Source organism: Paraburkholderia unamae (assembly GCF_003268775.1).
Taxonomy (GTDB): domain Bacteria; phylum Pseudomonadota; class Gammaproteobacteria; order Burkholderiales; family Burkholderiaceae; genus Paraburkholderia; species Paraburkholderia unamae.
Map to the genome: position 1 here is coordinate 114,550 of NZ_QLSU01000006.1, position 56,167 is coordinate 170,716.

At 62.4% G+C, this 56,167-nt stretch carries 59 protein-coding genes and 1 tRNA gene (2 of these 60 running past the window's edge); 39 read left to right on the forward strand and 21 right to left on the reverse strand.

The annotated features are described in order from the left end of the window. The 14 genes from C7401_RS11910 to C7401_RS11975 all read left to right on the forward strand — a co-directional run. On the forward strand, positions 1-397 hold the 3' portion of the coding sequence (locus C7401_RS11910; RefSeq protein ID WP_112171581.1) for a TauD/TfdA dioxygenase family protein. It extends 452 nt beyond the left edge of the window; the window shows 397 of its 849 coding nt (coding positions 453-849); the start codon falls outside the window, past its left edge; it ends in the stop codon at positions 395-397. Positions 398-433: 36 nt separating this feature from the next. Next, positions 434-742 carry a Rieske (2Fe-2S) protein gene (locus C7401_RS11915; protein ID WP_112171582.1) on the forward strand — a complete coding sequence of 103 codons (309 nt, stop codon included), beginning with the start codon at positions 434-436 and terminating at the stop codon, positions 740-742. 149 nt (positions 743-891) lie between these two features. Further along, positions 892-2,544 (forward strand): fatty acid--CoA ligase, encoded by a 1,653-nt coding sequence (locus tag C7401_RS11920; protein ID WP_112171583.1) that lies wholly within the window; start codon positions 892-894, stop codon positions 2,542-2,544. A gap of 69 nt (positions 2,545-2,613) precedes the next feature. After that, positions 2,614-3,813 carry a porin gene (locus tag C7401_RS11925; protein WP_112171584.1) on the forward strand — a complete coding sequence of 400 codons (1,200 nt, stop codon included), beginning with the start codon at positions 2,614-2,616 and terminating at the stop codon, positions 3,811-3,813. A 123-nt stretch (positions 3,814-3,936) separates the two neighbouring features. After that, a complete protein-coding gene (locus C7401_RS11930) occupies positions 3,937-4,305 on the forward strand; it encodes a BON domain-containing protein (protein ID WP_112171585.1) in 369 nt (122 codons plus the stop codon). Positions 4,306-4,342: 37 nt separating this feature from the next. Next, entirely contained in the window at positions 4,343-5,353 is a 1,011-nt protein-coding gene (locus C7401_RS11935; RefSeq protein WP_112171586.1) for an AraC family transcriptional regulator, read from the forward strand. Positions 5,354-5,914: 561 nt separating this feature from the next. Next, positions 5,915-6,217, forward strand: a complete 303-nt coding sequence (locus C7401_RS11940) for a DUF4148 domain-containing protein (RefSeq protein WP_112171833.1) — start codon at positions 5,915-5,917, stop codon at positions 6,215-6,217. 510 nt (positions 6,218-6,727) lie between these two features. Next, positions 6,728-7,603 (forward strand): helix-turn-helix domain-containing protein, encoded by an 876-nt coding sequence (locus C7401_RS11945; protein WP_112171587.1) that lies wholly within the window; start codon positions 6,728-6,730, stop codon positions 7,601-7,603. A gap of 87 nt (positions 7,604-7,690) precedes the next feature. Then, complete coding sequence (locus tag C7401_RS11950; protein WP_112171588.1) at positions 7,691-8,590, forward strand: PhzF family phenazine biosynthesis protein; 900 nt, start codon at positions 7,691-7,693, stop codon at positions 8,588-8,590. Continuing rightward, entirely contained in the window at positions 8,587-9,072 is a 486-nt protein-coding gene (locus C7401_RS11955; protein WP_220092816.1) for a RidA family protein, read from the forward strand. Before C7401_RS11950 ends, C7401_RS11955 begins: the two co-directional genes overlap by 4 nt. Positions 9,073-9,148: 76 nt before the next feature. Beyond that, entirely contained in the window at positions 9,149-9,901 is a 753-nt protein-coding gene (locus tag C7401_RS11960; protein ID WP_224041301.1) for a transporter substrate-binding domain-containing protein, read from the forward strand. Further along, complete coding sequence (glnP, locus tag C7401_RS11965; RefSeq protein WP_112171589.1) at positions 9,898-10,554, forward strand: glutamine ABC transporter permease GlnP; 657 nt, start codon at positions 9,898-9,900, stop codon at positions 10,552-10,554. Before C7401_RS11960 ends, glnP begins: the two co-directional genes overlap by 4 nt. Beyond that, positions 10,551-11,279, forward strand: a complete 729-nt coding sequence (glnQ, locus tag C7401_RS11970) for a glutamine ABC transporter ATP-binding protein GlnQ (RefSeq protein WP_112171590.1) — start codon at positions 10,551-10,553, stop codon at positions 11,277-11,279. Before glnP ends, glnQ begins: the two co-directional genes overlap by 4 nt. Positions 11,280-11,324: 45 nt before the next feature. Next, positions 11,325-12,509, forward strand: a complete 1,185-nt coding sequence (locus C7401_RS11975) for a serine hydrolase domain-containing protein (protein WP_112171836.1) — start codon at positions 11,325-11,327, stop codon at positions 12,507-12,509. A 34-nt stretch (positions 12,510-12,543) separates the two neighbouring features. On the opposite strand, the gene C7401_RS11980 is transcribed toward C7401_RS11975, so the two are convergent. Further along, entirely contained in the window at positions 12,544-13,023 is a 480-nt protein-coding gene (locus C7401_RS11980; RefSeq protein ID WP_112171591.1) for an Lrp/AsnC family transcriptional regulator, read from the reverse strand. Positions 13,024-13,182: 159 nt separating this feature from the next. On the opposite strand from C7401_RS11980, the gene C7401_RS11985 reads away from it, so the two are divergent. The 7 genes from C7401_RS11985 (at position 13,183) to C7401_RS12015 (ending at position 20,395) form a co-directional block, all read left to right on the forward strand. Further along, positions 13,183-14,331, forward strand: a complete 1,149-nt coding sequence (locus tag C7401_RS11985) for a branched-chain amino acid ABC transporter substrate-binding protein (protein ID WP_112171592.1) — start codon at positions 13,183-13,185, stop codon at positions 14,329-14,331. Then, a complete protein-coding gene (locus C7401_RS45545) occupies positions 14,328-14,888 on the forward strand; it encodes a peptide deformylase (RefSeq protein WP_112171593.1) in 561 nt (186 codons plus the stop codon). Before C7401_RS11985 ends, C7401_RS45545 begins: the two co-directional genes overlap by 4 nt. After that, a complete protein-coding gene (locus C7401_RS45550) occupies positions 14,885-15,829 on the forward strand; it encodes an aminotransferase class IV (protein WP_112171594.1) in 945 nt (314 codons plus the stop codon). The genes C7401_RS45545 and C7401_RS45550 overlap by 4 nt, the downstream gene beginning before the upstream one ends. Positions 15,830-16,111: 282 nt before the next feature. Continuing rightward, positions 16,112-16,765, forward strand: coding sequence for a gluconate 2-dehydrogenase subunit 3 family protein (locus tag C7401_RS12000; protein WP_258397001.1), 654 nt, complete (start codon positions 16,112-16,114; stop codon positions 16,763-16,765). Between the two features lie 52 nt (positions 16,766-16,817). Then, on the forward strand, positions 16,818-18,587 hold the full coding sequence (locus C7401_RS12005) for a GMC family oxidoreductase (RefSeq protein ID WP_112171596.1): 1,770 nt from the start codon (positions 16,818-16,820) through the stop codon (positions 18,585-18,587). 5 nt (positions 18,588-18,592) lie between these two features. Beyond that, a complete protein-coding gene (locus C7401_RS12010; RefSeq protein ID WP_112171837.1) occupies positions 18,593-19,909 on the forward strand; it encodes a cytochrome c in 1,317 nt (438 codons plus the stop codon). 276 nt (positions 19,910-20,185) lie between these two features. Continuing rightward, positions 20,186-20,395 carry a YlcI/YnfO family protein gene (locus tag C7401_RS12015; RefSeq protein WP_372460408.1) on the forward strand — a complete coding sequence of 70 codons (210 nt, stop codon included), beginning with the start codon at positions 20,186-20,188 and terminating at the stop codon, positions 20,393-20,395. A 136-nt stretch (positions 20,396-20,531) separates the two neighbouring features. Here the strand turns inward: C7401_RS12015 and C7401_RS12020 are convergent, their stop codons facing one another. Next, positions 20,532-21,074 (reverse strand): hypothetical protein, encoded by a 543-nt coding sequence (locus tag C7401_RS12020; protein WP_112171598.1) that lies wholly within the window; start codon positions 21,072-21,074, stop codon positions 20,532-20,534. Between the two features lie 210 nt (positions 21,075-21,284). On the opposite strand from C7401_RS12020, the gene C7401_RS12025 reads away from it, so the two are divergent. The 5 genes from C7401_RS12025 (at position 21,285) to C7401_RS12045 (ending at position 26,552) form a co-directional block, all read left to right on the forward strand. After that, positions 21,285-22,208, forward strand: coding sequence for a MurR/RpiR family transcriptional regulator (locus tag C7401_RS12025; RefSeq protein WP_309251992.1), 924 nt, complete (start codon positions 21,285-21,287; stop codon positions 22,206-22,208). A 319-nt stretch (positions 22,209-22,527) separates the two neighbouring features. After that, positions 22,528-23,961 carry an MFS transporter gene (locus C7401_RS12030; protein ID WP_112171600.1) on the forward strand — a complete coding sequence of 478 codons (1,434 nt, stop codon included), beginning with the start codon at positions 22,528-22,530 and terminating at the stop codon, positions 23,959-23,961. A 21-nt stretch (positions 23,962-23,982) separates the two neighbouring features. Beyond that, positions 23,983-24,639, forward strand: a complete 657-nt coding sequence (locus C7401_RS12035) for an aspartate/glutamate racemase family protein (protein ID WP_112171601.1) — start codon at positions 23,983-23,985, stop codon at positions 24,637-24,639. 146 nt (positions 24,640-24,785) lie between these two features. Next, positions 24,786-25,901, forward strand: coding sequence for a porin (locus tag C7401_RS12040; protein ID WP_112171602.1), 1,116 nt, complete (start codon positions 24,786-24,788; stop codon positions 25,899-25,901). Positions 25,902-26,171: 270 nt separating this feature from the next. Then, the gene (locus C7401_RS12045; RefSeq protein ID WP_112171603.1) at positions 26,172-26,552 is read left to right on the forward strand and encodes a BON domain-containing protein; all 381 of its coding nucleotides are present in this window, start codon (positions 26,172-26,174) and stop codon (positions 26,550-26,552) included. A 51-nt stretch (positions 26,553-26,603) separates the two neighbouring features. On the opposite strand, the gene C7401_RS12050 is transcribed toward C7401_RS12045, so the two are convergent. From C7401_RS12050 to C7401_RS12065, 5 genes are all read right to left on the reverse strand, one after another. After that, positions 26,604-26,978: a VOC family protein gene (locus C7401_RS12050; RefSeq protein ID WP_112171604.1), complete on the reverse strand. Its 375-nt coding sequence runs from the start codon at positions 26,976-26,978 to the stop codon at positions 26,604-26,606. A 32-nt stretch (positions 26,979-27,010) separates the two neighbouring features. Then, positions 27,011-27,733 (reverse strand): helix-turn-helix transcriptional regulator, encoded by a 723-nt coding sequence (locus C7401_RS12055; RefSeq protein ID WP_112171605.1) that lies wholly within the window; start codon positions 27,731-27,733, stop codon positions 27,011-27,013. A 47-nt stretch (positions 27,734-27,780) separates the two neighbouring features. Beyond that, a complete protein-coding gene (locus tag C7401_RS44935; protein WP_181565559.1) occupies positions 27,781-27,978 on the reverse strand; it encodes a hypothetical protein in 198 nt (65 codons plus the stop codon). Next, positions 27,950-28,252 carry a VF_A0006 family four-cysteine protein gene (locus tag C7401_RS45945; protein ID WP_112171606.1) on the reverse strand — a complete coding sequence of 101 codons (303 nt, stop codon included), beginning with the start codon at positions 28,250-28,252 and terminating at the stop codon, positions 27,950-27,952. Before C7401_RS45945 ends, C7401_RS44935 begins: the two co-directional genes overlap by 29 nt. Positions 28,253-28,429: 177 nt before the next feature. Further along, positions 28,430-29,203: an AraC family transcriptional regulator gene (locus C7401_RS12065; RefSeq protein WP_112171607.1), complete on the reverse strand. Its 774-nt coding sequence runs from the start codon at positions 29,201-29,203 to the stop codon at positions 28,430-28,432. Positions 29,204-29,372: 169 nt separating this feature from the next. Here C7401_RS12065 and C7401_RS12070 point away from each other — a divergent pair, with 169 nt between their 5' ends. Genes C7401_RS12070 through C7401_RS12080 form a run of 3 tightly spaced genes read left to right on the forward strand, consistent with a single transcriptional unit; the run spans position 29,373 to position 33,586 of the window. Continuing rightward, on the forward strand, positions 29,373-30,791 hold the full coding sequence (locus C7401_RS12070) for an efflux transporter outer membrane subunit (protein ID WP_258397002.1): 1,419 nt from the start codon (positions 29,373-29,375) through the stop codon (positions 30,789-30,791). Between the two features lie 42 nt (positions 30,792-30,833). Further along, positions 30,834-31,955, forward strand: a complete 1,122-nt coding sequence (locus C7401_RS12075; RefSeq protein WP_112171609.1) for an HlyD family secretion protein — start codon at positions 30,834-30,836, stop codon at positions 31,953-31,955. Then, positions 31,952-33,586 carry an MDR family MFS transporter gene (locus tag C7401_RS12080; RefSeq protein WP_112171610.1) on the forward strand — a complete coding sequence of 545 codons (1,635 nt, stop codon included), beginning with the start codon at positions 31,952-31,954 and terminating at the stop codon, positions 33,584-33,586. Before C7401_RS12075 ends, C7401_RS12080 begins: the two co-directional genes overlap by 4 nt. Before the next feature lie 100 nt (positions 33,587-33,686). Here the strand turns inward: C7401_RS12080 and C7401_RS12085 are convergent, their stop codons facing one another. From C7401_RS12085 to C7401_RS12095, 3 genes are all read right to left on the reverse strand, one after another. Beyond that, positions 33,687-33,905: a hypervirulence associated TUDOR domain-containing protein gene (locus tag C7401_RS12085; protein WP_112171611.1), complete on the reverse strand. Its 219-nt coding sequence runs from the start codon at positions 33,903-33,905 to the stop codon at positions 33,687-33,689. A 108-nt stretch (positions 33,906-34,013) separates the two neighbouring features. Then, entirely contained in the window at positions 34,014-34,880 is an 867-nt protein-coding gene (locus C7401_RS12090; RefSeq protein WP_112171612.1) for an aldo/keto reductase, read from the reverse strand. A gap of 77 nt (positions 34,881-34,957) precedes the next feature. Further along, complete coding sequence (locus C7401_RS12095; RefSeq protein ID WP_112171613.1) at positions 34,958-35,407, reverse strand: DUF3331 domain-containing protein; 450 nt, start codon at positions 35,405-35,407, stop codon at positions 34,958-34,960. Positions 35,408-35,777: 370 nt separating this feature from the next. Here C7401_RS12095 and C7401_RS45555 point away from each other — a divergent pair, with 370 nt between their 5' ends. Then, a complete protein-coding gene (locus tag C7401_RS45555; RefSeq protein WP_258397040.1) occupies positions 35,778-36,161 on the forward strand; it encodes a helix-turn-helix domain-containing protein in 384 nt (127 codons plus the stop codon). Here C7401_RS45555 and C7401_RS46090 read toward each other — a convergent pair. From C7401_RS46090 to C7401_RS12130, 6 genes are all read right to left on the reverse strand, one after another. Beyond that, positions 36,130-36,699 carry a helix-turn-helix domain-containing protein gene (locus tag C7401_RS46090; RefSeq protein ID WP_112171614.1) on the reverse strand — a complete coding sequence of 190 codons (570 nt, stop codon included), beginning with the start codon at positions 36,697-36,699 and terminating at the stop codon, positions 36,130-36,132. The two genes, C7401_RS45555 and C7401_RS46090, sit on opposite strands and share 32 nt — an antisense overlap. Positions 36,700-36,957: 258 nt before the next feature. After that, on the reverse strand, positions 36,958-37,812 hold the full coding sequence (locus C7401_RS12110) for an urea carboxylase-associated family protein (protein WP_112171615.1): 855 nt from the start codon (positions 37,810-37,812) through the stop codon (positions 36,958-36,960). A 134-nt stretch (positions 37,813-37,946) separates the two neighbouring features. Beyond that, positions 37,947-38,621, reverse strand: a complete 675-nt coding sequence (locus C7401_RS12115; RefSeq protein WP_258397003.1) for a GntR family transcriptional regulator — start codon at positions 38,619-38,621, stop codon at positions 37,947-37,949. Positions 38,622-38,629: 8 nt separating this feature from the next. Then, positions 38,630-40,156, reverse strand: coding sequence for an amino acid ABC transporter permease/ATP-binding protein (locus tag C7401_RS12120; protein ID WP_112171617.1), 1,527 nt, complete (start codon positions 40,154-40,156; stop codon positions 38,630-38,632). A 74-nt stretch (positions 40,157-40,230) separates the two neighbouring features. Then, positions 40,231-41,100: a transporter substrate-binding domain-containing protein gene (locus C7401_RS12125; RefSeq protein WP_112171618.1), complete on the reverse strand. Its 870-nt coding sequence runs from the start codon at positions 41,098-41,100 to the stop codon at positions 40,231-40,233. 340 nt (positions 41,101-41,440) lie between these two features. Next, on the reverse strand, positions 41,441-42,676 hold the full coding sequence (locus C7401_RS12130; protein ID WP_112171619.1) for an NADH:flavin oxidoreductase/NADH oxidase family protein: 1,236 nt from the start codon (positions 42,674-42,676) through the stop codon (positions 41,441-41,443). A 314-nt stretch (positions 42,677-42,990) separates the two neighbouring features. Here C7401_RS12130 and C7401_RS12135 point away from each other — a divergent pair, with 314 nt between their 5' ends. Together C7401_RS12135 and C7401_RS12140 are read left to right on the forward strand one after the other, a co-directional pair. Next, the gene (locus C7401_RS12135; RefSeq protein ID WP_112171620.1) at positions 42,991-44,235 is read left to right on the forward strand and encodes a saccharopine dehydrogenase family protein; all 1,245 of its coding nucleotides are present in this window, start codon (positions 42,991-42,993) and stop codon (positions 44,233-44,235) included. Positions 44,236-44,316: 81 nt separating this feature from the next. After that, positions 44,317-44,799: a MerR family transcriptional regulator gene (locus tag C7401_RS12140; RefSeq protein WP_112171621.1), complete on the forward strand. Its 483-nt coding sequence runs from the start codon at positions 44,317-44,319 to the stop codon at positions 44,797-44,799. Positions 44,800-44,887: 88 nt separating this feature from the next. On the opposite strand, the gene C7401_RS12145 is transcribed toward C7401_RS12140, so the two are convergent. Beyond that, on the reverse strand, positions 44,888-47,101 hold the full coding sequence (locus C7401_RS12145) for a penicillin-binding protein 1A (RefSeq protein ID WP_112171838.1): 2,214 nt from the start codon (positions 47,099-47,101) through the stop codon (positions 44,888-44,890). Positions 47,102-47,264: 163 nt separating this feature from the next. Beyond that, positions 47,265-47,543, reverse strand: a complete 279-nt coding sequence (locus tag C7401_RS12150; RefSeq protein WP_112171622.1) for a hypothetical protein — start codon at positions 47,541-47,543, stop codon at positions 47,265-47,267. A 341-nt stretch (positions 47,544-47,884) separates the two neighbouring features. On the opposite strand from C7401_RS12150, the gene C7401_RS12155 reads away from it, so the two are divergent. Then, complete coding sequence (locus C7401_RS12155; RefSeq protein WP_112171623.1) at positions 47,885-48,361, forward strand: Arm DNA-binding domain-containing protein; 477 nt, start codon at positions 47,885-47,887, stop codon at positions 48,359-48,361. Further along, positions 48,279-49,271, forward strand: coding sequence for a DNA-methyltransferase (locus C7401_RS12160; RefSeq protein ID WP_220092817.1), 993 nt, complete (start codon positions 48,279-48,281; stop codon positions 49,269-49,271). The genes C7401_RS12155 and C7401_RS12160 overlap by 83 nt, the downstream gene beginning before the upstream one ends. A 239-nt stretch (positions 49,272-49,510) precedes the next feature. Here the strand turns inward: C7401_RS12160 and C7401_RS44350 are convergent, their stop codons facing one another. Next, a complete protein-coding gene (locus C7401_RS44350; protein WP_146757911.1) occupies positions 49,511-50,374 on the reverse strand; it encodes a hypothetical protein in 864 nt (287 codons plus the stop codon). Between the two features lie 79 nt (positions 50,375-50,453). Further along, positions 50,454-52,511 (reverse strand): S8 family serine peptidase, encoded by a 2,058-nt coding sequence (locus C7401_RS12165; RefSeq protein WP_112171624.1) that lies wholly within the window; start codon positions 52,509-52,511, stop codon positions 50,454-50,456. Between the two features lie 337 nt (positions 52,512-52,848). On the opposite strand from C7401_RS12165, the gene C7401_RS12170 reads away from it, so the two are divergent. From C7401_RS12170 to C7401_RS12175, 3 genes are read left to right on the forward strand one after another with little or no spacing between them, the layout of a single operon-like run. Continuing rightward, positions 52,849-53,130, forward strand: coding sequence for a hypothetical protein (locus C7401_RS12170; RefSeq protein ID WP_112171625.1), 282 nt, complete (start codon positions 52,849-52,851; stop codon positions 53,128-53,130). Between the two features lie 12 nt (positions 53,131-53,142). Beyond that, positions 53,143-53,268, forward strand: a complete 126-nt coding sequence (locus C7401_RS45560) for a hypothetical protein (RefSeq protein ID WP_258397005.1) — start codon at positions 53,143-53,145, stop codon at positions 53,266-53,268. A gap of 55 nt (positions 53,269-53,323) precedes the next feature. Further along, the gene (locus C7401_RS12175; protein WP_181565561.1) at positions 53,324-53,527 is read left to right on the forward strand and encodes a hypothetical protein; all 204 of its coding nucleotides are present in this window, start codon (positions 53,324-53,326) and stop codon (positions 53,525-53,527) included. A 190-nt stretch (positions 53,528-53,717) separates the two neighbouring features. Here C7401_RS12175 and C7401_RS12180 read toward each other — a convergent pair. After that, positions 53,718-53,794: transfer RNA gene (locus C7401_RS12180), tRNA-Met, on the reverse strand. 521 nt (positions 53,795-54,315) lie between these two features. Between C7401_RS12180 and C7401_RS12185 the strand changes: the two genes are divergently transcribed. Continuing rightward, positions 54,316-55,440 (forward strand): hypothetical protein, encoded by a 1,125-nt coding sequence (locus tag C7401_RS12185; protein ID WP_112171627.1) that lies wholly within the window; start codon positions 54,316-54,318, stop codon positions 55,438-55,440. Positions 55,441-55,531: 91 nt separating this feature from the next. Continuing rightward, positions 55,532-56,167 carry the 5' portion of an alpha/beta hydrolase family protein gene (locus C7401_RS12190; protein ID WP_112171628.1) on the forward strand. 375 nt of this gene lie beyond the right edge of the window, so only the first 636 of its 1,011 coding nucleotides appear in the window; it begins with the start codon at positions 55,532-55,534; its stop codon lies off the right edge, out of view.

Consider the following 56,167-nt stretch of genomic DNA (forward strand, 5'->3'; position numbering starts at 1 on the left):
CCACAGCATCGAAGCCACGTTTGGCGCGAACATGCCCATCGAGAAGCGGCTCGCGCTGAAGGCACAGTACCCGGATGCGGAGCACCCGGTGGTGCGCACGCACCCGGAAACCGGCGAAAAGATCCTCTACGTCAACGTCTTCACGACGCACTTCACCAATTTCCATACGCCGGAGCGGGTGCGCTATGGCCAGGACGCCAATCCGGGGGGCGCTGACCTGCTGCGTTATCTGGTTAGCCAGGCCTTTATTCCGGAGTACCAGGTGCGCTGGCGCTGGAAGCCCAGAAGCATCGCGATCTGGGACAACACCCCGACTCAGCACTATGCCGTGATGGACTACCCGCCGAGCCACCGCAAGATGGAGCGCGCCGGGATCATCGGCGGCAAGCCCTACTGATTGCCCCTCTGAATTTTTCGTTAGAACCTGTCAATCATGTCACGTCAGATACCGGTCGCATCAGTCGACGAATTAACCCCCGGGCAACGCAAGCTTGCCTTCGTCGACGGCCGCAGCGTTGTCCTCTTCAACATCGAGGGAAACGTCATTGCCATCGAGAACTCGTGCCCGCATAACGGCGCGTCACTCGCCAATGGCCAGCTCGACGGACATGTTCTGCGTTGTCCGGCGCATGGACTGCGTTTCGATCTGCACGCCTGCTCCGAACCGGATGCCCCAGGCTTATGTCCCGCGCGTCTGGAGGTAAATGAGCGTGATGGAAACTTCGAACTACTAAGCGATTGACAAGCGGACCCGCAATCAGAACAGAACGGTTCGACTCATAGTTTTACCGATAGAAGACGCAGGACGAGCAACGTGGACGGCCTCGACGGCGGCACCCCAACTCATCCCACCTTGAACAGCAATATCCGCCTCCCGCTGAGGAAACACGCATGCACGCAACCGAAACCCTCATCACGCCGACGCCCTCGGCCTATTCATATCCGCTGCTGGTCAAGCAACTGCTGCTCAATTCGCTGAGCCAGTATGGGGAGCAGGAAATCGTCTATCGAGGCGAGCTGCGGTACAGCTTCCGCGAATTCAGCCAACGGCTCGGCCGGCTCGCCAACGCCCTGAGCGCGCTCGGCGTTCGCCACGGCACGACAGTCGCGGTCATGGACTGGGACAGCCATCGCTACCTGGAAAGCTACTTCGGCATTCCGATGATGGGCGCGACGCTGTTCACGGTGAACGTGCGTTTGTCGCAGCAGCAGATTCTTTACACGCTGAACGACTCGCGGGCCGAAGTGGTACTGGTCCACGCTGATTTCGTTCCGATGCTCGAAGAGATCCGGGCCGAACTTCCGTCGGTTCGTCACGTGGTCGTGCTCGCGGACGGCGAGCCCGTGCCACAAACTGGTATGGCGGTAGCGGGGGAATATGAGGCACTGCTGGCCGGCGCGGCGCCCGAGTTTGAGTTTCGGGACTTCGACGAGAACACCCGTGCGGCGATGTTCTATACGACTGGCACGACCGGCGATCCGAAAGGCGTGACGTACAGCCACCGCAACCTGGTCCTGCACGCGATGGCGACAGCCATGAGCCTGTGCGCGCAGCGCGACGGGCAGCGGTTGCACCGGGAAGACGTCTACATGCCGATCACGCCCATGTTCCATGTGATGGCCTGGGGCATGCCCTACATCGCCGTGATGCTCGGTCTCAAGACGGTTCTGCCGGGGCGCTATATCGCGGAGCGGCTGCTGGAACTGGGCGAGAAGGAGCACGTCACGTTCTCCCACTGCGTGCCGACGGTGCTGCAAATGCTGCTACAGGCCTCGCGCAGCGCGGGCAAGAGCTTGTCGGGATGGACGTTCATCATCGGTGGGTCGGCGTTTTCGCCTGCGCTTTGCAACGCGGCCCTGGAACTGGGCGCCGATGTGTTCTCTGGTTACGGCATGTCGGAGACCGGCCCGATCGTGGCGCTGGCGCAGTTGCCTCCGGGGTACAAGCCCGCGAACCATGAGGAAGAGGTGCGCCTGCGGTGCTCCACCGGGCGCCCGGTGGCCATGGTCGATTTTCGTGTGGTTGACGGGAGCATGAAGGACGCGGAGCGCGACGCGAAGTCCCACGGCGAAATCGTGCTGCGCGCGCCGTTTCTGACGATGAGCTACGCCAACAAGCCGGAGGCGTCGGAGCAGCTATGGGAAGGGGGCTACCTCCATACGCAGGATATCGCCGTGATGGGGCCGGACGGTTTCGTGCAGATCGTCGATCGCATGAAGGACGTCATCAAGACCGGTGGCGAATGGGTCTCGTCGATCGAGCTGGAGCGACTGATTGCCGAGGTGGCGGGCGTGCAGGAGTGCGCGGTAGTGGGCGTACCGGATGTGAAATGGGGCGAACGGCCTGTCGCGCTCATCGTGCGCAAACCTGACGCTGGCGTTACCTCCCAGAGTGTTCGCGACCACTTGATGACGCACGCACACGCGAATCGCATCAGCCGCTATGCGGTGCCTGACGTCGGGCGCATTGCCTTCGTCGAGGAAATCCCGAAAACGAGCGTCGGCAAGATCGACAAGAAGCGCATTCGCGCCTGGATTGACTGAGCACTGAATTTCAGATCACACCGCGCGACATCGGATCGCCGCAAACAACCCAAACCAGTTGGAGACAACATGAAAGTCAAACTCGCCGCCGTTGCGGCGCTGGCTGCGTTCGCCGGTACGGCGCAAGCACAATCGTCAGTCACGCTCTATGGCGCGCTCGACTCCGGTCTGCTCTACCAGAGCACGTCGGCGGCGTACTCGGCGGCGCCGTTTTTGCCGAACACCAAACTGAACGGCAACGCGGGCCATGTGGTTCAGCTCAAGGACGGCGGCATCTATTCGAGCATCTTCGGCATGAAGGGCTCTGAAGACCTTGGTGGCGGATACGCCGCCAACTTCAAGCTCCAGGGAGCATTCAACAGCTCCAACGGCCAGCCGGGCAAGTCCGGCACGCCGACTGCAAGCTCGGTTTTCACCCAGGTCACGACCGTTGGTGTGTCAGGCCCGTTCGGCAAGATCGACTTCGGCCGCCAGTTCGCGCCGATGGCCTACGCGATGGCCGAGACGGATGTGCGTAATGCGCAGTATTTCGGCAGCGTGCTCACCGCCTGGCTGACCATGAACACGATGTCGGGCTGGACGGGAAGCAACTCGAATGCCCAGATTGGCGCACTGTATGACGACAATGCAATCGTCTACAGCTCTCCGTCGTTCTACGGTGTGTCCGCTGCACTCGAGTACGCGCCCGGCGGCGTCCCGGGCCAGGCCCAGGGTGGCACGCGCGAATCGGCAGTGCTCAAGTATTCGGGCTTTGGTCTGAACGCGGATGCCGTCTACTACAACGGGCACGACGCCAATCCGTTCTCATACGCGGCTTCAGCTGCGAACCTGCCGAACGGCATTCCTGCAACGGGCCTGAACAACAACCGCTTCGTGTACTTCGGCGCGAAATACACGTGGCACGGCATTTCGGTCTCGGGTTCGTTCAGCAACGGGCGCAATCCGGCCAACACGAACGGGGTGCCGAAGGCCTTTGTTGTCTCGGGTGATTTCGATATGTGGACGGGCGGTCTTGGCTACCGCTTCTCTCCTGCGCTCAACTTCACCTCGGGCGTCTACTACATCAAGGACAACAAGAACAACCAGAACCAGTCGACCGCCTACGCAATCGGCGGCGACTACAGCCTGTCGAAGCGCACGCTGGTTTATGCCCAGGCCGGCTACGTGTCCAACCGCGGCCAGATGAACCAGGAACTCATTTATGGGACGCCTGTTGCTCCAGGTAAAAACACCACGGCTGTCAGCATCGGCATGCGCCATACCTTCTAGGTCGCCTCCACGATTGGCCAGTTCCGCACTGACTACCGTGGCGCAGTCTGCCGACCAGCCCGTAGCTGGTGTTGACATGGCTCTGCTATTTCTGCGTTACCGCAACAACCACAGGAGCATGGAATGAACACGACTACCAGGAACTTCAACCTGGCTCTCTGCGCGCTGCTCGCCGCGGCGTCCCTGAACGCGTCCGCCCAATCCGAAGCCAGCGCACCCGGCGCTACGGCAGTGGCGGCATCCAGCACAACTGCGCCCGCTGTGCCGGGCAACACCAGGCTGCGGCGCGCCGTGTACACCGCGATCGCGAAGCACAAGGAAATCCACGGCGGCAGTATCGGTGTTACTGCGAGGAACGGGGCGGTCACGCTGAATGGCACGGTTACGGATGCCGCGCAGGTCGAGAAGGTCGCGGAAATCGCCAGGGGCGTTCCTGGCGTGAACTCCGTGACAAACAAGCTCACGGTCCAGAAGCCCTTGGGCGGCATGTAAGCGTCAAAGGCCCTGACGCATAGAAGGAAACCAGACAATGGAAACGATGCTGAGCTCGGTCTCAATGAGCGGCTATTTCGACGTAGCGCTGCGCGCTGGTCTGAACGCCGTCGAACTTGCGCGCGAAGCGGGTCTCGACGCCGCGTCACTTGCGAATCCGGGCGACCGCATTCCGGCCGCTGCGGCCTGCCTGCTGCTCGAACGCTCGGCGGAAAAGGCGTCGTGCCCGACTTTCGCGCTGCAAATGGCCGCAACCCGGCGCAGATTCGGCGCTGGGGTGGTCAATGTGCTGCTCGCGCACAAACGCACGCTGCGTGAAGTCTTGCTCGCCGGTGCCGCATACGGCCGTCTGCTCAACGAAGCGCTCGCGGTGCATGTCGAAGACACGGGCGCAACGGTCACCATCCGCGAAGAGCTGGTCGTTGATCAGGGCGTTCCCAGGGACCAGGCAGTCGAACTCGCGGTCGGCGTGCTTGGGCGTCATTCCGGCGAACTGCTCGGTGAACACTGGAAACCTCGCGCTGTGCATTTCGTTCATCAAGCGCCACCCAGCATCACGTTCCACCGCCGCTTCTTTGGCTGTCCGGTGGAGTTCGGTAGCGACTTCAACGGTCTGGTGTGCGCGACAGCGGATCTCGACTGCCCGAATCCTGCTGCTGATCCCGAACTCGCGCGCTATGCGGAAGACCTAGCCGATTCGCTGAATGTGGAGGGTGTCGGCTCGACCGCGCTCGAAGTGCGTAAGGCAATCTACCTGTTGCTGCCGCTAGGGCAAGCTAGCGTCGAGCAGGTTGCCGCACATCTGCACATGAGCGTTCGCACCATGCAGCGACAGCTCGAACTTGCCAATACCAGCTTTTCGCGCGTGACGGAGGCAGTGCGGTACGAACTCGCTGTACGTTTCATGAGCAACTCGCGCTATCCGATCGGGCAAGTTTCGGGGCTGGTTGGATATTCGCACCAGGGGACGTTTACGAACTGGTTTGTCGGACGTTTCGGTATGACGCCGCGCGACTGGCGCAATAGCCGCACGAAGTGGCTGTGTTGATTGCCGGCAGCAATCCCGGTGGATCGGCGAGGGGGGCGCTCGAACCAAAGCTCCGTATGCCATGATCCGTTGAGGGGCCGTTATTTGGGCAGATGCTGCCTCTCGAATGTCCACATTGAGCCATCGGCCAGCGTCCACTTCTGGCCGACCTCGGCCCGGCGCGGCCTCCCGAAACCGACCCTGATCCGTCGCTGGGTCCCTCGTGACCATAGCGTCCGCGCCTGGACCCTTAGGGGCATCCGTTCCCGCCCGTGCGCCCTGGCTGATTTTGTTCGCAGTGCAGTGGATCGAGGGTCAACAGGGCGGAACGACTCATGGAATAAGGTAATCCCCGAGCCTCTTTTAGGACGCTTGCCTTATTCATGTGCATTGGGTCAGCGAATACAGTCATGATTGCCGGCTTGCCGCATTGCAGTTGCGGCCACGCGGGACGTCTGAGTTTTGGCCCTCGCGGTCACTCGACGGGCGGAGCGAGCGTATCTTTACGCACGTGCGCATCGCCAGATATCCCCATTCGATGAATGAACAACCGGAGTGGTTAGCCACAGGAGGTGGACCATCATGAAGACGTTAGTCCACACAGTTTGCGCGGTCGCCGTCATCGCTGTACCCATTGCGTCGTTGGCGCAGTCGGAGGGGGCGCTCACACGCGCGCAAGTGCAGGCAGAGATTGCTCAGCTACAGCAAGCCGGCTTCAATCCTGCCAATGCGAATACCGTCGACTTTCCTTCCAATATGCAGGCCGCCGACCCCAGGGCCGCGGACCAGGGCAGCGGCTACGGGCCTGCGACCAGCGGTTCGTCGCAGATGGGCCGTCCGGCGGGCACGAGCGGGATGAGGCCGGTGTTCTTTGGCGGGTCATAAGCGCTTTCGTCTGACTCGGCCGGGCGATGGAGAACATGCCGTCTCTGCAAGGGACGGCATGGTGGGGCGTGCCTGCCGCCTGACCGCCCCAAACCGGCATGACGACTTCGCCTTGCGGCCGGGCAATCTTTTCGGGCGGGTCATGAGCGTCCGCCGCTAATCGGTGACCGGGCCCCGCCGAGGAAAATCACGCACCTCGTTAAGTTCCGCTACGCGGTAGGCCGCAGCCGCCCCACGGCCCCGCTCAATCCCTGCCGCTCCGAGGTCGAGCCTCCGGGCGAACCTGTCACGACAAAGTCAGGGCAGGGGGCCAGACCACTCACCAAAGCTCACCAGCCCATCGCGGCGCGCAATCCCCGCCTTCCTCCCCATCGCAACACGGAACTGCACGCCGGGCGGTATTTTGTGCTGCTATCCTGTCCGATCCCTCGCGACTCCACGCTGTGCAAGGCGCTTCAATCGCGAGCCGGTCACGCTATGACTTTTTACTGAATCGCATGGAGTATCGCGATGCTGCGAACGTTCACCCAACTCTGTCAGCCTGCCAACAAGGCGCAACTCGTGGCTGCCGACGAAGGCCATGCGACGATCACCGGCAGCGGCACCTACGCCATGCCATGGCATTGGCACGACTGCCTGATGTTCATCCTGCCTGGGCACGGCACCGTCGAACTTTGCCACGAAGACCGGCGCGCGGGCACCTGGCTCTCGCAGGATCGCTTTGCCGTGGTCCCTTCAGACCGGGCTCATCAGACGCGCGCCGGATGCGCGACGCACTCGCACGTAGCGGTTTATGTCACGGCCGAGGCGCTGCACAAGCTCGATACCGGCGTCGGCTCGCTCAGCGAATTCCGCCGCCGCACCCGCACGCCGATCCTCGTGCATAGAACCGCCGCGATTCGCGCGCTACAGGAGCTTTCGCAGCGCAGCGACATGGGTGCCTACGGCAGCGCGGCAACCCGCCAGGCATTGTCGTCGGCACTGTTGATGCAGTGCATCGGCGAGGTCATCGCCGGAAAGACGGAACTCGGGACCTCGCCGCGCGAGCACGGCATGGCGGTGGTGGCCGACATCGAGGCCTTCGTGGCCCACCACGCCGACCAGGAGATTCCCCTGGATCTGCTGGAAGCGCGTTTCGGCGTTTCCCGGCGTCACATCACGCGTCTGTTCCGCGAGCGCACGGGACTCTCGATCGGCGAGTTCCAGCAGCGTGCGCGTTACGACAACGCCTGCCGCCTGCTTGCCGAAACGGATCTGCCGATCGGCGAGGTGGCGTTCCGCGTCGGTTTCGAAAGCGGCGCGGCCCTCGCGCGCGCGATGCGGCGCGTTGGCGGCCAGTCGCCTTCCGGTCTGCGCGCGAAGATGGCCCGTTCGGTCAACACGTAGGGCCCGTTCGGACGCGCGCCGCGGCGCCGTCCCCCGTAATCTGACCGGACAGAAACACATCCCCCGGTCAGCGGGGTTCACGCCGCCATGTCTTTGCGCCATCAAGTCGAACTCGTCAGCGTGTTTGCCGCCGGTCCCGGCGGTGGCAACCCGGCGCCCATCGTAATCGACGCCGCCGGTATGTCTGACGCGGACATGCAGGCCGTCGCGCAGCGCTACGGTCACGAAAGCGGCTTCGTGCTGCCCGCCGCGCCCGGCTCCCACTGCGACTACGAATTCCGCTTCTGGGTGCCGAACCACGAGATGTCGATGTGCGGCCACGCCACCGTCGGCGCGGTCTGGCTACTCCATCAAAACGGACGGCTCCACCGCGATCGGCTGACCATTCAGACGCGCAGCGGCCAGGTCGCGGCCCGCATCACCGGACACACGAATCAGGGCGCGGCCGTCGAGATTTCCCAACCGGTGGGCCGCGTCGAAGCGCTTCCGCAGCCGCAACTGAGCCAGGACGAGATCCTCGACGCGCTCGGCATCGGCCGCGCCCAACTCGCGCCTTTGCCGATCCAGAACGCCTGCACCAGCCGGGTCAAGACGCTGGTGCCGCTCAGCAGTCCCGCCGTTCTCGACGCCCTTGAGCCGCGCTTCGACAAAATCGAAGCCTTGTGCGAGCGAATCGGCTCAACCGGTCTCTATCCCTACGCGACCTTCGATGCCGCCCGGCAGATCTTCGATGCCCGGCAGTTCCCGCGCGCGTCCGGCTATCCGGAAGATGCGGCGACCGGCATCGCGGCCTCCGCGCTGTCCTTCGGCCTGCTCGCCAATGGCATGGTGGAAGCGTCTACGCGAACCATCACGGTCCGGCAGGGACGCGCGATGAAGCGCCCGTCGCAAATCTCGGTGCGATTCAGTGTCGAGTCCGGCCGCGTGGACGGTTGCTGGCTCGGCGGACCGGTTGGCTTTGAAACGCGCATCGGAGCTTCGTCATGACGATTCACATTGCAGACCGGCTCGCGCAACTCGGCATGACGCTTCCGCCCCCGCCGTCGCCGCGCGGCGCCTACGTGAGCGTGGTGATCCATCACGACATCGCTTACGTGAGCGGCCAGGTCAGCCGCGTCGGCGAACAGGTCATCGCCGGGCCTGTCGATCACGCGACGCCCCCTGACGTTATCCGCCATGCGGCGCGCACTTGTGTGCTGCGCGCGTTGAGCGTGCTCGCGGCCGCGCTGCCCGCCACGACGACGGTTGAACGCATCCTCTTCCTGCGAGGTTTCGTCAACGCCGTGCCCGGCTTCGTGAACCACGGCCGGGTGATGGATGAAGCGTCGCTCCTGCTGCACGAAATCTTCGGGGACCACGGCCTGCATGCGCGGTCGGCAGTCGGCGTCGCCGGTCTGCCGGGCGGCGGCCTGCTCGAAATCGAGCTTACCGCCTCACTTACGCGCGGGCCCGATCCGCGCGCCGCGTAGCGCAGTGCCACAACAAGACGCCGGATGGCCCCGCAAGCGGCGTTTCCGGCGCGATTCACTCAACGTGGAGGAAACCATGAATCGACGTCAATTGCTGCAACTGGGCCTCGCCGTCGGGCCCGCTATCGTGTTGTCCCGTTCCGTGCGGGCGGCCGATGCCGAACTGGTGGTCGGGTCCAACGTGGGCGCGCCGCCGTTCGCGTTCAAACAGGGCGACACGTATTCCGGCTTCGACGTCGAGGTCTGGAGCGAAGTCGCGAAGGGATTGAATCGCAAGTGGCGCTTGCAACCGATGGAATTCGGCGCGCTGATTCCGGCGCTTCAGACCCACAATCTCGACGTGATCGTCTCGCAACTGTTCATCAAGCCGGAGCGGCAGCAGGTGATCGATTTTTCCACGCCGTATTACAAAAGCGGTCTGATCGCGGTCACGCGCATCGACAACACCAGCATCCGCACGCCGGCCGATCTTGCCGGCAAGCACATCGGCACCGAGACGGGCACGGTTGCGGTCAACTACATCAAGGAGCACATCAAGGACGCCACGCTGGAGCAGTTGCCCAGCATCAATAACGCACTGCTCGCGCTGGAAGCGGGCCGCACGGACGTCGTCGTCTACGACAAGCCGCAACTGCTCTATTACGCGAACACCGCCGGGAAGAACAAGGTCAGGGTGATCCTGCCCGCGCTGGAAGGTCTCGACGTCGGCATGGGTTTCCAGAAAGGCAGTCCGCTCGTCGCGGCGGCTAACGTGCAACTCGCGGCCATGAGGGCGGACGGCCGGCTCGCGGCACTCAACCGGAAGTGGTTCGGCGAGGCGTCGTCATGAGCTTCGACTGGGCGGCGCTCATTGCTGCATTGCCGGACCTGATGCAAGGGCTTCGGCTGACCCTGCTGATCGCGCTGAGCGGGCTGGCGGGCGGCGTCGCGCTCGGTGTCATCGCGGGCGTGACGCTAACGTACGGCAGCCGGGCCGCGGCGTTTCCGGCCCAGATGTATGTCGCCCTGATTCGCGGCACGCCTATCGTGGTTCAGGTGATGTTCGTCTACTTCGCACTGCCGATCATGATGGACATACGCATCAGCGCGACCAGCGCCGCCATTATCACGTTGGTCGTCAATTCCGGCGCCTATAACGCGGAGATTATCCGCGGTGCGCTCGACGGCGTGCCGGGTGGACTGCGCGAGGCGGGCATGGCGATGGGGCTGCCGTTTCACAGCACGCTGGCGCATGTCATTGCCCCCATCGCGTTCAGACGCGCGCTGCCGGCGATGGGGAACCAGTTCGTCAATCTGGTCAAGGACACCTCGATCTTTCTTGTGATCGGTGTGGGCGAGCTGACTCGCAGAGGTCAGGAAATCATGGCCGAAAATTTCAGGGCGGTGGAAATCTGGACGGCGGTCGCGATCATCTACCTGCTCGTCATCAGTCTGCTCGCGCTGGGCCTGCGCGTGCTCGAACGAAGGGTGCGTCTGCCATGAGCATGATCGAATTTCAGCAAGTCTCGAAGCGTTACGGCGAGCACGTCGTTCTGCATCCGCTCGACCTCACGATCGAACGCGGCGAGGTCGCCGTCATCGTCGGCCCGTCGGGCTCCGGCAAATCGACGCTGCTGCGCTGTATCAACGGGCTCGAAACCATCAGTTCCGGCGATCTGCGCGTCGACGACATCAGCGTACTGGGCTCGGCCCGCGACATCCGGCGAATCCGGCTCGAAGCCGGCATGGTGTTCCAGCAGTTCAATCTGTTTCCGAATTTGACGGCGATACAGAATGTCATGTTCGGACCGATTCGCGCGCGCGGCCAAACGAAAGCCGAAGCCCGCGAGATTGCCGGCGCACTTTTGCAGAAGGTTGGGCTTTCCGAGCGCATGAATCACTATCCGTCGCAACTGTCGGGCGGCCAGCAGCAACGTGTGGCCATTGCGCGTGCGCTCGCCGTGCAGCCCAAGCTCATGCTCTTCGACGAACCGACTTCGGCGCTCGACCCCGAATTGCGCCAGGAGGTTCTCAAGGTCATGCAGACGCTTGCCGGCGAGGGCATGACGATGGTCGTCGTGACGCACGAAATGGGCTTTGCGCAGCGCGTGGGTTCACGCCTGCTTTTTATGGAAGCCGGCCGGGTTGTGCACGACGGCAAGCCCGTCGAGATGCTGTCCGCGCCGCCCGGAGAGCGCTTTTGCGAGTTCCTTCAGCATGTTCATTGATGTCCGCGCAATTCGCGCTGTGTGCCCTTGGAGTCCGCCGTCAAGATGAACCCGTCACGATTTGAAAATGATTACGGCTTTCGCCGCGACAGTGTCCGGCATGAGAACTGGCGCGAAGCGCCGTGGAATGTGTGGGCCTTTCGCCATGTGCACGAAATCATTCCGACCGCGCGGATTGCCGCCACGCAAGGTCTCGCAGAAGAACCGCTGGCCGGTGCCGACGCGCTGACCGAGCACCGGGTCGTGGTCGATGGCGAAGGTCGCACGGTCGGGCAGATCCTGCGGCAGACCTCGACCGATGCCATCGCCGTGATGCGAGCGGGGCGCTTCGTCGCCGACTATCATGCACCGCACTTCACGCTGCAAACCCGCCACATCCTGTTCTCGGCCAGCAAATCAGTCGCCGGTCTTCTCGCGGGCATGCTGGTCGGCGACGGCCTTCTGGACACCGAAGCACCCGTGGCGCAGTACGTGCCCGAGCTCGCTCGTTCGGCCTTCGGCGATGCGCGCGTGAGGCATGTGCTGGATATGCGAACCAGTCTCGCGTTCAACGAGGATTATCTCGATCCGCATGGTCTCTATGCGCGCTATCGGCGAGCCGGCCTGCTGGACCCGCGCCGAGAAGGCGAAGCCCCGGAAACGGTGATCGATCTGCTGGCCGCGCTGCCCAAAGGCGCGGGCGAGCATGGCGGCCCGTTTCATTACTGCTCGCCCAACTCGGACGTGCTCGGCCTCGTGATCGAGCGCGCCTCGGGCCAGCGCTATGCCGACTTCGCGGCCGAGCGCCTGTGGCAACCGTTAGGACTGCGGCACGATGGTTGCATCACGGTGGATATTGCCGGTACGGCGCGCTCAGGCGGCGGCTTGTGCATGACCGTGCGCGATCTGGCCAGGATTGGCGAACTGGTGCGTCTGGGCGGCATCGTCAACGGACGCCGGTTGATCCCGCAGAGCTGGATGACCGATACGCTCACGGGCGGCAGCGCGCAGGCGTGGCGCGAAGGCAACTTCTCTGGCTGGCTGCCGAACGGCAAGTACCGCAACAAGTGGTATCAGGTCGGCAATCAGAGCGGCGCATGCTTTGCGATCGGCATTCATGGCCAGTGGCTCTATGTCGATCCGCTGCGCGAGACCGTCATCGCCAAATTCTCGTCGCAACCTCAACCCACCCATGACGCGGTCAAGCTGCTGAATCTCGCGCTGTTCGAAGCGATTGCGACGATGACTTGAGAGGGCGCGTTGCCCTTCATCCGTGCTTCGGCTTTTACACGTCGAGCGCCAGGCTCATGCCTGTCTTCACGCGCGACATCACCACCATCGTCTCGAAGTGCCGGATGTTCTGGTTCTGCCGGAACACACGCGTGGCGAACTCGTCGTAGTGGTCGATGTCGCGCATGGCCACGAGCAGCACGAAATCGGCGCGGCCCGTCACCACATAGCATTGCATCACCTCGGGCAGGTCCGTCAGGAAGCGCTTGAATTCATCGAGCAGGTCGACGCGTTCGCGCTCGACCTGCACGAGCACCATCATCATCAGCGGCAGCCCCACCTTCGACGGGTTGATCACCGCGATATCGCGCTCGATGATTTTTTCTTCGCGCAGCCGCTTCACGCGGCGCATGCAGGCGGGCGGACTGAGCCCGATCTCCGCGGCGAGCGCCTGGTTGCTGATCTGGTTGTCATGCTGGAGCAGCGACAGGATACGCAGGTCGTAGACATCGAGCTGGGAATCGGGCGGTGTCATCAGATTTCTCCAGAGGCCGCTCTTCCGAAATAATTCGATAAAAACGCGGCCCGTTTGCTTTTTGGATTTCCCGGTAAGTGCCCAGAATTGTAGCGTCGATCGACCATTCATCAACGCTGCACTGCCGCTGGTCAGCGGCGCCACCTTACCGGAACTGACATGCAAAGACCCCCCTTCGCACTGGCCGCACTAGCGATACTGTGCGCCGCCAACTTCGGCCTGATCACCCGCGCCCGCGCCGACACGGTCGTCGTGATCGGCTACGCCGGTGCGCTTACCGGCGCGCAGGCGCACTTTGGCAAAGACAGCGAACGCGGCATCCGGCTTGCGATCGACGAGATCAACGCGACGCATCCCGTCATCGGCGGCCAGCCGGTGAGCTACCGGCTCGACGCGCAAGACGATGCGGCCGATCCGAAGACCGCCACCACCGTCGCGCAACGCTTCGCCGATCAGCATGTGAGCGCCGTGATCGGGCATCAGAATTCCGGCACCTCGATCGCCGTCGCGCAAATCTACGCGAAGGCGGGCATTGCCGAACTGACGCCCTCGGCGACCAGTCCGCAATTCACGCGTCTCGGGCTTCGCACGACCTTCCGCATGCTGGCGAACGACGATTTCCTCGGCGCGGCCGTGGCCCGCTACGCAAGCGAAAAGCTTCACGCCGGCCGGATCGCGGTGATGGACGATCGCACCGCCTATGGGCAGGGCATTGCCGACGTGTTCGCACACGATGTCGGGGCGGACGGTGCGCAGGTCGTCGCGCGCGAGTACACGACGGATCAGGCCTTCGATTTCGCCGCGGCGCTAACGTTGATCAAGGGCCGGAGCCCGGACGCGATCTTCTATGGCGGAATGGACACGCAGGGCGGCCCGATGCTCAAGCAGATGCGCAAGTACGGAATCGCCGTGCCCCTGCTCGGCGGCGACGGGCTGTGCACGCAGGAGATCACACGGCTTGCCGGCGATGCCCTGAACGGCAATCTGTACTGCGCGGACGGCGGCCGCAGTCTCGCGAAGATGCCGGGCGGCCCGGCGTTCCAGAAGAAGTTTCAGGCGCGTTACGGCGAACCGGTCCAGCTCTACGCACCCTACGCGTACGACGCAATGCAGGCGATCTATCATGCGATGCTCGATCAGCAGTCGACGGCGCCGGAGCGCGTGGTCGAGGGCCTGCACAAGGTCGCATTCGACGGCGTGACCGGACGCGTGCAGTTTGACGAGCATGGCGATCTGTTGCATCCCGCCGCCACCATCTCGACGTTCAAGGGCGGCCAGAAACAGGCACTCACCGAGGTATCGCAATGAACTCGATCCTGCCGGTCGGTACCCCGTCGTTGCGCGAGCGCTCCACGCCGCTCGCCGATCAGAGCGTGGTCAGCGTGGTGGCCGACGCACGCGCCCTCACTGACGCACTGGCCGCGTTTCGCGCCGAACACGGCTTCGGCCGCGCCATCGCCGCGCCCCAGATCGGCGTGAACCGCCGTCTGATCGCGCTGGCATTGCCGGGCTGGCCGTCGGTCATCATCAACCCGGAGATCGTCTGGCACAGCGCGCAGACCATGACGGTGTGGGACGACTGCATGTGCTTTCCCGATATGCTGGTGCGTGTGCTGCGTCACGTGTCGGTTTCGGTTGCTTTCACGACGCTCGACGGCGAGCGTCAGGTGCGCGAGACACTCGGGCAGGCGGAAGCCGAACTGATCCAGCACGAGATCGATCATCTCGATGGCGTGTTGTCGTTCGACCGGGCGACGGGTGTCAACGCGATCGTGAGCCGCAAGGCGTTCGACGCCGATCCCGCGGCCTTTATCGCGACCGTCGATTTTCATCCGGGGCAAGCGGTGACGGAGGGGCAGCCATGAGCGCTCAGGACATCGGCCGTCTCGACGGTCTTACGTATCCGCGCGGCGCGGCCTATATGAACGGGCAGTTCATCGCGCTCTCTGAAGCGCGCATCTCCGTGCTCGACTGGGGACTGCTGCATTCGGACGTGACCTATGACACCGTGCACGTGTGGAATGGCCGCTTTTTCCGGCTCGACAGTCATATCGCGCGATTCCGTCGTTCGCTCGATAAACTGCGGCTGCGCGTCGACCTCACCGACGACGCGCTGCGCGACATCCTCGCCGAATGCGTACGACGCTCGGGGCTGCGCAACGCCTACGTCGAAATGCTTTGCACGCGGGGCGTGTCGCCGACCTTCAGTCGCGACCCGCGCGATGCGGTCAACCAGTTCGTCGCGTTCGCCGTGCCGTATGGCTCGGTGGCGAACGAAAGGCAGCTTCGCGAAGGAATGCATCTGCACGTGATCGACGACGTGCGGCGCATCCCGCCCGCCTCGGTCGATCCGCAGATCAAGAACTATCACTGGCTCGATCTGGTCACGGCGCTGCTCAAGGGCTACGACGCCGGGGCCGAGACCGTTGTCATCAAGACGACCGACGACGCCATCGCCGAGGGCCCGGGGTTCAACATCTTCGTGGCCAAAGGCGGCCAGCTTTTTACCCCCGAGGCGGGGGTCCTGCACGGGATCACGCGACAGACCGTATTCGATCTCGCCGCACGGCGTGACATGGTCGTCCGTGCCGGTCGGATGTCCGAGCAGCAACTGCGCGACGCCGACGAAATCTTCATCACGTCCACGGCAGGCGGCGTCATGCCGGTGACCCGGTTGAACGGCGCCCCGGTTGGCGACGGGCAGGCGGGGCCGGTGACGCGGGGGTTATTCGACGCGTACTGGCAAGCGCACGACGACCCGGCATGGTCACTTGCGGTGGATTACGACGATCAAGTTTGCGGTTAATGCCGCGCTGCTTGTGTATTCAAGACCCCGGATGCCTTGACAAGGGCAACCGGGCGAGAATTGCCGACTTGTCATTGATGTACGACAACTTTGTGGTATGGTCGCGATCCAAAACACTGAAACGATGACCGACGCCCCGCTGTGAAGCGGCTCTGGGGTGTCGGCAAACGGTTCAGGCCTATTTCGACCTCTCGCAATCGCTGAACAACCCGTGCCATGTTGTCTGACATTTCGACTTCAAGACGTAGATTCCTCCTTTCGGCTGTGCTGGCGCTCCCGACCATGGGCGTGTTCGTCAACACGCTGAGCGCCGCCGAAGCCGCCGAAATGGCCGCGCCGGACCTGAAGACGTATCGCCCGGCATTTTTCTCCGCCGATGAATGGGCGTTCATGCTCGCGGCCTGCGACCGGCTGATTCCCGGCGACGGGCGCGGTCCCGGCGCGCTCGAAACCAACGTGCCGGTGTTCATCGATCAGCAGATGCATGGCGATTTCGGCCACGAAATTTATCTGCAAGGACCGTTCAATACGCAGGCGCCCAAGGAACTCGGTTATCAATTGCCCTATACGCCGCAGCAGATTTATCGGCGTGGCATCGAGTTGACGAATGGGTATTGCCGCCAGAAGTATCGCAAGGGCTTCGGCGAACTCGACGCCGCCGCGCAGGACGCCGTGCTGAAAGCGCTCCAGGGCGACGACATCCCCTTTGCCGAGGGCGGCGAAAGCGCGCTCAAGGCCAGCCAGTTCTTCGGCGAATTGCTTTCCGATTCGAAGAACGGGTATCTCTCCGATCCCATGTACGGCGGCAATAAAGGCATGAAGGCCTGGATTGCCATTGGATTTCCCGGAGCACGGGCGAGCTTCCTCGAATGGGTCTCGCAGCACAACGTGAAATATCCGCTCGGGCCCGTGAGCCTGAACGGTCTTCGCGCTTGAGCGCCGACCTTTCACGCAGAACAACGCGTAGTCAGAATCATCGAGGATAACCGTGGCAAAAATAACCAATGACGCAGTCGACGTCGTCGTCGTCGGACTGGGCTGGGCCGGCTCGCTCATGAGCATCGAACTGGCGCAGGCGGGCCTGAAGGTGCGCGCGCTGGAACGCGGCGAGGACCGCAGCAATGCCGACTTCGCGTATCCGAAGCCGGCCGACCAGTACGCCTACGGCGTGCGCAACAAGATCATGGTGACGCCGCGCGACGGCGCGCTCACCGTGCGCCATTCGGCGCAGGACACCGCGCTGCCCACGCGCAAGTGGGGTGCTTTCGTGCCGGGCACCGGTGTGGGCGGTTCGGGCCTGCACTGGACCGGCGTGCTGATGCGCCCGACGCCGACCGACATCAAGCTCAAGAGCTACGCCGATCGCGCCTACAAGCCGGGCCAGCTCGAAGCGGGCATGCAGGTGCAGGATTTCCCGTTCACATGGGACGAGATCGAGCCGTACTACGATTTTTTCGACAAGGTTTGCGGCCTCTCGGGCAAGACCGGCAATCTGCGCGGCAAGATCGTCGAGGGCGGAGATCCGTTCGAAGGTCCGCGTTCGAATCCCGTTCCGCTGCCGCCGCTCGAAGACACGCTGAACAATACGATGTTCGCCGACGCGGCGCGCAAGCTCGGCTATCACCCGTTCCCGAATCCGTCCGCGAACGTCTCGCGCGCGTGGACCAATCCGTACGGCAACCAGATCGCGCCGTGCAATTACTGCGGCTATTGCAGCAAGTATCCGTGCCTGAACTTCTCGAAGGCCTCGCCGCAGACGGCCGTGCTCGACGCGCTCAAGCGCATGGAGAACTTCTCGTACCGCGTGAACGCGAACGTGCTGCGCGTGGACATGCACGCCGACGGCAAGACCGCGAAAGGCGTGACCTACGCCGACGCGCACGGCAACGAAGTGTTCCAGCCCGCGAAGATCGTCGTGCTGGCGGGCTTCCAGTTCGTCAACGTGCGCCTGATGCTGCTCTCGGGCATCGGCAAGCCGTATGATCCGGTGAGCGGCAAGGGCGTCGTGGGCCGTAATTACGCATTCCTGAGCAATGGCGGCGCGACGCTCTTTTTCAAGGACAAGCACTTCAATCCGTTCGCCACGGCGGGCGCGACCGGCCAGTTGTTCAACGACATCTCGCCGGGCAACTACGATGGCCCGTCGCTCGGCTTCATCGGCGGCGCGAAGATCCAGAGCGCGCAGTCGACCGGCGCGCCGATCGGCACCGCGTTGCCGCACGGCACGCCCGCGTGGGGCCGGGGGTGGAAGGAGGGCATGCAGGACTGGTACGGCCACTCGATGAAGATCAGCATCACGACGAGCTGCATGTCGTATCGCGATCATTATGTCGATCTCGATCCGACTTACAAGGACCCGTGGGGCCAGCCGCTATTGCGCATCACCTTCGACTGGAAGCAGAACGAGCTGAAGCTTCAGCAGCATCTGCGCAAGATCGTGCTCGATGTCACGAAGGAACTGAATCCGGACAGCTTCAGCGAAAGCTTCCTCGCGATGGACTCGCACTGGGACATCACCAAATACGTGTCGACGCACAACGTCGGCGGCGCGGTGATGGGCGATTCGCCGCAAACGAGCGCGCTGAACCGCTATCTGCAAAGCTGGGACGTGCACAACGTGTTCGTGCCGGGCGGCAATGCGTTTCCGCAGAACTTCCAGGCCAATCCGACCGCGACCATTGGCGCGATCACGCTGTTCGCCGCTCGCGCGATCAAGGAACAGTACCTCAAGAACCCCGGTCCTCTCGTGCAGGCATGATCGTCATGAATTTCCTCAAGACTCTCACGTCCGCGGCGCTCATGACGACCGCGGCGCTCGGCGCTTCGCTGGCCGCCGCGGCCCCACAGGCGCAGACCGGGGCCGCCGCGCTGAACCCGCAGGCCGCGCTCATCAAGCAGGGCGAATATCTGGCGCGCGCGGGCGACTGCATGGCCTGTCACAGCGCGGCGGGGCGCAAACCGTATACGGGCGGACTGCCGATCGTGAGCGGTATCGGCACGATTTACTCGACCAATATCACGCCGGGTAAGCACGGGGGCATTGGCAACTACACGGAGCCGCAGTTCGCCGCCGCCGTGCGCACGGGTATCCGGGCCGACGGCTCGCATCTGTATCCGGCCATGCCTTACCCCTCGTACGCGAAGATTTCGGACGCCGATATCCACGCGCTCTACACGTACTTCATGCAGGGCGTCGCGCCGAGCGACGATCCCGCGCCCGCGACGGACCTGAGCTTCCCGTTCAACCAGCGTTGGGGCATGGCGCTGTGGAACTGGGCGTTCACCTCGGACCAGCCGTTCAAGGGCCCGGACGGCGCGAGCGAGCAGGTGCGCCGCGGCGCTTACCTGGTGGAAAGTCTCGGCCATTGCGGCAGTTGCCACACGCCGCGCGGCTTCGCGATGAACGAGAAGGCGCTCGACAGCAGCCATGCGCTGTTCCTGGCGGGCGGCAAGCTCAACGGCTGGAACGTGCCCGCGCTGCGCGGCATGTCGCACTGGAGCGAGCAGGACATCGTCGATTACCTGCAAACCGGCCGCAACAGCAAGGCCGCGGTTGCAGGCGAAATGACGTCGGTGGTCTATAACAGCACGTCGCATTTGAGCGATGCCGATCTCAACGCGATTGCCGCGTATCTGAAGACGTTGTCGCCGGCGGGCGCGCAAGCCGGCGATGCCGCGGCGACGCCGGGCCATGCGCCAGGCGACGCGGGCACGACGGCGGCCAGGCTGACGGCGGCGCGCAATCTCACGCTCGGCGAGCGGCTGTATCTCGACAATTGCAGCGCGTGTCACTTCGTGAACGGGAAGGGCGCGCCGCGCGTGTTCCCGCATCTCGACGGTGCGACCGTCGTGAACGCATCGGACCCGGCCGGGCTCGTCAGCGTGATTCTCAACGGCGCGCAAACGCCGTCGACCGCGAAGGCGCCATCGGTCCTGCCGATGCCGGGCTTCGCAAGCCGTTTGAGCGACGATGACGTGGCCGCGCTGGCGACCTTCGTGCGCAGTGGATGGTCGAATCACGCGGGCGCGGTCGACGCCAGCCAGGTCGCGAAAGTAAGAGGCGCGACGCGCCACGAGTGATGCGCCAACGCGCCGCAATGCACGGCGTCGCGTTGCGCGAAGCCGTGCTCCAGGCGGCGGCGCTGCTGAACGAGGCGCACAATTCCTGTTGCTTGCGGGCCTGATGGCGAGCCGACACGATAGCGCACGGACAATCGGCGTGTTATCGCAGCGAGATGTCCGTGCTACGGCGAGACCGGGCTAGTAAGGATTTGCCCGTAAAATGCGTGTTCATTGAAAATCATGGAGCGCAGGTTGGCTAGACCCAGGAAGGCAGAGAAATTGAAGGTGGTGGGAGTGCGCATCGATCCGGGCATCGAACGCAGGCTGCGGCTGCTGGCCGAAGCGACCGGCCGCAAACCGTCGTTCTTCTTGCAGCAGTTGATCGAAGGGGGGATCGGCAAACTGGAAGAGGTCTGGCTGCCCCCGGACCTGCTGGAGCAGGTGCGAGCCGGTGCGCTCCCCGATTCCGGCGTGTCCCGTGTCGAGCCGGATTTGTTCGATTGATGCGATTCGCGCTGCGGGGGCGGGTGTGCTCGAACGCGCTGAGGCGCCACACCACCTGACCGGCGCGGAGCCGTTCCCCAAAAGTCCGGCAGGATGCCGTGTTCCTGCCGATCTATCAATCAGTATTACGAAATGTTTAGCCAGTCGACTTCACGAGTACGGGCGCTTTGGCAAGGCGCTGGTAGATATTGCGTTGCCGCACGATAGGCCACCACTCGTAGAGGAAGATTTCCATCGGCCGCCAGTTGGCGACCCAGCCGAAGATCATCAGCCCTTCGGCAACGAGCTTCGGAAACCGATAGCCGGGGAAATTTTCGACCCACGCGGCGCCGAGCAGACACACGCCGAGCACGGTCAGGCCGATTGCGAGCGAGCGACGTCCATCGCGAAAGAGCTTGCGCAAGGCGTGCTCCGCCGCGTCGGAGCGTTCCCGGAAATGGTTGGCGATCGCTTCGCCGAGCACGGCGGCGGCTTGCGATTCGGCCTCCTGCGCGGGCAAGTGGACAACGATCCGAAGGGGGCGTCGAGCGGACACGCTTTCGGCGTTGTCAACGATATAGGTCTCCGCCGCCCCGGCAAGGCCTCTTTCCCTGAAAGGGTAGGGGTCGTGGTTGTCGAACAGTTGTACGACTCGATCGAGGCGTATTTCGACGGATTCGGCATCGGGAGTGGTCGACATCGCAGGGAATACCTCAAGAGTGCGTCAGAACAACCGATTGCCCACCGTCGCCGGCCTCCGGGAACCTGGGCGCCTTTGGCGGCTACGACGAGGTGTCGCTTCGCCCCGAATTTGCCCCGAGTTTGCCACGGTCCGGCGCGTGAGGGCACTTCCCTGCCTCCCCTGGCTCCCATTCCGGCAAAGCTATAATCCGTCGGAGTTCGTGGGTCCGTGTCAGGCAATCGCCCACGAACACCTCATGCCGCCAAACCGGCTCATCCCACCCTCCGCGACGCCATCAACCTAACGACCATGCAAGCTACCCCGCGCTCCTTCGTCGGGCGGATCCGATCGCAGATGAACGACCTTCCTGCGACCGAACGCCGGCTCGCGGAATTCGTTCTGGATTTCCCCGGCGATCTCGCCAGCTACACAGGCGCGGAGCTGGCCGATCTCGCGGGCGTGTCGAGGGCGACCGTCAGTCGCTTCGTTCGCCGGCTGGGCTATCCGAACTACGAAGAAGCCCGGCGTCATGTCCGCGACGAAAAGCAGGAGGGCGCGGCGCTGCTCCTGTCGGCCGCCACGACCAAAGCGAGCAAAAACGCGCTTGAGGCGCATGCGAGTCAGGGTGCGGCAAATTTGACGGGGACGTTCGGACGGCTTTCGAACGCGCAAATCGATGCGATCGCCAAGGCGATCGTCGATGCCCGGCAGGTGCTCGTGTTCGGTTTTCGAAGCAGCCAGCCCTTTGCGAGTTATTTTCGCTGGCAGATTCTCCAGGTGGTGGAGCGCGTCATTGCGTTGCCCGGTCCGGGGGAGACGATCGGCGAACATCTCGCGAGCATCGAGGCTCGCGACGTCGTGATCGTTTTTGGCTTGCGCCGCCGCGTGCCGCAGACCGATGCCATTCTCGACTACGCCGCGTCGGCCAACGCGAAGTCGCTGTACATCGCGGATCAACTGGCACCGGAGCACGCAGGCGTTACATGGTCGATCAACTGCGATACGGCCGCGCCCGGTCCGCTCGACAATCACGTGGCCGTGCTCGGCCTGTGTGGCTTGCTGGCGACCAAAGTGCTTGAGCACGCAGGCGATCGCGGTCGCAAGCGTTTGAGCGCGATCGAGTCGGCGCACGATCACATGGACGAGCTTTGACGCCTGAGCCGCATGAAATTTCGATTTCACCTGTTGTTATTTTGAGAATTTTGGATTGCACTGACATGAGGCGCGATCTCAAGGGTTGCGCCTCGAACTAGTGAGAAACGCAATTTTCATCGTGGTTTTCGCACGGTAAATGTGCGGCTCGAATCGAGTGGACGTCAGAGTTGGTGCACGGAAAAACGTTGCACGCACAAGGGGTTACACGGCGCGCGATATGAAATTTAAATTTCTTGTTTTTTAAAAAATGAAATCTTAGGATCGCCTCACAGACGGAGCGACGGGTGCTCCCGTCACTAACCCTACAGAGGCGATCATGACCGGAATTTCGAGTACAAGCGCTGCCGATTCCGCAAACGCTACGCAGCTCGACCGCGCACTCAACGACATAGGCGTCACCTCCGCACACAAGACCATCATCTTTCTGATCCTGATCGGATGCTTGTTCGACAGCTTCGAACAGAACTCGATCGGACTAATCGCGCCCATGCTTCGCGAGCATTGGGGGCTGAGCGCGACCGATATCGGCATGCTGAATACGGTGACGTTTGCCTCAGCGGCGATCGGCCGGCTGGTATCGGGCTACATCGCCGATCGCTTTGGCCGCCGCATGATGCTCACCGCCGATTTGCTGCTGTTCACGCTGGGCGCCGTCATTTGCGCGCTGGCGCCCAGTTTCCTTGTGCTGTGCGCCGGGCGGGCGATTGTCGGCTTCGGGCTGGGCGGGGAAGTCGCCGTCGCCGTGACCATGCTCGCCGAGTTCTGCTCACAGAAGTTTCGTGGCACGGCGGTCGGCCTTGTGAATGTCGGCGCGGGCGGCCTCGGCAACTTTCTTGCGCCCGCGTTCGGCCTCGCGGTTTTCGCCGTCTTTCCCGGTCCGGATGGCTGGCGCTGGCTGTTCGCCTGCCTCGTGGTGCCTGCCATCCTGGGCGCATTTTATCGGCACATCATTCCGGAGACGCCGCGTTTCCTGCTGGCAAAGGGCCGCGCGCACGACACGAACGTGGTCCTCAGCAAGCTCGCCGCGGGCAAGCTGACGGACAAGCACATTGCGGTGACGCGTTATATCACCGAGGACATGGAGAAGGCGCCGGCTCGCGACAAGGTCAACGTACTCGAGATCTTTCGCGGACGTCTCGCACGTCGCACGCTCTCGGTCGGCGTTGCAATCTGGATGACATATGGCGCGCAGATTTCGGTGCTCACGCTGATGCCCACGATTCTCGTCGCGCAGGGGTACACCATCACGAAGAGTCTCGTGTTCACGCTCATCATGCAGGGCGGCAGCCTTTGCGGCGCGACGGCGGCATCGCTGCTCGGCTATCACTTCCCGCGCAAGCGCGTGCTCACCATCGGCGCGGTGCTGGCTTGTCTCGCGGCGCTCGGCTTCGGCTTCCTCGCCCACAATGTCTTGATGATTCTTGCCTGCGGCGCCATCTTCCAGTTCTTCGTGCTGCTGCTCAACACGACGATCTGGATCTATGCGCCGGAGCTTTTTCCGACGCGTGTCCGCGCGTTCGGCACATCGTTCATACTCGCGCTCGGCACCACCGCCGGCGCACTGATGCCGCTCGTGACGGGCCGTTTGTTCGATCTTCACGGTGTGAGTGGCGTGTTCGGTCTCATCGCACTGATGTACGCCATCTTCACCTTCAGCATTCAGCTTGCCCCGGAAACCTATGGCCGCAAGCTCGACGACGCCGCCGATCCGGCCGCCATGCCGAATGGCGCGGCGCCTGCGAACGGTTGAACTCTTCAGACATAAAAAATCATGCACGACATCCTGCTCCTGAACCCCAACACCTCCACCGACACGACAGCCATGATGGTGGCCATCGCCCAGTCGTGCGCACCGCAAGGCTACCGCGTGATCGGCGAAACCGCCGCACGCGGCGTGCCGATGATTCTCGATGCGCAGCGCCTGCGTGAGGCGGGTGACGAAGTGGTGGCGAGTCTCAAGCGCCGCGACGGGGCATTCGCGGGCGTGGTGGTCAGCGCCTTTGGCGATCCGGGAATCGACAAGGTACGCGCACTCACCGACAAGCCGGTTGTCGGCATCTGCGAAGCCTCGATTCTCGAAGCGGCACATGGCGGCAGGCGTTTCGGCATTGCCACGGTCACGCCGGAGCTCGTCGTGCCGATCGCGCGGAGCGTGAGCGATCTGGGCGTCAGCGAACGTTACACCGGCATTCGCCTGACCCGAGAGGATCCGCTGGCACTGGCGGCCGATGCGGCGCAACTCGAAGCATCGCTCGCGCAGGCGGTCAAGGCGTGCATCGATCTCGACGGGGCCGAAGCCGTTGTGATCGGAGGCGGCCCGTTGGGGCAGGCCGCCATCGGATTGGCCACGCGCTTCAGCGTGCCGATCATCGCGCCGATTCCCGCCGCCATGCGCAAACTCATGAAGTTGCTCGACTCCGGCATGTAAGTCGGGCTAGCTCGTTCGCACGAGCTAGCTCGTGGCTTTTTCTATTTAGTTCGGTATACGAAATATTAAAAAGAACGCCCAGGCAGACTCTATATAGAACCCGCCGGGCTTCGCTCATCCTTCAAATCGAAACTCCATACTTCGCCATGAAAAAGGTCGTCGTTTATATACTCGCAGGGCTCATCGCCTCACCCGCATTCGCACAAAGCTCGGTCACGCTCTACGGCATCGTCGATAACGGCATCACCTATGTCAGCAATTCGGGCGGCAAGTCGCTCTGGGAAGCCGCAAGCGGCACGAATCTGGGCAGCCGCTGGGGCCTGAAGGGATCGGAAGAACTGGGTGGCGGCCTGAAAGCGATTTTCATCCTTGAAAACGGCTTCAATTCGTATAACGGCAAGCTCGGGCAGGGCGGCCTGGAATTCGGACGTCAGGCGTGGGTCGGCCTTTCGCATCCTCTGGCCGGCAAGCTGACGATGGGACGCCAGTACGACTCCATCGTCGATTATGTCGGCCCCACCACGCTCAATCTTCAATCCTGGGGCGGCATCCTCGCGCATGCCAACGATATCGACAATACCAACGACGCGTTTCGCGTCAATAACTCGGTCAAGTACGTGAGCCCGACGATGGGCGGCTTCACGGTGAGCGGCATGTATGCGTTCGGCGGCGTCGCCGGACAGTTTGGCCGCAACAGCACCATCGCGGGCGGCGCGAGCTATGCGATGGGCAATCTGTATGTGGCAGCCGGCTATCTGTTTGCCAGGAATCCAGGCACGCAATTTCCGGACGGCAACTTCGTCAAGAACGGTTCGACCAACGTGGGCGTCTTCGGCTATGTGGGACAACCCGCGAGCGAACAGGTCATCGGTGCGGGCACGACGTATCGAATGGGCCGCGCGATCGTCGGCGCGAACTATACGAATACGCGTTTCGCCGAAGCCAACGGCACGACGAGCACCGTGATATTCGATAGCTACGAGGTGTGGTCGATGTATAACATCACGCCCGCCTTACTGGTCGGCGGTGGCTACAACTTCGTCTCGGGCAGCGTCCACTACGACGACGCAAGGCCGAAGTATCACCAGATCAACCTTGTGATGAGCTATGCGTTGTCCAAACGAACGGATCTCGTGTTGAACACGGTCGTTCAGCACGCAGCGGGCGGCGCTCATGCGGACATCTACAACGGCGTGGTGGCGCAACAATCGAGCGGCGTGAACCAGGTGGCCGTGCATGCCGGCTTGCGGCATCGCTTTTAAATAGCTCGCCGACGTCAGTTTGGGGTTCACGCGCCGCGCGTTTCACCTGTCGTTCCGGCGATGTGGAGCGATCCCTGACTGATCTCCAGCCTCGTGATTCTGGAAAAGTGCTTTCCAATACGAGGTGTTGATCCAGAAAATTGACCCGGAGATGATGGCTTCCGCCGCGGTGCGATACGCCAGCCGTCGGCAAATGAGTCCGGGCGCGCGAGCTTGAGCGCGTGATACCCGGCAGTCGCTGCGCTTTGATGATATTTTGGAAGAGGGAAAATGAGATCGAACAGCTTGTTGGGTACTGTCGCTATTGCAGTTTTACTGGTTTCCGGAAGCCATGCCTATGCACAGGAGAGTGGTGAGGCGACGAACCCGGCGGTAGCCTCTGCACCACAGGCCGCACCTTCCGCAAAGGCACAACGCAAAGCGCAACATCAGGCAAACCGCAAGCTGGAAAAGGCGGTACGAAACGCTCTCGTACACACGAAGGGTTTGCAGATGTCCAACGTCAATGTGCTGGCCAGGAACGGGAAGGTCGATCTTGTTGGATCGGTACCCGATGAATCCCAGATCCAGCGCGCGGGCGATGTGGCCAGCGCCGTCGCTGGGGTCGTTTCGCTGAACAACGCGCTGCATATTCGCGAAGCGGGGCATTAACGGCACCGGCGAACGGATCGAAACCGTCATCGCCGTTACGGCGGTTTTTTCTCAACGCCCAGGTCGAGAAAACAGGTTCACGAGGTTCTCGTCCGGGTCGCTCAGCAGGAGCGAGCGATTGCCCCAAGGCATCAACGTCGTCGGCATCACGATGTTTGTTCCGGACGCCTTCATCCGTTCGAACAGCGCGTCGACGTCGTCCACTTCGAACTCCAGGATCGCCGATTGATTGGCCGCGGCGGTGGCAGCGCCGACATTGAAAAGCCGGATCAGGTGCTCGGATGAGATCGCAAGCGTCAAGCCCTCGAATCGCATTTCGGCAAATCCATCGGCCAGACGCATAGCCTCGATGCCGGAAAGCCGCTGATAAAACTCGACCAGCCTTTCGATATCCGGGGTGACAACACGAACCGATGCGAACTTCATTCTGAACTCCTTGCCATGAAAGGAGCTTCAGTTTAATGATCCATACTGTCAAATTCTGGCAGTATGGTGCGGCTGGCCACCTGATTGAGCTTGCGCCACTCACGAAGCAGGGTGGAACGCCGCTTTGGGTAACGCGCGTCCATCTGCTCGACGTTCACGATCCGATCCGAACGGAAATTGCGAAAATCGGCTCGAAGCTCGCACCAGCACATCAGCACGCGCGCCTGGTCGAAATACACCAGGGCAAAGGGCCAAACGACGCGCCGGGAGTGAACACCCGCGCTGTCCACGTAAGTGATATCGAGCTTTCGCTCTGCGCGGACCGCGGCTCGCAGGAGGTCCGGCGAGATTGTGTGGGTAGGTCTTGTCAATGGCGCGCCGACGAGCAGTGACGATTCCTCCAGTTCGCGCCGCAATTCGGTGGGCAATACGGCGGCTATCTTCGCCAGTGTGCTCAATGCACCGGCGGATAGCGTCTTGTCGCCGCGATCGGCCACCCAGCGCATGCCCAGCACCAGGGCATCGAGTTCCTCCGAGCCGAACATGATGGGTGGCAGCATGAAACCCGGTTTCATCACGTAGCCAATGCCTGGCTCCCCTTCGATCATGGCGCCTTGCGCCTGCAAGCTGGCGATGTCCCGGTATAGCGTGCGGATGCTCACGCCGAGTTCGTCTGCGAGGGCCTGGCCGCTCACGGGACGTCGATAACGACGTAACACTTGCAGAAGCTGAAGGAGACGTTCGGCGCGGGACATGCATGAATCCTGATATCGACGCTGAAGAAAATGAACGGCGCGATCCGTTACTTCATGCCGAAGCAGCAGGTGCGTTCGGGCAGGCGCCAGGCGAGCGCGACCTCTCGCCACGCATTGATCGATTTGCCGGTCAAGCGCCGGGAGGTGGGTGTGCCATGGGAAGCGTTGCCTGCGTAATATCGCGCGAATGTAAAGGCTGCAATCATCAACGGCGCCCTACATCTGATTTTGACGTCGACACGCATGCAGTATTTCATTGACGGCAAAAGCGCTTCTGACGGTCTGCACATTTTGCAGGACACACAGGTGGTACGCTCTTTCGCGCGGCAAAAGCATTGCGCCGTTTCTGTAAAGCGCGTCGCACGAGGTGCGAATTGCGCGCGCCGCGAAGCTGCTCTGACTATCCCTCAACGAATGCATGATGCATTGATCGTAGTCTGGATTATCGTTGCCCAGCGCCAGTGCCGGGAGCGGCATGGCGAGAGTCAACAAGAGAAGTCGACTGGCTAGTTTGCGCATGTTTGTGCGAGAGAACTGCGACAACAACAAGCAGGAAATCGTAACACGTCGCGTCCTGACACGACGTGCACATTGCCGGAGGTACGAATATCGCCCTCATCGCTTCACCTGAAAGAAGCGGGTGCGACGTCGTCGCGCAATGGACGACGGTTCCGGCTTCCCGACTCCGCTCACGCGCTATTTTTGCCGCAAATACTCGCTGGGCGGCACGCCCAGCACCTTGCGAAACATGGCGGCGAACGCGCTCGGACTGTCGTACCCATGCTCCAGCGCGAGTTCGAGAATCGATGCGCCTGCCGCGAGGCGCGGCAGGCTCAACAGCAGGCGCGTATGGCGCCACCATGCGCCTGGCGTCATGCCGGTTTCGCGCCGGAAGATGCGCGCGAGCGTGCGGGCGTTCATGTTCGCGGCGCTCGCCCACGAGGCGAGCGTGACCGGCTCGGACGGCTCGCGAATCAGGTTGGCGCACAACACCGCCAGTGCGGGATGGCGCGGCATCGGCACATGCAGGTCGAGCGACGGGGCGATTTCGATTTCGTCGAGTATCAAGGCAAGCACGCGACCCGTGCGATGGCTCAGGTCGTAATCGGCGGGCAGACCGCTCGTCGCGAGGATGAGTTCGCGCAACAGTCCGCTCACGCCGATGACACGGCACTCGCGCGGCAGGCTCGGGCGCACTTCGTGGGCGACGAAGAGGGAGCGCATGCGCACGTCGCCGGCCATCTCGATGCCGTGGCGGATGCCCGCGGGCACCCAGACGGCGCGGCCGGGCGGCACGATCCAGTTGCCGTCGCCGGTGCGCACGATCATGACCCCGTCGATGGACAGGATCATCTGGGCCTGCGCGTGGGTGTGCGGGGCGAACTCATCGCCGGCGGCGGAGTTGGTGGCCAGCACACCGATTTGCTGCGCTTTGTCGGAAGCGTCCAGCACCTGAAAAAAATCGTTCACGTGTCCATTTCTCGACGATGAATGCGCATCTCGCGCGCGATGAACAGGGAGCGTCAACATACCATGGCATGACCGATTCATTTCATGATTCCCGATGCCTGCCGCTCCAACCTTTCTTTCACCGCCGGGAATTCCGGCGCGCCGCTTTGCCGCTCATGCCCGAGGCCTGGTGGTGGCATCCAGCGTGCTGCTCGCCGCGACGCTTGCCGCCTGCTCCGTCACTGAACCGTATCGTGCGCCTGTTGCCGGCGCCGCCGAGCGTGCGCCTTTCGATGCGGCCGTATCGGTGCCGCAGGCGGTGTCTGCCGCGCCGCCGGATCACTGGTGGCAGCTCTATGACGACCCGGCGCTGGATGCGCTGATTCGCGAGGCGCTGGCGCAGAACCGCGACCTTGGCGTCGCGGCGGCGCGCGTCTCGCGTGCCCGTGCGATGCTGGCGCAGGCGGATGCCGCGCGCTTGCCGTCAACGCAGGCCTCATTCGGCGTGGATTACGGCCAGCACGAGAACGACCAGATCGTGGCCGCCGCGCGCGACACAGGCAGCGCGCCGTCGCGCTTCGGCTGGGCGCCGGGTTTCGCCCTGTCGTGGGAAATCGACTTCTGGGGCCGTGTGCATCATCTCGTGGACGCCGCGCACGCGGATGCCGACGCGCAACAAGCCGCGTCGGACGCCTTGCGCGTGAGCGTGGCCGCCGAAACGGCGGCGGCGTATGCGCGAGCCTGCGCGTACGCCGGGCGGCTCGACGTCGCGCAGCGCTCACTGGCGATCGCCGAGCGCATTGCGTCGCTCACGCAGCGGCAGCAGGCGCTGGGTCTCGTTTCGTCCATGGAGCTTGCCCGCGCGCGCGCCTTTGCTGACGACACGCGCGCGAGCCTGCCCGCGCTCGACGGCGAACACCGCGCGGCGCTCTACGAGCTGGCGGTGCTGCTGGGGCGCCCGCCCGCCGATGTCCCGGCCGCGGCGCAGGCATGCCGTCAACCGCCCACGCTCGCGCAGCCTTTTCCGGTGGGCGACGGCGCGGCGCTGATGCGCAGACGTCCCGATCTGCGCGAGGCCGAACGCAGACTCGCGGCGGCGCACGCGCGCGTGGGCGTGGCGCAGGCCGCACTGTATCCGTCGATCACGCTGGGCGGCTCCGTCAACTGGCTCTCGACCACGGGTCACCCGGCCTCGCTCGGCAACCCGTATGCGCTCGCGTGGAGCGTGGGGCCGCTCATTAGCTGGAACTTTCCCAATCTCGCGGCGAACCGGGCGCAGTTGGGCGCGGCGCGCGCCGACGACGCGGGGGCGCGCGCCGCATTCGACGCGCAGATATTGCGCGCCTTGCAGGAGACCGAGCAGGCGCTCGTCCGTTATGGCGCGGCGTGGCGCGAGCACGATGCACTGGAGACGGCGCGCGCCGGGCACGCGCGCGCCTTCGCGCTCGCCGAGCGCGAGTTCCGCGCCGGGGCGATCGATTCGCTCGGCGTGCTCGACGCGGAGCGCAGCCTGATCGCCGACGACGCCGCGCTCGCGCAGTCGGCCCAGCAAGTCGCGCTGGATCAGGTCACCGTGTTCAAGGCGCTCGGTGGCGGCTGGCAGCCTTGAGCGCACCTCTCACATCACCCATTTCAAAAGAAGACTGTTTGCATGAGTACGACTGTTGATACCGAAGTTCAGACCATCACGTCCGCGCGCCGCGCGCGGCGTCCGTGGATCGTCGCGGGGACGTTGCTGGCGGTCCTCGTGGCTGCGGTTTGGGGCTGGCACTGGTGGCGGGTGGCGCGTTTCATCGAAACGACTGACGACGCCTACGTGCGCGCCGACGTCGTCACGGTCAGCCCTCGCGTGTCGGGTTACGTGACGAACGTCATGGTCGACGACAACCAGCCGGTCCGTCGCGGCGACGTGCTCGCGACGCTGGACGACCGTGATTACCGCGCGAAAGTGCAGGCCGCCCAGGCCGCCTTGCTGGAGGCGCAGGCGGCGTTGCAGGAAAGCACGGCCGCGGCGCAGACGCTCGACGCGCAACTCGCGCAACAGTCCAGCACGATCGCGCAGGCGCAAGCCGACGTGGATGCCGCGCGCGCCGAGTCCGCCCGCCGGGACGCCGACGCGACCCGCTATCGCGCCTTGCTTGCCGACGAAGCGGCCAGCGGCCAGCATTGGGAAGCGGCGCGCGCCGATGCGCTCAAGGCTCGCGCGGCGCTCGCGCACGCCGTGGCGGCGGCGCAGAGCCAGCGCGAACAGAGCGGGGTGCTGCGCAAGCGCCTGGCGCAGAACGACGCGGCGACCGCCGCCGCCCGCGCGCGCCTGGAAGCGGCGAAGGCACAACTGGCGCTCGCGCAACTGGACCTGGAGCACACGCGCATTCTCGCGACGCAAGACGGCATGGTCGGCCAGCGCAGCGCACGTGCCGGGCAATATGTGGAGGCGGGCACACCGCTGCTCGCCGTGGTGCCGATGCACGCCGTGTATGTGGTGGCCAACTTCAAGGAAACACAGCTTGCCGCGATGCGCGCTGGCGAGCCGGTCGAACTGGATGTCGACACCTTTGCAGGTCACGCCTTGCACGGCCGCGTGAGCGGCATCGCGCCGGGCTCGGGCGCCGAATTCGCGCTGCTGCCGCCGGACAATGCGACCGGCAACTTCACGAAGATCGTGCAGCGCGTGCCGGTGAAGATCGCGCTCGATGCCATGCCGCGCGATGTCGTGCTGCGGCCCGGCATGTCGGTCGTCGCGCGGGTCGATACGAAGGGGGCGCAGCGATGAGCGCCGCCGCTCCCCGGGCTCAGGAAGCGCACGAAACAGCGCACGAAGAATCGCACGAAGAATCGCACGAAGAATCGCACGAAGAAGCGGTCTCGCTGCGCTCGTGGGTCGCCGTGCTTGGCGGCGTGTTCGGCTGTTTCATGGCGGGCATGAACGTTCACGTGACCAACGCGTCGCTGCCCGACATACGGGGCTCGCTGGGTGCGAGCTTCGAAGAGGGATCGTGGATTACCACCGCCTATCTGGTTGCCGAAATCGTCGTCATTCCGCTCACTGGCTGGCTCGTGCAGGTGTTTTCCGCGCGGCGCGTGTTGCTCGTGGGCGCATCCGGGTTTCTGGGCTTCTCGCTGGCGTGTTCGCTCGCGCCGACGATCGGCACGATGATCGCTGCGCGCACGTTACAAGGCGCGTTTGGCGGCGTGCTCATCCCGCTGTCGTTCCAGCTTATCGCCACCGAACTTCCGAAGTCGCGCCACCCGCTTGGCATGGCGCTTTTTGCGGTCGCCAATAACGTGGCGCAGGCGGCCGGCCCGTCGTTGGGCGGCTGGCTGACCGACACGTATTCGTGGCGCTGGATTTTCTATCTACAGATTCCCCCTGCGCTGGCCTTGATCGCCGCGATTGCGTGGGCGATCCGGCCGGTCGCCGTCGACACAGGCCGGCTGCGCAGTGCCGACTGGTCAGGCATCCTGACCATGGCCGTGGGCCTGAGTGCGCTGCAAATCGTGCTCGAAGAGGGGGGGCGCAAGGACTGGTTCGCATCGGGCGGCATCGTGCTGCTCTCGTGTATCGCGGCGGTCGGTCTGGTGGCGTTCGTCGTGATCGAGGTGCGGCGCGCGCAGCCGTTCATCAATCTGCGGTTGCTTGCCGGGTATAACTTCGGCCTTGCCAGCCTGATGCAGTTCCTGTTCGGCGCCGTTGCGTTCGGGGTCGTCTTTCTGGTGCCCAATTACCTGGCCGAGGCGCAGGGATACAGCGCGCGCGACATCGGCATGGTGATGATCCCCTATGGGCTCGTTCAGTTCGCCATGTCGTTTCTCACGCCGCCGCTCATGCGCCGCACGAGTCCGCGCATGGTAATTGCGCTCGGCTTCCTGCTGGTAGCGGCGGGCTGCCTGATGAACATTCATCTCGACGCCGATTCCGCGCGCAACGTCATTGTGCCGTCGCTGATCGTGCGCGGCGTGGGACAGTCGTTCGTGGTGATCGCGCTGTCGGTGATGGCCGTGAACGGTGTCGACAAGACGCAGCTGGGCTCGGCGTCCGGCGTTTTCAACATGGTGCGCAACGTGGGCGGCGCGATCGGCATCGCGGTCGTGAGCCAGATCGTGGTCGAACGTCAGAAGCTGCACATGGCGCGCATTGGTGAGGCGGTGACGCCTTATGCGCAAGCGTTTCAGGAGCGCATGGTGCTGCTCGTGCGCGTGATATCGCGACTGCACGTGCCGCGCGCGGAGGGACTGCCGCACGGGCGCTTTGACGGCACGTACGAGACCGCACTTGCGCTCGTCAATCAGCAGGTGATTCGCGAAGCACTCCTGATGGCCTACAGCGACACGTTTCTGATCGCGGGCCTGGCGATGCTGGCGTGCGTGGCGGGGGCATTCGCTCTGCGGGGCGTGAAGCCGTGACTGGCGAAGGCGTGCCTGCTCACGGCCCGCCTTCCCCGCACTGCTGAGGCGGTCGCCTGTGTTGTACCGAAAGCCGCGGGCGCCGTGCGCCCGGTTGTGGTCAGTGCTTGTGCACCTTCTCCAGCCCGTCCGCGCGATACACCTCGTGCTGACCGCTTTTCTCGCTTTCGACCTCGTAATACGGGTCGTCCTTCGACGCGGCGACAGTCTGACCGTCCAGTTCCGTGTCCCTGATGATCCGGCGCACGACCGTGCCTGTCGTCGTGCCTTCCAGGCTGTTCCACGTGACGCGATCGCCTGTTTTGAGTCGATGGGACATGATTGTGCCCTCCGGTTGTTCAATCCTCAATCAGCGGCGCATTCTTTGTTCCTGAGGCCGGGGGCGAGTGAGCGCCGCTCGCGCGCAGGCGGCCTGGCGACAGGGAACTCAGCTCGCGAGTGCGTTCAGACGGCTCATCTCTTCGTCCGATAGCTTGATAGCGGCGGCTGCGACATTCGCCCGCAGATGCGTCCGCTTGGACGTCCCCGGAATCGGGAGTATCACCGGGCTCTTGTGGAGCAACCATGCGATAGCGATTTGCATGGGCGAAGCACCGTGGTCGCGGGCAACTTCGCTTATGGTGTCAGACGATGCGCCGATATTGCCAGCGGCCAACGGGTACCAGGGGATGAATCCGATATTGTTCGCTTCGCAGTATTCGAGCACGGATTCGCTTTGACGATCGAGTAGGTTATAGCGATTTTGAACCGTCGCCACCGTGAAATACTTCGATGCGGCTTTGATCTCTTCGACGGTGACTTCGCTCAGGCCGACAAAGCGGACAATGCCTTCCTTTTGCAGCGCTTTGACCGCGTCGAATTGCTCGTCGGCGGGGACAGCCGGGTCGATTCGATGCAACTGCCAGAGACCAATCTGTTCAACGCCCAGATTCTTCAGGCTGCGTAGCGCGCGCTCACGCAGGTATTCGGGTCGTCCGTCCGGCTGCCACTGGTCGGGGCCGGGGCGACGCAGCCCTGCTTTGGTCGCGACGAGAACATGCTTGTACGGATGCAGCGCTTCGCGGATAAGCTGTTCGGAGACTTCCGGGCCGTATGAGTCGGCGGTATCGACGAAATCGATTCCAGATTCCGGGAGCGATTCCAGGACGCGAAGCGCTTCCGCCGGATCATCGGGCGGCCCCCAAATCCCGGGTCCGGTGATTCGCATCGCGCCGTAGCCCAGCCGGGTAATGTCCACTTCGCCGGCGAGCTTGAATGTGCCAGACGCGGATGCGGAAATGAGTGGTTCGCTCATGATCAGGAAATCCTTTAGCTAAATATTGAAACCCCGCGTTCAATGCCAGGGTGTCTCGGCGGTTGGGGCGACGACGATCAGTCCTTGACCGACGAGGCGAGAATCATGGCTTGCTCGTTGGCCGGCGGGTTGGAAACACGGGTGTACGGCGCGTATACGGCATCCCCGCGCGCAATCGACTCGCCAGTGAGGGCACAGTGACCGGAGCGCCGTGCCGACCTTTTGGTCCAAAGCTGGTCGCTGTAACGGCATGACGTCGGATCGCACCAGTTCAAGAGGATGGACCGGTCGGTGACACGCTCGACAACCGTGACGACTGCATGAGACAGCCGGCGCACGGTTACATCGTCGCCCGGCACCTTGCGCCGAGGCTTCGAGGCGGGCGGGACCGTGTCCCTGCGAACCGGTTCGACGTCCGGGTTGCAGTTTCGGGCGGTTAGGGCTTCGAGCACAGTGATAGTGTCCATCCAGGCATCTCGGTTGAGCGTCGGCTCGGTTTGACTGAACCCCGGGGGGATGGTGTTCACTTTTTTCCTCCGTCCTTAGGCCGGTCTGCGTGACGCCGCTCGGGCCGCGTTGCCGAACTGGCCTGCACATGGCATCCGTGACGCTGATCGTATACCGGGTGATGGGGAGCGATAAATCGGCTATCCGCGAATTCTTAATTTGACGTTCTCAAACAGTGGGCCGCTCGTAACCGTCGCGGCCGTGCGGAGCGGTACGATGTCGACTGTGCCCGAGAGCAAATACCAGGTATGTTGGCCTCACGCTCATGTCGCTATAATTCGCCAAAGCTGAACAATGGGCCTTGCGAGGCTTGTGGCGTCGGGAATTTTCACCGAAGTGCGAGCACCAGACCGGGACGATATGACTCCGGGCAAGCAGGAAATTTTGCATATGGCCGCGGAATGCTTCATGGAGCAGGGCTTCCACGCGACCAGCATTGACGACGTGGCTCGTCGCCTGGGCGCGACGAAGGGGCGGGTCGCCGCCGCGGCTGCGAATGCGCAATCGATTCGTGAATTAGGGGAAAGACTTGCACGTCTAAAACCGACTAAGAAGTGTGTTTCCGTTGCAGATGGAAACTGCCGCTTTTCGCTGCGGGGCGAGTATCCCAGGGAAGCGGTCACGAGACAGCACAACGGAGGCGGTCGATGCGCGTCATGGTCAAAGGTGCGGTCGGGTTTATCGGCCGGTCGCTCACTGCGAAACTGCTGGATGGTGTCCGCTTTGCCGGCGGACAAGGCGGCTATCGCGCGATCGATGAAATCGTGCTCGTAGACCGCGATTTCCCGCAGAAGGCGCCATTGCGCACGGCTGGCGGAGTCAGGGTTGTCCATCTGACGGGAGACCTGGCCGACGCCGGTTTCGTCGACGAAGTGGCATCGTCAGCGATTTCGGAAATGGAGCGCGTTGTGCGCAGGAGCATGTCCTTCGCCCGAGCGACCTTGTTCAGCATGGCCCACTGGTGTGGCGGGAAGTTCGTGGACTTCTTGAATTCCCGGGCGAAGTGCGCCGTGGATAGCCCGCAGGCTGCGCTAAGCGCCAGCAGCGTCACGCTGTCGTGGTCCTGCACGGAGAGCATCGCTTTCGCGAGCTTTAGATGATGGGGGGCCAGGCCGCCTTTATGTCTCCGGCGTCCTGCGTTCGCGCAGCGGTCCGCTTCGAAAACGTAAGAGACGATTCTCTGTGTCGATACCTCGAAGAAAATCGCAGGAGGCAGTTCGTTCTCGACCAAGCCGCCTTCAGAGCCCCCTCCGGCGAGGTCGCTCGACGAAAAGCGAAGGCTTTCGACAGCCGGGAGATGTCGTTTCAGCATGGATCACCTTGGACCAGGGCGAAGCTGTCAAACGGCGGTGGAGACGGTTTTGTAGCATCTTACTTCGCCCCGTGCGTCGGCGTTTGAATACGGCGGGGACCGGTAGGGAAATGCTATCGATGCCGTATTTTGCACCAATGTTCTGTTCCCACGGCATTTTCAGTTTGTAATCTACGTGTCGGCATTTCCACCGGACTCGTCAGAGCGCCACCAGCCGAGGCTAACCGCCCGGCCGGCGGCATCGCTACTTACTCGCGCTCAGCACCCGCACTTCCATTGCGGCTGCGTCAGACTCATACCGTGCTGGCCTTTGTACGCGGCAACCGAAGGCGACGTCCACCCTTCGAGCATCGGCGGCGCGAGCCGGTAGATCTCGATGCCCAGCGGCCGGCACACTTCCAGCGGGTCGCGCGCGTCCGGTCCCCACATGGGCAACGACAGATCGCCGCCCGGGCAGGTCGACAGCGCGCACAGCAGGTCGATTTCCGCGAAGAATTCGAGGTAATCGCCCTTCTTGGCGGGGCATGCCTTCATGAAATACTTGTCCTCGAGATTCAGCCCCGTGCACTGGAACACGTTCAGCACGTCGTGCACATCGTATTCGGTCAAGCCATACGGCGCGATGGCCCGTGTCAGGTTCGAGTGACAATGGAAATGAAAATCTTCGCCAGTCAGCATGCGGTTCACGTACGGGTCGCAGCGCGTGCCGAGCAGATCGTGAACGCGGCCGCCATGTTCGTCGACGCCGTAGTCGGCGAGGCTATCGTCGGTGATCGTCACCATCGGACGCAGGAACGGCAGCGTCGACCACAGGCGATCGAAGGTGCTCACGTGCGCCTGCTGCAATTGACGTGTGCGCGAGGCCCACATGCGCTCGCGCGGGTTGTGCAGGTTCCACATGTTCAGGTCGGCCACTTGCGGACCTTCGATGGTGACGATGCGGAACACGTGTCCGGCCGGAACGGTCCACGCCTGGCCCGAGCGGATCGGCACCACGATCGATTCGACCAGCGTGCGCGTATCGTGTTCCGAGGCGATGCGCCGGTAGAAGTCCTTGTCGGGATCGAGCGCGGAACCCTTCGTGGATTGATAGGCGGCAGGGTAGTTCAACATGATAAAGACTCCTTATTGGACACGCGAACAGGCTGGCTTGGTTGTGCTAGCTCGCCCGTTTAAACGTTACGCATTCAATGCGCAACGGTGTGGATGAGATATCGATGAATGAAACGCGAAAGCGCGGCAACAAATCAAAGGTAATCGAGCAGGGCGTGCTCCGATTGCGTCAGGTAATCCGCGAGGGCGGCGCGGGCCTCGGTCACGCGAGCGCTCGCGATCAGTTCCAGAATCTGCCCGTCCTTTTCGATCCAGGGCCGCTGGAAGCGCCGCTCGTCAGGGGCGGAGGCAAACACCAGACGCAGTTGCGCCAGGATCGTCGTGAAGAACGTGTCGAACAGCGGGCTGGCGAGCAACTGCACGATGCGGCGGTGAAACAGCAGGCTGTACGTGCCGACACTGCGCCAGTCGCTTTCGTTCGCCGCCGCTTGCGCACGCTCGACCGCGTCGCGCATCGCGGCGATTTCCTCTTCCTCGATCGGGGCCTCGCGCATCAGGGCCTGAAGTTCGAGCGTTCGGCGCACGCGATAAATGTCGCGTACGTCGTGACGCGTCAAGGTGCGCACGATCACGCCGCGATGCCGGTAGTGCACCGCGAGCCCTTCACGGCACAAGAGTCGCAACGCTTCACGCAGGGTGTTGCGCGAAACGTCGTGCGCCTGTGTGAGATCGTTCTCGACGAGCGCGGTGCCCGGCGGCAATTTGCCTTCGATAATCTCGTCGCGAATCGTCGACAGGATTCGGTCCGTGACCGATTGCGCGGACTCCTGGTCAGTCAGTGCGGTTGCGGCCGGGTAAGAGGTAGGCATACGGTCTGTCATGCAAAGTGAACGTCTTTGAGGAAGCCGCCGATTCGCGAAGCTTTGTCGAGCCTGGCCAGTTCGTGCGGTGGTGCATCGTTCACGATCATGCCCGATTCCATGAACACGATGCGGTCCGAAATGCGGAACGCAAAGTTGATTTCGTGGGTGACGATAATCATGGTCATGCCTTCGCGCGCCAGTTCCTCAATGACCTTGAGCACTTCGCTGACCAGTTCCGGATCGAGCGCCGAGGTCGGCTCGTCGAACAGGACGATCGAAGGCTGCATCGCCAGAGCCCGCGCAATCGCCACGCGCTGCTGCTGGCCGCCTGACAACTGATGCGGATACTTGTGCGCATGCGCCGCCATTCCCACCTTGGCCAGCAAGCGCATGCCCGATTCGTCGAGCGACGCCCCGTTTTGGCGCCCATGATAGCGCGGCGCGAGCGTCACATTCTGGAGCACGGTCTGATGCGGGAACAGATTGAAGCTCTGAAACACCATGCCGATATCGAGAATCCCGCGCATGTGCTGCGCATGCGGCACCTTGCCATGCCTGGCGCGCGGCGGCCACAGGAAGGCCTTGGCATGCAGGCGCACTTCGCCGTCGTCGAGCGTTTCGAGGCCATTCAGCGTGCGGATAAGCGAAGTCTTGCCCGAGCCCGACGGGCCGATAATCGACACGACCTCTCCCGCGCGCACAGTCAGATCGATTCCTTTGAGCACTTCATGATCGCCATAGCGCTTGCGGATTCCGATGGCTTCCAGCGCACGCGTCGCGCTACCGCCTCGCGCCTTGCCGTCGCCCGTCATGGCCGCGCCGGTGCGCGGTGTTTCCGCAGGCGCGACGGCGACGGCAATGTGCGTGCGGCGCGTGACGTCCAGATGCTTTTCAAGCATTTTCAACACGTGGCCGAACACGGTGACGATGAGCACATAGTAGAACGAAACGGCCAGCATCGTCTCGAGCACCTTGAAGTTCTGCGTGTACAGGCGCTCGCCGACCAGCAGGATTTCGGCCAGCGAGATGACCGATACCAGCGACGTCAGCTTGACGATCGTGATGTACTCGTTGATGAGTGCCGGCAGCGCAACACGAAACGCCTGCGGCAGCACGATCAGCCGTTGCAGCCCGACGAAGCGGATCCCCAGCGCCTTGCCCGCTTCGAGCTGGCCCTTGTGTAGCGACAGCAGGCCGCCGCGATGAATCTCCGCAATATAGGCGGCCTCGCTGATCGAGAGCGCAAGGAGACCGGCCCAGAACGGATCGGACAGCAGGCCGCCCGTCCAGGGCAGCACCTGCGGCAGGTTATAGACGAAGATGAGCAGCACGAGCAGCGGCAGGCTGCGAAAAAGCCAGATGTAGGCGCTGCATGCCACGCGCAGCGGCATGATCGTGGACTGCTTGCCGAGCGCGAGAGCGAAGCCCGCGACGATGCCGATTATCCAGGTTGCCGCGCTCAGTTCGATCACGAGCCACGCTGCTTTCCAGAAGGCGGTGTCGAACAATAACGAAGCCGTGTAGTGCCAGTCGAATACCATGTGCGTTCTCTCACGAAGCGCAGTCACGAGGGCATGGGCGGCTGCCCGGCCGCATGCCGCACGCGATCCTGCCTTTAGTTCGATGCCGTGCCGAGCGCACGGGCGATGTCGTCGTCGGTCGGCTCGGCCACGTTGTATTGCTTCAGGAGCGCCTGGTATTCGCCCGCCTGCTTCATCGACGCGAACGCGGTCTTCAACTGGCCGAGCAGCGCGTCATTGCCTTTCTTCACGCCGAGCCCGATGACGACCGGATAGAGCTGGGCGGTCGAGGTGATCGCCACACGGCCGTCGAGCTTGTTGACAGTCATCTGCGCGACGGCCGAGTCTTCGAACTGCGCGTCGACCGCGTGTGCCAGCACGGCCTGGGCCGCTTCCGGCGACGTCTCGAACTCGCGCACGTCGATCGCGCCGCGGCCGGCCGGAACGCAGACCTGCTTCGACACGTCGTTGAGTTTCGGAATCCACGAGGCACCCTTGATCGAACTCACGCGCTTGCCGCACAGGTCTTCCGGCTTCTTCGGCGCGAAACCGGAATGACTGAGGGCCAGCAGCGAGCCGCCGGTCTTCAGGTAGGGCACGAAGTCGATCTGCTTCGCGCGTTCCGGCGTCACATAGAGCGCGGAGGCGATCACGTCGAACCGGTTCGCGTTGACGCCGAGGATCAGGTTGGCGAAGCGCGTATCGACGAAGCCCGGCTGGAGCTTCAGGTGCCCGGAGAGCTTCGCCATGAACGCGGGATCGAAACCGGCGGGCGTGGCGCCCTGCGTGTAGTCGTAGGGCGGATACGTCAGATCCGCGCCGATCGTCAGCTTGCCGGGCGCGACGGTCGGAACCGCGCTCGCAGCGAACGCGTGAGCCGTACCGCACAGCGCGAGCACGGCGGCGCACTTCGAAATGCGCGGCAGGCAGGACAGGACAGACTTCAGATCAAGTTGGGCTTTCATGGGGGGCTCGCTCGTCCGCGTGAAGGTGGCTGAAATGATTGTAGAACAACTCATAATAGATCGTTCAACAATATTCAGAACTTAAGCATGAGTCATGCCAGGATGGACGGAAGGTGGCGAACACCGGTATGGAAGCCGGTCAGGCGCGGCTCGACGACCGCGTATCGAGTTTCCGACGGGCGATGAGACTATCGTCGATGCACCAGTTTCGAGCGCCTGCATGCGGGGTGGAATGGCGGGCGCGTGCTGAAACGGTGCATGTCGTGGCGAGGAATGGGGCACGGGTCTGGACGCCTGCGGCGTACGATTTCGCAGGTCCGTGCCGGGATGTGCGCGAAGACTAGGGCTTCGAGCGCAGCGCCATCCAGCGCCGGTATTCGCGGCTGCGCGCTGCATCGGCCAGCTGTTGCAGGATCAGCGCGCGCAAAGGCGACACGTTCGGGTGCGGCGGCTTTCCCAGGCTCAATCGGCGCAATTGAAACTTGACGGCGGCCATGTTGGCCAGAGACGCCAGCGGCTTGTTCTTCCATGTGATTGGCGCGAGTGCCGGCGCGCTGTCCTTGCCGGCCCGCCATTCACGGGGCAGATCCGGTTCGATAGCCAGCGCCGTACCGATCCCGACCATATCCACCCCGCTCGTGATGACCTGTTCGGCGACAGTCCGGCGGCGGATGCCGCCGGTGACCATCACGGGCATCGTTGCGATCGTCCGGATGTCGCGCGCGAATTCCACGAAATAGGCTTCGCGGGCGAGGGTGCGGCCGTCACGCGCGTCGCCTTGCATGGCCGGCGCTTCATAGCTTCCGCCCGATAGCTCGACCAGATCGACTGCCAGATCGTTGAGTTGCTTCACGACCTGGCGGGCCTCGTCGGCACTGAAGCCGCCGCGTTGGAAGTCGGCGGAATTCAGCTTGACGGCAACGGCGAACCGGGGAGAAACGGCTGCACGAACGGCTTTGACGATCTCCATCAACAGGCGAGCGCGGTTCTCGAGCGACCCACCCCATTGGTCCGTTCTCTGATTGGTGAGCGGCGACAGAAACTGGCTGAGCAGGTAACCATGAGCCGCGTGGATCTCAACGCCCGTGAAGCCGGCCAGTTCGCCCAGTTGCGCAGTGCGCGCAAAGCGCTGGATCACCGTATCGATCATCTCGTGCGTCATCGCGTGGGGCGTATTGAAGTGCTTTGACATCGTGCCCAGTGCCAGCGGCACCGCCGAAGGCGCCCATGTCGGCTGCCCGAGATTGGCCCGCATCTGGCGGCCCGGATGATTGATTTGCAGCCAGAATTGCGCGCCTTTCGATCGACCGATCTGCGCCCATCGTCTGAATGCTTCGATGTGCTTGTCATTTTCGAGCACCACGCCGCCGGGGCCCGTCATGGCGCGGCTGTCGACCATTACGTTGCCGGTAATGAGCAGGCCGGCGCCGCCTTCCGCCCACGCTTGATACAGACGCATCAGCGACTCCGACGGGGCGTGATCGGCGTTCGCCATGTTTTCCTCCATGGCGGCTTTCGCGATGCGGTTCCGGATGGTCGAACCGTTGGGTAAGGCTAGCGTGTCGAACACGTTCATGGATTCACCTCGTTTGAGCGTGGTTCGACTCTAAGGTTAAAGGTAACTTGAATGTCAATGCCTCTTGCGGGCTTGAGCGGTCTCCGGGCGGATCTTCATGCTTGACCTTCAAGTTGGGTTTAACCTTATAGTGCTCGCTGACACGCCGCGTGCCGGGTGAGCCATCGAGAAAGGTCATCGAACCTGGGCGAAGCGGCGCGGGAAATATCGATTGTTATAAAGGATTCCAAATTAATGGGTTGCTTCGCGGGTCGGTCCCACGTGGATGCCCGACTTCCACTACTGCACCAGAAAGCGCGCGCGAGGAAACATCCATGAGCACGCTCCGCTATGACATCGTCGTGTTTGGCGCCAGCAGCTTTGTAGGTCAGATCCTCACGCGCTACCTGGCTGAATACTTTTTGGCGCAGGGGGAAACCCTGCGCTGGGCGATTGCGGGCCGATCGGAAGCGAAGCTCAACGATGTCAAGCGCTCGCTCGGCGCTGAGTGGCAGTCCTTGCCTGTCATCGTCGCGGACGCGGCGAGCGAAATGCAGTTGCGAGCGCTGTGCGAGCAGACCCGCGTGGTCGTGTCCACGGTCGGCCCCTATGCGCTCTATGGCGAACCGCTCATCAAGGTTTGCGTTGAGAGCGGCACCGATTACTGCGACCTCACTGGCGAAACCCAGTGGATCAAAAGGATGATCGAGCAGTACGAGTCGACGGCTCAGAGGACAGGGGCGCGCATCGTTCATTGCTGCGGCTTCGACTCGGTTCCCTCGGATATGGGCGTGCAATTCCTTCAGCAACACGCGATGCGGCAATTCGGTGCGCCGGCTACGCACGTCAAGATGCGCGTCAAGACCCTCAAGGGAGGCGCATCGGGCGGCACGGTGGCGAGCCTGATCAACGTGGTCCAGGAGGCGGCTGCCGATCCGTCGTTGCGCCAGGCGCTGATCAATCCCTATGCGCTTTGTCCCAACGCTCACGGTTACACGGCGCGGCAGCACGTCGTCAGGACCGCGGAGTTCGATGCCGCGTTCGACGCATGGATCGCCCCCTTCGTGATGGCGGCGATCAACGAGCGCGTCGTGCACCGCTCCAATGCCCTCAGCGGCAACGCCTATGGCAGTCAGTTCACCTATGATGAAGCCGTCCTCACAGGGCCGGGCTTGAAGGGGCGGCTGAGCGCTTTCGCCACCGTGGCAGGGCTGGCGGCGTTCATGGCGGGCATCGTCATCGGCCCGGTTCGCCGCGTGATGCAACGCTTCCTGTTGCCCAAGCCGGGTGAGGGTCCAAGCCCGGAGGCTCAACGGGCCGGGTGCTACGATTTGCGGTTTTTCGGCCGGACCGACGAAGGCCAGGTGGTGCGCGTGAAAGTGACCGGGGATCGCGATCCTGGGTACGGCTCGACCGGCAAGATGCTGGGGCAGGCTGCCATCAGCCTCGCTCGCGATCTCGTCGAGGACGGCGTCAAGGTCGGGCGTGGCGGCGGCTTCTGGACACCGGCCACGATTTTCGACGAGCGCTTCATCGAGCGTTTGACTCGCCATGCGGGTTTGCGTTTCGAGCGGATATGATGTGTCAGCACGGCTGACGTTGCTGTGGGGCAGCCGTCAAGTCGATGGTCAGTTGCGGCCTGGGCGGGGAGGATGGGAAACATGAAAATTGGCGAGCTTGCGCAGCGCACGGGTCTTGCGGCTTCGCGCATTCGCTTCTACGAAGATATCGGTCTGCTCAAGCCCGAGCGTGAGCCGAATGGCTACCGGACGTATTCGCCTCAAGCCGTGCTGGTGCTCAATCTGATTGCGACGGCCCAGCAGGCCGGTTTCAGTCTGGACGAGATTCGCATGTTGCTGCCGCCCGACATGGCGCAATGGCAGCACGGCTCGTTGATCGAAACGCTGCGCGGCAAGGTGCAGGATATCGAGGCACTGGAATCGCGACTCGCGCAGAGCAAGGCGCATCTCGTCGCGCTCATGGCGGAGATCGAGGCGAAACCCGAGGACATGGACTGCACGACCAATGCGACGCGAGTGCTGTCCCGGCTACATTCGGGTGAAGTGAAAACACCGGCGCTGGAAGCCGCAGACGTCACGACGCTTCGCAAAGCGAAGCGTCGTGTGCCGCTCAAGCGTGGCTAGGGGGGCAGCACGCTTTCGCTGGAGACCAGGCTATGACGCCATACGCCGCCGTCATCACGGGTCTGCGGACCCGCGCCTCGCAAGCGCCCTAGAAATTCCAGAAGAGGAAATGGTGGCGCTTGTGCGCACGAGGTGCGCGCGGCGTAACCCTCCCTGGGGCCAACTGCTCGTGTGCGTCGATAACCCGGGCACGCAGCGCCATGTCATAGAAGGCGCCGACCACCGGCAAGGCGCTGTGCGCACCTTCACCCCAGTAGTCGTTGCGTAGCGTCACGCGCGCGTCGTCGAATCCCACCCATGCACCGGCAACCAGTTGGGGGTGAATCAGGATGAACCAGCTATCGGTGCTGTCCTGCGTGGTGCCCGTCTTGCCGGCGACGTCGGCGTGAATCCCGAAGCGTGTCCGGATGTCGCTGCCCGTGCCGCGGTCGACGACATCGCGCATCGCGTCGACCAGCTTCAGTGCCGCACCGGCCGGCAGCGCCTGCTCCGGTCGTGCAGCGGGAAAATCGGCAAGCACGTTGCCGTCGCGATCCTCGATGCTTGTCACCATGCGTGGCTCGACATAGGCGCCGCGGTCGGCGATCGTGCAATACGCCGAGACCATCTCCCTGAGCGTGACCGGGCTCGTGCCCAGCGCGAGCGACGGCACCGGGTCCAGCGGGCTCTCGCGCACACCCATCGCGCGCGCGAGTGCGGCGACCTTCGCCGGCCCCTCGCGTTGCATGAGCTGGGCAGTGACGCGGTTACGCGAGAAAGCCAGGGCGTCACGCAGCGACATCGGCCGGCCGGTCGGCGGCTCCGCGTCGGTCGGCTTCCATACCGCATTGCCCTTCAACGGGATCGCGACGTTGCGATCGACGATCGTGTCGCCCGGCTGCGCGCCATCCGCAAAGGCGGCGCCATAGACGAACGCCTTGAACGTGGAACCCGGTTGCCGTCGCGCCTGCTGAACATGATCGAACGGCTCGTCGTGAAAGTCGGGGCTGCCGACCCATGCCTTGATGTCTCCGTTGCGCGGATCCATGGCGACGAATCCGGCCTGAATCTGCGTCTTGCTGTGGCAGAGGCCATCGACAAACGACGCGTCCATTGCCAGCTTCCTGATGGCGGCCTGATCCGATAGTCCGGTATCCCGTGCGGCCCGGTACTCCGCCGTTTGCCTGATGAACGACTGGAACAGCGCGTTGCCCGGCCAGCAGCCCGTGCGCGTGTTCCACGCGCCGTTGGCGATCGACTGCAACTGGCCGGTCTGCCACGCGACCGCCTGCGTCGCCATTGCCTGAAGCCGGGAGTCGATGGTGGTGCGCACAACGAGCCCGTCGGAATAGATGTTGTAGCCGTTTCGATCCGCCCACGCGGTCAGCCACCTGCGCAACTGGGCCGAGAAGTGTGGAGCTGAGCCAACGGCCTCGGCCTGGGGCTCGAAGTTGACGTTGAGCGGCTGGCGCATGAGCCACGCGTAGGCACCCGGCGGGAGTTTGCCGAACTTCACCATTTGCTGGAGCACCGTGTTGCGGCGCTCCATCGCGCGATCCGGATTGAGCACCGGGTTATAAGCGCTGTTCGCTTTCAGCATGCCCACGAGCGTTGCACTCTCGAGGACATTCAGCTTCGCGGCGGGCTTGCCAAAGTACGTGCGGGCAGCCATCTCCACGCCGTACGCGTTGTACAGAAAGGGCACCGTGTTCAGGTACGTCTCCAGGATCTGGTCCTTGCTGTACACGGATTCGATCTTGAGGGCGGTGATGGCTTCCTTGAGCTTGCGCGTCAGCGTGGGTGCGCGGCCGATTTCATCCGGATACAGGTTGCGTGCGAGCTGCTGGGTGATCGTGGAGCCGCCCTGGCGACTGCTCGTGAACGTATGAAGCGCGGCCCCCGCAACGCGCTGGAGGTCAATGCCGTGATGCTGGTAGAACCGGTGATCCTCGGTCGCAATCAGCGCGTCCACCACATGCGGAGAAATCTGGTCGAGCGTGACCCACTCGCGATTGACCGGCTTGAACTCGGCGAGCACCTTGCCATCGGAGGAAAGAATCAGCGCGGGACGGTCGACGCGGGCCTTGCGGATGTCACCCAGGCGCGGCGTGAACGGCACCAGCGCCAGCGTGTAGGCCAGCACAAACAACGGCAAGGCGGCGAGCGCCAGAACGATGCCGCGACGCGTCGGGTGGCGAATGCCGTGCAGCGTCGCGCGGACAAGGCGGCGTGACTGCGCGCCGGCGGAGGCGGCGAGCGAGCGCCCACGGTTCACCCAGCGTGCGCAGAGTTCACGAAATAGCGACACATACGGGTGGTTCACAGTGGCGGCGCAATGGACGAAAGGCGGGATCGTACCAAAGCGCAGGCGCGGTTCCGGCGGCAAAACGGGCCGATGCGCCTGCCGCTAACAGATCATTACACTTGTTTCGATTCTGCGGGGTCGCGCGCCGTGTGCGCGGACTGCCGCAGAGGCGCGGGTGCGATCAGCACTCGCCTTTCTTGGCGTGGCCGGGCGGGCAATGCCAACCCTTGCCGTGATGATGGTGCTTTTCCCAGTCGTCACGTTCCCAGTAGCGGTGGCCATCCCAGTAGCGGTCGCCATGCCAGCCCGGCGTAACGACGATGGCGGCAGGAGGAGGCGGCGCGACCACGACAGGGCCGCCCACGTTGATGCCGACATTGACGTCGGCGGCGTGTACTGCGCCAGACAGGGCGATGGCAGCGGCTACGAGTGCCCACTGTGCGAGTGCTTGTTTCTTCATGGAACGGTCCTCCAGATTTCAACGCGTGCCGGATCGAATTTCGCTGGACAACAAAAAACCCACGCTACGGTGGGTTCTTTGGCACGACGGCTTCTTGCAGGATTTGCAAGAAGCCTGACTGGGTGTTGGTTGCGGGGGTAGGATTTGAACCTACGACCTTCGGGTTATGAGGGCGAATTTTCAGTGCCAACCAGTCCCACTCAGTGCCAAATCGTTTGATTTTAAAGCATTTCCGGTTCTGTTGTGTTTCTCTCAATGGCACCCGGTGTCACCCGGTGCCAAACGGCAAATGTCCTGGATTTGTCGTGCTGGCCCGGCATGCCGAAACGAGAGAATACACGATGGGAACGAAACACCAACGCTTCAAGATTGACCGGAAATTCATGGATGCGCTGCGCGCGACGGGCGAATACCAGGCGTTCCAGGATACGGAATTGCGCGGCGTTGGCGTCAAGGTGACGCCAACGGGCGCGAAGTCGTACACGTACCGCTGGACGAAACCAGACGGCACCCAGGGCCGCCGCACGATCGGATATTACCCCGCCATGCAGCCGGGCGAAGCGCGCGACGCGGCCCGCCGCGAAAGCGAGATTATCGACCGCAAGGGCGATACCCTCACCGTCGCGGCGGTGCGACGCTCGAAGCGCACTGAGCTAACCAGGGCGGTGCGCGGCGTGCCGACTCTGCGCCGCTACCTCGAAGACAGCTACGCGAGCATGCGCAGGAATCGCAGACGTGAGCGCGCCCGTTGTCATCGGCCCCGCGACGCTCTACAACGCGGACGCGCTCGCGGTGCTGCCAGCACTCGCGGGACTTGACGCGCTCTTGTGCGATCCGCCGTATTCCAGCGGCGGACAGTTTCGCTCAGACCGCGTACAGGACACGCGAAAAAAATACGTCCAGTCGGGCTCATCAAGTGCAGAGCTACCCGATTTTAGCGGCGATAACCGCGATCAACGCGGCTTCTCGTATTGGGCCGCGCTATGGTCGGCGGCAGCGCTGCGTGCGTGCAGACCCGGTGCCGTGGGCATGTTCTTTACGGACTGGCGGCAACTGCCCGCGTCAATCGATTACATGCAGGCCGGGGGCTGGGTATGGCGCGGCATCGTGCCGTGGTGCAAGCCCGATGCACGGCCGCAGCTTGGCCGCTTTACCGCGCAATGCGAATACGTCATATGGGGCACGGCGGGCGCGATGGAAGCCGATGAATCAATCGGACGGCTACCCGGTTTCTACGAATGCACGGCACCTCGCGACCGCGTACACGTGACGCAGAAGCCGTTGCCGCTGATGCGTGAACTACTGCGCATCGTGCCTCCGGGTGGAGTCGTGCTGGATTGCTTCATGGGCTCGGGCACAACGGGCGTAGCGTGCATTCAGACCGGGCGGCGCTTCGTCGGTATCGAGCTGGACCCCGTGCATTTTGAAGGCGCGTGCGAGCGAATCAGGGATGCGCACCGCCAGGGCGCGCTATTCGATCATGCGCACGCAGCACAGGAACAGGCGCGGTTGACGTATGAAAGACAGGCATTACCGTGCGCCGGTAGGTTCATTCAGACATGGCACGGACTTATCGTCTCGTTATTTCGCACAACGCTCGGAACTGCCGCCATGAATCGTCCCAGCCATTTAACTCCGGACACCCGGCAACAGGGGCACGGCTGCACGCAACCCCAACAGATGAAGGAAGACTGTACAGATTGCATCTGCTTAAGCTCACGCGCTTAACGCGTCCGTGAGATATGGCTTGCCGGAGTCTGTGACGAACGATCCTGTATGTGCGACCTGACAAGCGTACCAGTGACGGGACGCTGTAAAAAACATGCGGTGCCATAAGTCCAACGATCTCGTCAATCCGTTCTTTTTTCTTCTCATCCTTTACCATACGCTAGTCTCCTTTTTAAGGAATAAAGTCGGCCGGCGAAGATGCCCAACACAGTGTCATTCGGACGCAGGCGAGGTATTTGTTAGAGTGCATAGACTTCCTTTATATATTCGATTGCAGAACGATATTGTTCACCGACGTCGTGAGTGCCGAAGTTGTATAAGTGACTTCGCGCCGTATCGAAGAATTCGTCCGTGCCGAATTCTCGTTCAAAGAACGTTCGCACATTCTCTATAGAAGTCCAAAAAACGCTATCCTCAAATATTGAAGGTGGTTTTGTATTTGAAGATCGTTCGCTGATTACCGCAGTTCCCAACGAAAGGCATTGAAATACGCGAGCCTGCTCGAAGCGCGCACTTTCATAAAAATGACAATTAAACACGGCCTTGGACCTCATTATTTCCTTATCTCGAACCTCGCCATATATGCCAACCTTTAATACACTAACCGAGACTCCGGCAAGCTGAATTTCTCGCAAAATTCGATGCCGCCGTTCATTCATGCTACCAACAAAAAGGATGTCGATTGGGCGGCAGTCAATTTCCGTCGAATACGATGATCGAAGATATGGTGCATATCCAAACGTAATAATCGGAGTCTCACTTGAGCTTCTATATGCTGAAACGTTCGATTGGTCATAGTCAACTACGACTGACGTTTTTAAGAGTTGAATGTAACTGCCGCTCACGGTGGCACCCTCTCGACCAAGCTGCTCCAGATTCACAATAACGCAACGATAGTGTCGCGCCAATTCCGTATCGAATCCGGCATGAGCACCAAAGATGAAATTCACGCATTCGCCGCGAATACGGTTGATTTCGATAGTTGCTTCATACCCAAGTCGCCTGAATTGATGCTGAAAATATCGGGCTTGATCGAGAAAGCCAAGTGCATGTGTGTTCCCCGAAATCTGAACGATGCAGATGTTAATATTTAGATTGTTCACACACACTCCCTGCATTTATTGAGTCGGCCGACCTGGCTTACTTGCGATATGGCAAGCAAGCGAGGTGCGACCGAGTCAGTTATTGTGACAATGAGTATTTAAGTGTCGCCCCATTTATCGTGGTTTGGAAGACGGAATAGACCATGATGAAATATTTTCCCTGTGGGGGGGTATCTACTGCGCAGACATAAGTTCCTTTTCCGCCATCTTTTCGGCAATCTGGACTTATAAGTGTCAACGAATTTTTCAATGCAAAATATACAGATTCATTGTTGTTGTTAATATTCAACGTGGCTGTAATTTTCTTCGTGCCTTTCGGAATCTGAAGATTGATATATGCCTCGGAATTCACCTTGATATTCAAGGCGGTTTCGGTGTCAGGGGCAAGATAGGTTGACGGAAGTTCGGTAATCACCATGGGACGCGAAATTGAGCTGGAATTTCCGTTAACGTCGGTTGCAGTGACTTTCATCGTGTAATTGCCGGGATACTCATACTCACGTACTGGATTAACGCCTGGACCGAATACTGATACCGGCTTTCCATCGCCCCAATTCCATTCCACCGACTTGATCGCAACACCGCCTCTTGACGTCGAGCGGTCAGTGCAGTTGACGCGTTGTGTCGTGATTTGCTGTTGGCAATCGAAGTCTGCAGCGACAGGCGGATTCGCCGCCTTGGCTGTTTTAACTGCGTTAGTGGCATCAACGATCCCCGCGCCAAGCACCCGATCTAGCTTGTACGGGAACGGCTGTACTGTTTGCTGTAGCAGGGTACGCATTTCGTTGACGTTATATTTACCGGGTGCAATTGAATTGATGAGCGCAACTACGCCGGATACTGCGGGCGCTGCCATTGACGTACCATTCAGTTCCGCATATGTCTCTCCTGACGGTGCGGCGGTGCCCGCGTCATAAGTTGACAGAATATATTCGCCGGGCGCAGCAATATCGATTCCCGGACCATAGTTCGAACCGGCGTAACTTCCCCGCAGACCACTTCCGCCCACAGCGATTACATTTTTGCAATTAGAGGGTTGATGCCTAGAAACATCAATAGCATCATTACCCGCCGCCGCCACGACGATACTGCCTTTACTCGTAGCGAAATCAATCGCATTTTGCATCGTCACGCTGCACGCGCTATTACCACCAAGGCTTAGATTAATGATATTCGCCGGCGTGGCGTTGGCTCGAACGTTAGGAAGTGTTCCGCCAGCGGCCCATGTAATACCGTCGGCCACATCAGACAGACTACCGAGCCCGCATCCGTTCAGCACGCGAACCGATAGAATCTTTGCATTCGGCGCTACGCCCGCGACACCAACATTATTATTGGCAATGGCAGCAGCAATGCCAGCTACGTGCGTTCCGTGCCACGATACCTCGCATTGTCCGCTCGTGACGCCTGGATTCATGCCTGTTCCAGTTCGCTCCGTGCCAAGTAAATCCTGACCCGGAAGCAGATTTGCGTTGTAGTCACTATGGCTTGTTATACCAGTGTCAACGATCGCAATCACAGAGCCCGCACCCGTGGAAATGTCCCACGCATCCACCGCTCGGATACCTGCGTTTTGATTGTATGGTGGCAAATTGGAATGCAAATACCATTCTTTCAAATAGAGCGGGTCATTTGGAACCGCGTCCGCGTTCATTTGAACATCGGGCTCTACATATTCGACGTTTGGGTCCGATGCAATCGCGCGCATGAATGCCTTTGCCTCAGTGGCATTGAGCTTGCGCTCACTCGTAAGAACGTCGGCACCGACACCCAACCGGCGAAGATGATGTGCTTTTGCTGGAAATGCGGCGGTTAACTGCTTTAACTTCTGTTCAATCGTACCGCCATCCTTCCGCTCCGTGCTCCCATCCTTATACTTGACGATAAAGCGATCCGTCACAGAGTCGTCGCGAATCGCGCTCGCTTTTACGCGCGCCCAAATTTCTGGATCGACGTTTTCCGAGGCGGCGGCACTTGCTGCAGCCGCTAGTTGGGCCTTGGCGACGGCCGGTAAGACCGCCTCGTTGCTCGACGCCAACGCGGATCCGGCATCACTACCACCACATGCTGCAATGGTCAGTGACAGAGTGATTGGCGCAAGCCGAAATAGTGCCGTCCGAATTCTCTTTCCCTGCATACGTGCTCCTTGTTCTCGTTTCTTGTTTCTGCGTCAGTCCGCCAATAGCGGGCTCGGCGGCGAGGGAAGCTTTCATTTTTCTATCTAATCTTTCATTCACGTAATAAATGCTCGCCCCTGCTTATCTAGAGCGATATCGGATTCGTCCTAAAATGAAAAACGAGGCCATTATTCGACGCGCGTTGCCTAAGAAATTTGATTTGACATGCGCCGAATCTTGGCTAATATTCCGATTAATGCGAATCATCCGAATTTGTCCAGAATTTTTGAGAGCCCGCCCGAATGAGCGGGCTTTTTCTATTTCTGCGCTGCACCAATTCCCCCATACAGGCTCACCATGCGCGACCTCTATTCGAGTCACGCCGCTGCGGTGCGTGACGCGCTACGCCACGCCATCGAGCGCGGCGGTATGTCTTCGCTGGGCGTGCTGCATCAGGGCGTGCCATCCGCTTCAACGCTTACCGGTACCGATGCCACGGCCCAGGCCGCACGCATCCGTCGCCAGCTCGAACGCCTCGCACCCGTGCCGCGCGCGCTGCTCGTGATCGCCTACGCGCCGCGCTCGATCAAATGCGCATGCGGCTCGCGCTGCTGCGCGGGGGGCTATCCGAATCCTTAGTGGGAAGACGCCATGCGCGTCGTGCTCGCACACGTCGCGCCACTACTCGCGGGGCACGGGCCTAACGACAAGCTGTGCGCCGCGATCATTGCCAACGCGCTCACGCGCACGAAGGAAACGACCGTTGCCGCCGTTTGAGACTCCGACTTATCGCGAGCTACGGCGAATCTGGACGGCACACCCGAACGAAGACGTGCGACGCCTCGCGCTCGAAGTGCAGACCGGGCGGCACGCGCTCTACGAACTCGAAGCAATCACGGCGGGGGAGCTTTGGTATCTGGACAAAAAGAGCGCGACGATTGATGACGCGCGTAAAGCGCTCGCGCGCATCCGCCGCCGCTTGATGCAGGAAAAGCACCGCATCGGGCCGCTCACGGGCGACGGGGGGAAGCGATAGGGGAAGGGTTTGGCGCAGGGGGGGCGCTGGATCAACGGACAATAAAAAACCCGCTCGGGGCGGGTTCAGTTTTTTCGGCAAATCTGCATAAAATCCGCAGGACTTGCCCTCAGTTTGCCCTAACAGCGAATTCAGGGCAGTTCAAACGGATACACAAACTGGCTAGAAGCCTTGCTGCCCTTGCTGCTATTGGTTGCGGGGGTAGGATTTGAACCTACGACCTTCGGGTTATGAGCCCGACGAGCTGCCAGACTGCTCCACCCCGCGGCGCGTAGTGTACTCGCACTAATGAGGTGCGTCAACTACCGATGCGCGCGGGCTACGTGAAACGCATCCGTGTGCATTGTTCGGCATATGGTTAGGAAGCCTGATTATTCGCGGAGTGGGCCGGGTAACAGAGGCAATATTGATGCGTTAGACGGCGCGCCACCACAGATGCGTGCCATCTCCTGATGGCGTGAGGCCAGCAACCGGCAGTCTCTCACCCGGACGCGTGCGCGAAAAAATGCACAGGCTGCCACCTGTGCAGTCCAGTCACCATCCCTCTGCAAGCGCATACATACTCTGGTTGCCGTTCTGCAATCCTCATGCCATGCGAACAGGATTGGGAGTTTCACGTCATGAACATGCCTGCGTCACGAACTTTTCGCACACACGTGGCTGTCGCGACCTAGAGTTCGAGCGACGCCGCAGCGAACACAGCAGGGAAAAGACGGTCCGGGCACGCGCGATGCACTCCTCGCCAGGACGGGGTGAGAGCGCCTCGTTGAATGGCGACGGAGGCTGGCATGAAGCAGACAGTGATAGGCGTATTCGACAGCTATGCGCAGGCGTATTCGGCGAAACTCGCACTGGGTGGCGCAGGCATACCGCAAGCGGATATTGCGATCTATTCAACGAGCGCCGATGCTCCGGTCGAAAAGGGGCCACGTGTCTACGCGCCGGGTAGCGGGGAGGTGCGGCATCACAAGGCGATGTTCGACCGGCTCGAGCAATTGTTCGCCCGGCTCTTCAAGACGGGAAAGTATCCGCCGGAAGTCGATGACTACAGGCAGTTCGTCCGCCGTGGCGGCACGATTGTCAGCGCTGACGTTTCCGAGCCGCAGGTCGACATGACGCTCGATCTGATGCGCCGGGCCGGTGCCGCGGATATTGGGGAACGCGCCGACGAATGGCGCAACCGACCCGTGGACGCCAAAGCTCCTGCGCCGGAATTACATCGGCAGGACGCGACTTCGGGCGACGGTGCCCATCAACACGAGTCGTCGACCCAACCGCACGACGAGGCGCGCGAAACCGCCATGCCTCGCAGCACGCCCGCGTCAACGAATGCGCCCATGGCGCCCACCGGCGATGCGTCTCCCGGCGCTGACGCCGGGTTGCACGGCACAGCCGCGGCTCCGAAGGGCCCGAAAGCGGTTGACAAGATGCAGCAGGGACCGACGCGTACGGAGTGGCACGGATCGAGTCCATGGGGCCATCCTGTGTCGCGGGAGCCGGGGGCACCCGAGGCCGGCGCCGCGCGAGCCTCCCAGAATGAAAATCTGAAGTCGAGCGCAGCGCACCCGGCCGCGGGCAACGCGAGTGCGGCAAAGGCTGACCCTGCGTCGGCAACGGGCTACGCGGGGGACCCGAATCTGGAAACGCTGTCGTCCAAAGACGCCGCCTACGAAAGTCAATTGCGCAAGGACTATGAGGCCCACTACGCCAACACGGGCGCGACCTATGACGAGTATCGCCGGGCCTTCACGCACGGCGCCACGCTCGGGCAGGACGAGCGGTATCGCGGGTCGGACTGGACGAGGGCTGAGTCGAGCGTTCGCGAAACCTGGGAGTCGCGCTACCCGGAAAGCCGGTGGGAGCGTTTCAAGGCCGCCGTGCGAAACGGTTGGGAACGCGTCAGGGGCAACTGAGCGGATCGGTTGACGACGCGCCCTGGTCATCGAAGGTGCAAGGCGTTCTGATATCCTTCGCGTCTCACACTGCTTGCCCAGGAGTCGTGACATGCGTTGGATCGCGATCGTTGTACTGGCAATCGTATGGACTTGTTCCGCGCGGGCAGAACCGGCCGCTTTTAACGCAGGGGTCATGCGTCTCACGGTGCCGGATGGGGCGGCTCCTTTCGAAACGGTAGTTTTTTACCCCACGCGTGAGCGCGAGGTTCCATGGCAAGCAGGTCCGTTTACGATCGAGGCGACGCGCGATGCTTTGCCGGTACCGGACAACCGCTTCCCCGTTGTGCTGATTTCACACGGACGCGGCGGCGGCCCCCTCAGCCACCGCGAATTGGCCACGGCGCTCGCTCGTGCCGGATTCATCGTCATCTTGCCGACGCACGTGGGGGACGCCTCAGGGCATCCCCGGGCCGCGTCTCAAGCCCAGATCCTGATTGATCGTCCGCGACAGGCGCAAGCCGCGCTCAACGCTGTTCTCGCCGATGCACGGTTTTCGGCGCGCGCCGACGCCGGGCGAATGGGCTTGATCGGATACTCGGCCGGTGGCTACACCGCGCTGATTCTGGCGGGAGCGAAACCCGACTTTGCGGCCGCGAGTGCGTACTGCGCGAATCATGACGATCCGGGATCGTGTCCGTCTTCGGCAACCGGCAACGGTCCACACGGCGCCCAGGGCAACGCGGCC

Bases quoted from the DNA above. Each gene is read 5' to 3' on its own strand.
- C7401_RS11915 (WP_112171582.1), top strand. From the start codon at position 434: ATGTCACGTCAGATACCGGTCGCATCAGTCGACGAATTAACCCCCGGG.
- C7401_RS11920 (WP_112171583.1), top strand. From the start codon at position 892: ATGCACGCAACCGAAACCCTCATCACGCCGACGCCCTCGGCCTATTCA.
- C7401_RS11925 (WP_112171584.1), top strand. From the start codon at position 2,614: ATGAAAGTCAAACTCGCCGCCGTTGCGGCGCTGGCTGCGTTCGCCGGT.
- C7401_RS11930 (WP_112171585.1), top strand. From the start codon at position 3,937: ATGAACACGACTACCAGGAACTTCAACCTGGCTCTCTGCGCGCTGCTC.
- C7401_RS11935 (WP_112171586.1), top strand. From the start codon at position 4,343: ATGGAAACGATGCTGAGCTCGGTCTCAATGAGCGGCTATTTCGACGTA.
- C7401_RS11940 (WP_112171833.1), top strand. From the start codon at position 5,915: ATGAAGACGTTAGTCCACACAGTTTGCGCGGTCGCCGTCATCGCTGTA.
- C7401_RS11945 (WP_112171587.1), top strand. From the start codon at position 6,728: ATGCTGCGAACGTTCACCCAACTCTGTCAGCCTGCCAACAAGGCGCAA.
- C7401_RS11950 (WP_112171588.1), top strand. From the start codon at position 7,691: ATGTCTTTGCGCCATCAAGTCGAACTCGTCAGCGTGTTTGCCGCCGGT.
- C7401_RS11955 (WP_220092816.1), top strand. From the start codon at position 8,587: ATGACGATTCACATTGCAGACCGGCTCGCGCAACTCGGCATGACGCTT.
- C7401_RS11960 (WP_224041301.1), top strand. From the start codon at position 9,149: ATGAATCGACGTCAATTGCTGCAACTGGGCCTCGCCGTCGGGCCCGCT.
- glnP (WP_112171589.1), top strand. From the start codon at position 9,898: ATGAGCTTCGACTGGGCGGCGCTCATTGCTGCATTGCCGGACCTGATG.
- glnQ (WP_112171590.1), top strand. From the start codon at position 10,551: ATGAGCATGATCGAATTTCAGCAAGTCTCGAAGCGTTACGGCGAGCAC.
- C7401_RS11975 (WP_112171836.1), top strand. From the start codon at position 11,325: ATGAACCCGTCACGATTTGAAAATGATTACGGCTTTCGCCGCGACAGT.
- C7401_RS11980 (WP_112171591.1), bottom strand. From the start codon at position 13,023: ATGACACCGCCCGATTCCCAGCTCGATGTCTACGACCTGCGTATCCTG.
- C7401_RS11985 (WP_112171592.1), top strand. From the start codon at position 13,183: ATGCAAAGACCCCCCTTCGCACTGGCCGCACTAGCGATACTGTGCGCC.
- C7401_RS45545 (WP_112171593.1), top strand. From the start codon at position 14,328: ATGAACTCGATCCTGCCGGTCGGTACCCCGTCGTTGCGCGAGCGCTCC.
- C7401_RS45550 (WP_112171594.1), top strand. From the start codon at position 14,885: ATGAGCGCTCAGGACATCGGCCGTCTCGACGGTCTTACGTATCCGCGC.
- C7401_RS12000 (WP_258397001.1), top strand. From the start codon at position 16,112: ATGGGCGTGTTCGTCAACACGCTGAGCGCCGCCGAAGCCGCCGAAATG.
- C7401_RS12010 (WP_112171837.1), top strand. From the start codon at position 18,593: ATGAATTTCCTCAAGACTCTCACGTCCGCGGCGCTCATGACGACCGCG.
- C7401_RS12020 (WP_112171598.1), bottom strand. From the start codon at position 21,074: ATGTCGACCACTCCCGATGCCGAATCCGTCGAAATACGCCTCGATCGA.
- C7401_RS12030 (WP_112171600.1), top strand. From the start codon at position 22,528: ATGACCGGAATTTCGAGTACAAGCGCTGCCGATTCCGCAAACGCTACG.
- C7401_RS12035 (WP_112171601.1), top strand. From the start codon at position 23,983: ATGCACGACATCCTGCTCCTGAACCCCAACACCTCCACCGACACGACA.
- C7401_RS12040 (WP_112171602.1), top strand. From the start codon at position 24,786: ATGAAAAAGGTCGTCGTTTATATACTCGCAGGGCTCATCGCCTCACCC.
- C7401_RS12045 (WP_112171603.1), top strand. From the start codon at position 26,172: ATGAGATCGAACAGCTTGTTGGGTACTGTCGCTATTGCAGTTTTACTG.
- C7401_RS12050 (WP_112171604.1), bottom strand. From the start codon at position 26,978: ATGAAGTTCGCATCGGTTCGTGTTGTCACCCCGGATATCGAAAGGCTG.
- C7401_RS12055 (WP_112171605.1), bottom strand. From the start codon at position 27,733: ATGTCCCGCGCCGAACGTCTCCTTCAGCTTCTGCAAGTGTTACGTCGT.
- C7401_RS44935 (WP_181565559.1), bottom strand. From the start codon at position 27,978: ATGCGTGTCGACGTCAAAATCAGATGTAGGGCGCCGTTGATGATTGCA.
- C7401_RS45945 (WP_112171606.1), bottom strand. From the start codon at position 28,252: ATGCGCAAACTAGCCAGTCGACTTCTCTTGTTGACTCTCGCCATGCCG.
- C7401_RS12075 (WP_112171609.1), top strand. From the start codon at position 30,834: ATGAGTACGACTGTTGATACCGAAGTTCAGACCATCACGTCCGCGCGC.
- C7401_RS12080 (WP_112171610.1), top strand. From the start codon at position 31,952: ATGAGCGCCGCCGCTCCCCGGGCTCAGGAAGCGCACGAAACAGCGCAC.
- C7401_RS12085 (WP_112171611.1), bottom strand. From the start codon at position 33,905: ATGTCCCATCGACTCAAAACAGGCGATCGCGTCACGTGGAACAGCCTG.
- C7401_RS12090 (WP_112171612.1), bottom strand. From the start codon at position 34,880: ATGAGCGAACCACTCATTTCCGCATCCGCGTCTGGCACATTCAAGCTC.
- C7401_RS45555 (WP_258397040.1), top strand. From the start codon at position 35,778: ATGGCCGCGGAATGCTTCATGGAGCAGGGCTTCCACGCGACCAGCATT.
- C7401_RS46090 (WP_112171614.1), bottom strand. From the start codon at position 36,699: ATGCTGAAACGACATCTCCCGGCTGTCGAAAGCCTTCGCTTTTCGTCG.
- C7401_RS12110 (WP_112171615.1), bottom strand. From the start codon at position 37,812: ATGTTGAACTACCCTGCCGCCTATCAATCCACGAAGGGTTCCGCGCTC.
- C7401_RS12115 (WP_258397003.1), bottom strand. From the start codon at position 38,621: ATGCCTACCTCTTACCCGGCCGCAACCGCACTGACTGACCAGGAGTCC.
- C7401_RS12120 (WP_112171617.1), bottom strand. From the start codon at position 40,156: ATGGTATTCGACTGGCACTACACGGCTTCGTTATTGTTCGACACCGCC.
- C7401_RS12125 (WP_112171618.1), bottom strand. From the start codon at position 41,100: ATGAAAGCCCAACTTGATCTGAAGTCTGTCCTGTCCTGCCTGCCGCGC.
- C7401_RS12130 (WP_112171619.1), bottom strand. From the start codon at position 42,676: ATGAACGTGTTCGACACGCTAGCCTTACCCAACGGTTCGACCATCCGG.
- C7401_RS12135 (WP_112171620.1), top strand. From the start codon at position 42,991: ATGAGCACGCTCCGCTATGACATCGTCGTGTTTGGCGCCAGCAGCTTT.
- C7401_RS12140 (WP_112171621.1), top strand. From the start codon at position 44,317: ATGAAAATTGGCGAGCTTGCGCAGCGCACGGGTCTTGCGGCTTCGCGC.
- C7401_RS12150 (WP_112171622.1), bottom strand. From the start codon at position 47,543: ATGAAGAAACAAGCACTCGCACAGTGGGCACTCGTAGCCGCTGCCATC.
- C7401_RS12155 (WP_112171623.1), top strand. From the start codon at position 47,885: ATGGGAACGAAACACCAACGCTTCAAGATTGACCGGAAATTCATGGAT.
- C7401_RS12165 (WP_112171624.1), bottom strand. From the start codon at position 52,511: ATGCAGGGAAAGAGAATTCGGACGGCACTATTTCGGCTTGCGCCAATC.
- C7401_RS12170 (WP_112171625.1), top strand. From the start codon at position 52,849: ATGCGCGACCTCTATTCGAGTCACGCCGCTGCGGTGCGTGACGCGCTA.
- C7401_RS45560 (WP_258397005.1), top strand. From the start codon at position 53,143: ATGCGCGTCGTGCTCGCACACGTCGCGCCACTACTCGCGGGGCACGGG.
- C7401_RS12185 (WP_112171627.1), top strand. From the start codon at position 54,316: ATGAAGCAGACAGTGATAGGCGTATTCGACAGCTATGCGCAGGCGTAT.